The organism is Hominimerdicola aceti, from assembly GCF_025567495.1.
Taxonomy (GTDB): Bacteria; Bacillota; Clostridia; order Oscillospirales; family Ruminococcaceae; genus Hominimerdicola; species Hominimerdicola aceti.
The window spans coordinates 57,083-114,753 of the sequence record NZ_JAOQJZ010000005.1; the positions used below are offsets into that span (position 1 = coordinate 57,083).

Annotated in this window: 57 protein-coding genes (2 of these 57 running past the window's edge); 24 read left to right on the forward strand and 33 right to left on the reverse strand. The window is 44.3% G+C overall.

The features are described from left to right. The 5 genes in view from OCV57_RS06345 to OCV57_RS06365 are tightly spaced (each overlapping or abutting the next) and all read left to right on the forward strand, a layout consistent with a single transcriptional unit that may run on beyond the window. Positions 1-1,269 carry the 3' portion of a transglutaminase-like domain-containing protein gene (locus OCV57_RS06345; RefSeq protein WP_267300858.1) on the forward strand. 753 nt of this gene lie to the left of the window's left edge, so the window shows 1,269 of its 2,022 coding nt (coding positions 754-2,022); its start codon lies off the left edge, out of view; it ends in the stop codon at positions 1,267-1,269. Then, positions 1,266-1,796 (forward strand): DUF4430 domain-containing protein, encoded by a 531-nt coding sequence (locus tag OCV57_RS06350; RefSeq protein WP_022288170.1) that lies wholly within the window; start codon positions 1,266-1,268, stop codon positions 1,794-1,796. Before OCV57_RS06345 ends, OCV57_RS06350 begins: the two co-directional genes overlap by 4 nt. Next, complete coding sequence (locus OCV57_RS06355; RefSeq protein WP_022288169.1) at positions 1,793-2,659, forward strand: energy-coupling factor transporter transmembrane component T; 867 nt, start codon at positions 1,793-1,795, stop codon at positions 2,657-2,659. The genes OCV57_RS06350 and OCV57_RS06355 overlap by 4 nt, the downstream gene beginning before the upstream one ends. Next, entirely contained in the window at positions 2,632-4,272 is a 1,641-nt protein-coding gene (locus OCV57_RS06360) for an ABC transporter ATP-binding protein (protein WP_267300860.1), read from the forward strand. Before OCV57_RS06355 ends, OCV57_RS06360 begins: the two co-directional genes overlap by 28 nt. Continuing rightward, the gene (locus OCV57_RS06365; protein WP_267300861.1) at positions 4,262-4,948 is read left to right on the forward strand and encodes an ECF transporter S component; all 687 of its coding nucleotides are present in this window, start codon (positions 4,262-4,264) and stop codon (positions 4,946-4,948) included. Before OCV57_RS06360 ends, OCV57_RS06365 begins: the two co-directional genes overlap by 11 nt. 32 nt (positions 4,949-4,980) lie before the next feature. Here the strand turns inward: OCV57_RS06365 and OCV57_RS06370 are convergent, their stop codons facing one another. Together OCV57_RS06370 and OCV57_RS06375 are read right to left on the reverse strand one after the other, a co-directional pair. Further along, complete coding sequence (locus OCV57_RS06370) at positions 4,981-5,562, reverse strand: helix-turn-helix domain-containing protein (RefSeq protein WP_117938994.1); 582 nt, start codon at positions 5,560-5,562, stop codon at positions 4,981-4,983. A 65-nt stretch (positions 5,563-5,627) separates the two neighbouring features. Continuing rightward, positions 5,628-8,309 (reverse strand): cation-translocating P-type ATPase, encoded by a 2,682-nt coding sequence (locus OCV57_RS06375; protein WP_267300862.1) that lies wholly within the window; start codon positions 8,307-8,309, stop codon positions 5,628-5,630. Positions 8,310-8,545: 236 nt separating this feature from the next. Between OCV57_RS06375 and OCV57_RS06380 the strand changes: the two genes are divergently transcribed. Further along, the gene (locus OCV57_RS06380) at positions 8,546-9,337 is read left to right on the forward strand and encodes a Bax inhibitor-1/YccA family protein (protein ID WP_038672465.1); all 792 of its coding nucleotides are present in this window, start codon (positions 8,546-8,548) and stop codon (positions 9,335-9,337) included. 130 nt (positions 9,338-9,467) lie between these two features. Here OCV57_RS06380 and OCV57_RS06385 read toward each other — a convergent pair whose 3' ends face one another. From OCV57_RS06385 to OCV57_RS06405, 5 genes are all read right to left on the reverse strand, one after another. After that, positions 9,468-11,828 carry a phosphoketolase family protein gene (locus OCV57_RS06385; RefSeq protein WP_046439888.1) on the reverse strand — a complete coding sequence of 787 codons (2,361 nt, stop codon included), beginning with the start codon at positions 11,826-11,828 and terminating at the stop codon, positions 9,468-9,470. A gap of 274 nt (positions 11,829-12,102) precedes the next feature. After that, positions 12,103-12,423, reverse strand: coding sequence for an AzlD domain-containing protein (locus OCV57_RS06390; RefSeq protein ID WP_195388537.1), 321 nt, complete (start codon positions 12,421-12,423; stop codon positions 12,103-12,105). Next, positions 12,417-13,127, reverse strand: coding sequence for an AzlC family ABC transporter permease (locus OCV57_RS06395; protein ID WP_195388538.1), 711 nt, complete (start codon positions 13,125-13,127; stop codon positions 12,417-12,419). Before OCV57_RS06395 ends, OCV57_RS06390 begins: the two co-directional genes overlap by 7 nt. Before the next feature lie 34 nt (positions 13,128-13,161). Beyond that, positions 13,162-13,692, reverse strand: a complete 531-nt coding sequence (locus tag OCV57_RS06400; RefSeq protein WP_267300866.1) for a cysteine hydrolase family protein — start codon at positions 13,690-13,692, stop codon at positions 13,162-13,164. Between the two features lie 591 nt (positions 13,693-14,283). Further along, positions 14,284-14,490, reverse strand: coding sequence for a DUF378 domain-containing protein (locus OCV57_RS06405; protein WP_022288161.1), 207 nt, complete (start codon positions 14,488-14,490; stop codon positions 14,284-14,286). Positions 14,491-14,764: 274 nt separating this feature from the next. Between OCV57_RS06405 and OCV57_RS06410 the strand changes: the two genes are divergently transcribed. From OCV57_RS06410 to OCV57_RS06425, 4 genes are all read left to right on the forward strand, one after another. Further along, a complete protein-coding gene (locus OCV57_RS06410; RefSeq protein ID WP_195221561.1) occupies positions 14,765-15,769 on the forward strand; it encodes an aldose 1-epimerase in 1,005 nt (334 codons plus the stop codon). 172 nt (positions 15,770-15,941) lie between these two features. Then, positions 15,942-18,401 (forward strand): glycoside hydrolase family 94 protein, encoded by a 2,460-nt coding sequence (locus OCV57_RS06415; protein ID WP_267300868.1) that lies wholly within the window; start codon positions 15,942-15,944, stop codon positions 18,399-18,401. A gap of 26 nt (positions 18,402-18,427) precedes the next feature. After that, positions 18,428-18,940: a hypothetical protein gene (locus OCV57_RS06420; RefSeq protein WP_022288158.1), complete on the forward strand. Its 513-nt coding sequence runs from the start codon at positions 18,428-18,430 to the stop codon at positions 18,938-18,940. A 99-nt stretch (positions 18,941-19,039) separates the two neighbouring features. Further along, a complete protein-coding gene (locus tag OCV57_RS06425; RefSeq protein WP_242843639.1) occupies positions 19,040-19,261 on the forward strand; it encodes a helix-turn-helix domain-containing protein in 222 nt (73 codons plus the stop codon). A gap of 120 nt (positions 19,262-19,381) precedes the next feature. On the opposite strand, the gene argF is transcribed toward OCV57_RS06425, so the two are convergent. From argF to OCV57_RS06470, 9 genes are all read right to left on the reverse strand, one after another. Then, entirely contained in the window at positions 19,382-20,296 is a 915-nt protein-coding gene (argF, locus tag OCV57_RS06430; protein WP_046439882.1) for an ornithine carbamoyltransferase, read from the reverse strand. A 78-nt stretch (positions 20,297-20,374) separates the two neighbouring features. After that, positions 20,375-21,559 (reverse strand): aspartate aminotransferase family protein, encoded by a 1,185-nt coding sequence (locus OCV57_RS06435; RefSeq protein WP_267300869.1) that lies wholly within the window; start codon positions 21,557-21,559, stop codon positions 20,375-20,377. 32 nt (positions 21,560-21,591) lie between these two features. Then, complete coding sequence (gene argB, locus OCV57_RS06440) at positions 21,592-22,449, reverse strand: acetylglutamate kinase (RefSeq protein WP_022288154.1); 858 nt, start codon at positions 22,447-22,449, stop codon at positions 21,592-21,594. Between the two features lie 34 nt (positions 22,450-22,483). Continuing rightward, positions 22,484-23,740: a bifunctional glutamate N-acetyltransferase/amino-acid acetyltransferase ArgJ gene (argJ, locus tag OCV57_RS06445; RefSeq protein ID WP_267300871.1), complete on the reverse strand. Its 1,257-nt coding sequence runs from the start codon at positions 23,738-23,740 to the stop codon at positions 22,484-22,486. A 462-nt stretch (positions 23,741-24,202) separates the two neighbouring features. Further along, on the reverse strand, positions 24,203-25,150 hold the full coding sequence (gene argC, locus OCV57_RS06450) for an N-acetyl-gamma-glutamyl-phosphate reductase (RefSeq protein ID WP_267300872.1): 948 nt from the start codon (positions 25,148-25,150) through the stop codon (positions 24,203-24,205). 136 nt (positions 25,151-25,286) lie between these two features. Next, on the reverse strand, positions 25,287-25,730 hold the full coding sequence (locus OCV57_RS06455; RefSeq protein ID WP_046439874.1) for a hypothetical protein: 444 nt from the start codon (positions 25,728-25,730) through the stop codon (positions 25,287-25,289). Further along, positions 25,711-27,084: an argininosuccinate lyase gene (gene argH, locus OCV57_RS06460; RefSeq protein WP_046439871.1), complete on the reverse strand. Its 1,374-nt coding sequence runs from the start codon at positions 27,082-27,084 to the stop codon at positions 25,711-25,713. The genes OCV57_RS06455 and argH overlap by 20 nt, the downstream gene beginning before the upstream one ends. 107 nt (positions 27,085-27,191) lie before the next feature. After that, a complete protein-coding gene (locus tag OCV57_RS06465) occupies positions 27,192-27,626 on the reverse strand; it encodes a pentapeptide repeat-containing protein (protein WP_022288149.1) in 435 nt (144 codons plus the stop codon). A 79-nt stretch (positions 27,627-27,705) separates the two neighbouring features. After that, positions 27,706-28,941 (reverse strand): argininosuccinate synthase, encoded by a 1,236-nt coding sequence (locus OCV57_RS06470; RefSeq protein ID WP_118059399.1) that lies wholly within the window; start codon positions 28,939-28,941, stop codon positions 27,706-27,708. 474 nt (positions 28,942-29,415) lie between these two features. Here OCV57_RS06470 and OCV57_RS06475 point away from each other — a divergent pair, with 474 nt between their 5' ends. The 3 genes from OCV57_RS06475 to trxA are packed head-to-tail and all read left to right on the forward strand — an operon-like array spanning position 29,416 to position 30,524. Further along, positions 29,416-29,955, forward strand: coding sequence for a flavin reductase (locus tag OCV57_RS06475; RefSeq protein WP_195221568.1), 540 nt, complete (start codon positions 29,416-29,418; stop codon positions 29,953-29,955). A 30-nt stretch (positions 29,956-29,985) separates the two neighbouring features. Then, positions 29,986-30,183 (forward strand): ferredoxin-thioredoxin reductase catalytic domain-containing protein, encoded by a 198-nt coding sequence (locus OCV57_RS06480; RefSeq protein ID WP_022288146.1) that lies wholly within the window; start codon positions 29,986-29,988, stop codon positions 30,181-30,183. A 17-nt stretch (positions 30,184-30,200) separates the two neighbouring features. After that, the gene (gene trxA / locus OCV57_RS06485) at positions 30,201-30,524 is read left to right on the forward strand and encodes a thioredoxin (RefSeq protein WP_117858087.1); all 324 of its coding nucleotides are present in this window, start codon (positions 30,201-30,203) and stop codon (positions 30,522-30,524) included. A gap of 260 nt (positions 30,525-30,784) precedes the next feature. On the opposite strand, the gene OCV57_RS06490 is transcribed toward trxA, so the two are convergent. The 13 genes from OCV57_RS06490 to fabD form a co-directional block, all read right to left on the reverse strand. Continuing rightward, positions 30,785-31,744, reverse strand: coding sequence for an ABC transporter permease (locus OCV57_RS06490; protein WP_022288142.1), 960 nt, complete (start codon positions 31,742-31,744; stop codon positions 30,785-30,787). Beyond that, positions 31,737-32,843, reverse strand: a complete 1,107-nt coding sequence (locus OCV57_RS06495) for an ABC transporter permease (RefSeq protein ID WP_267300876.1) — start codon at positions 32,841-32,843, stop codon at positions 31,737-31,739. The genes OCV57_RS06490 and OCV57_RS06495 overlap by 8 nt, the downstream gene beginning before the upstream one ends. Continuing rightward, entirely contained in the window at positions 32,836-34,371 is a 1,536-nt protein-coding gene (locus OCV57_RS06500; RefSeq protein WP_267300877.1) for an ABC transporter ATP-binding protein, read from the reverse strand. Before OCV57_RS06500 ends, OCV57_RS06495 begins: the two co-directional genes overlap by 8 nt. 153 nt (positions 34,372-34,524) lie before the next feature. After that, positions 34,525-35,676 (reverse strand): BMP family ABC transporter substrate-binding protein, encoded by a 1,152-nt coding sequence (locus OCV57_RS06505; RefSeq protein ID WP_117858079.1) that lies wholly within the window; start codon positions 35,674-35,676, stop codon positions 34,525-34,527. 45 nt (positions 35,677-35,721) lie between these two features. After that, positions 35,722-36,297: a xanthine phosphoribosyltransferase gene (locus tag OCV57_RS06510; RefSeq protein ID WP_022288138.1), complete on the reverse strand. Its 576-nt coding sequence runs from the start codon at positions 36,295-36,297 to the stop codon at positions 35,722-35,724. Between the two features lie 202 nt (positions 36,298-36,499). After that, entirely contained in the window at positions 36,500-37,282 is a 783-nt protein-coding gene (locus OCV57_RS06515; RefSeq protein ID WP_022288137.1) for a hypothetical protein, read from the reverse strand. Positions 37,283-37,404: 122 nt separating this feature from the next. Then, complete coding sequence (locus OCV57_RS06520) at positions 37,405-39,945, reverse strand: EAL domain-containing protein (RefSeq protein WP_267300878.1); 2,541 nt, start codon at positions 39,943-39,945, stop codon at positions 37,405-37,407. Between the two features lie 184 nt (positions 39,946-40,129). After that, positions 40,130-40,258 carry a hypothetical protein gene (locus tag OCV57_RS06525; protein WP_256321617.1) on the reverse strand — a complete coding sequence of 43 codons (129 nt, stop codon included), beginning with the start codon at positions 40,256-40,258 and terminating at the stop codon, positions 40,130-40,132. Positions 40,259-40,287: 29 nt separating this feature from the next. Next, positions 40,288-40,803 (reverse strand): shikimate kinase, encoded by a 516-nt coding sequence (locus OCV57_RS06530; protein WP_022288135.1) that lies wholly within the window; start codon positions 40,801-40,803, stop codon positions 40,288-40,290. A 26-nt stretch (positions 40,804-40,829) separates the two neighbouring features. After that, a complete protein-coding gene (locus tag OCV57_RS06535; RefSeq protein WP_267300881.1) occupies positions 40,830-41,678 on the reverse strand; it encodes a shikimate dehydrogenase family protein in 849 nt (282 codons plus the stop codon). 166 nt (positions 41,679-41,844) lie between these two features. After that, positions 41,845-42,324, reverse strand: coding sequence for a deoxycytidylate deaminase (locus OCV57_RS06540; protein ID WP_046439855.1), 480 nt, complete (start codon positions 42,322-42,324; stop codon positions 41,845-41,847). An 18-nt stretch (positions 42,325-42,342) separates the two neighbouring features. Continuing rightward, positions 42,343-42,870 (reverse strand): outer membrane protein assembly factor BamE, encoded by a 528-nt coding sequence (locus OCV57_RS06545; protein ID WP_267300883.1) that lies wholly within the window; start codon positions 42,868-42,870, stop codon positions 42,343-42,345. A gap of 18 nt (positions 42,871-42,888) precedes the next feature. Then, positions 42,889-43,812 (reverse strand): ACP S-malonyltransferase, encoded by a 924-nt coding sequence (fabD, locus tag OCV57_RS06550; protein WP_267300885.1) that lies wholly within the window; start codon positions 43,810-43,812, stop codon positions 42,889-42,891. Between the two features lie 413 nt (positions 43,813-44,225). Here fabD and OCV57_RS06555 point away from each other — a divergent pair, with 413 nt between their 5' ends. The 11 genes from OCV57_RS06555 to OCV57_RS06605 all read left to right on the forward strand — a co-directional run bounded on the left by OCV57_RS06555 (position 44,226) and on the right by OCV57_RS06605 (position 53,301). Further along, positions 44,226-45,233 carry a beta-ketoacyl-ACP synthase III gene (locus OCV57_RS06555; protein WP_265290572.1) on the forward strand — a complete coding sequence of 336 codons (1,008 nt, stop codon included), beginning with the start codon at positions 44,226-44,228 and terminating at the stop codon, positions 45,231-45,233. Positions 45,234-45,323: 90 nt separating this feature from the next. After that, positions 45,324-46,262, forward strand: a complete 939-nt coding sequence (gene fabK / locus OCV57_RS06560) for an enoyl-[acyl-carrier-protein] reductase FabK (RefSeq protein ID WP_022288129.1) — start codon at positions 45,324-45,326, stop codon at positions 46,260-46,262. A gap of 18 nt (positions 46,263-46,280) precedes the next feature. Beyond that, complete coding sequence (gene fabG / locus OCV57_RS06565; RefSeq protein ID WP_038672431.1) at positions 46,281-47,015, forward strand: 3-oxoacyl-[acyl-carrier-protein] reductase; 735 nt, start codon at positions 46,281-46,283, stop codon at positions 47,013-47,015. Between the two features lie 91 nt (positions 47,016-47,106). Further along, the gene (fabF, locus tag OCV57_RS06570) at positions 47,107-48,339 is read left to right on the forward strand and encodes a beta-ketoacyl-ACP synthase II (RefSeq protein WP_267300889.1); all 1,233 of its coding nucleotides are present in this window, start codon (positions 47,107-47,109) and stop codon (positions 48,337-48,339) included. Between the two features lie 15 nt (positions 48,340-48,354). Then, positions 48,355-48,831, forward strand: a complete 477-nt coding sequence (gene accB / locus OCV57_RS06575; protein WP_038672426.1) for an acetyl-CoA carboxylase biotin carboxyl carrier protein — start codon at positions 48,355-48,357, stop codon at positions 48,829-48,831. Between the two features lie 20 nt (positions 48,832-48,851). Further along, positions 48,852-49,283, forward strand: coding sequence for a 3-hydroxyacyl-ACP dehydratase FabZ (gene fabZ / locus OCV57_RS06580; protein ID WP_022288125.1), 432 nt, complete (start codon positions 48,852-48,854; stop codon positions 49,281-49,283). A gap of 38 nt (positions 49,284-49,321) precedes the next feature. Then, entirely contained in the window at positions 49,322-50,692 is a 1,371-nt protein-coding gene (locus OCV57_RS06585; protein ID WP_038672424.1) for an acetyl-CoA carboxylase biotin carboxylase subunit, read from the forward strand. Then, the gene (accD, locus tag OCV57_RS06590) at positions 50,692-51,570 is read left to right on the forward strand and encodes an acetyl-CoA carboxylase, carboxyltransferase subunit beta (protein ID WP_046439842.1); all 879 of its coding nucleotides are present in this window, start codon (positions 50,692-50,694) and stop codon (positions 51,568-51,570) included. Before OCV57_RS06585 ends, accD begins: the two co-directional genes overlap by 1 nt. After that, entirely contained in the window at positions 51,563-52,378 is an 816-nt protein-coding gene (locus OCV57_RS06595; protein WP_022288122.1) for an acetyl-CoA carboxylase carboxyltransferase subunit alpha, read from the forward strand. Before accD ends, OCV57_RS06595 begins: the two co-directional genes overlap by 8 nt. A gap of 109 nt (positions 52,379-52,487) precedes the next feature. Then, positions 52,488-52,721 carry an acyl carrier protein gene (gene acpP, locus OCV57_RS06600; RefSeq protein ID WP_038672418.1) on the forward strand — a complete coding sequence of 78 codons (234 nt, stop codon included), beginning with the start codon at positions 52,488-52,490 and terminating at the stop codon, positions 52,719-52,721. 175 nt (positions 52,722-52,896) lie between these two features. After that, positions 52,897-53,301, forward strand: coding sequence for a bis(5'-nucleosyl)-tetraphosphatase (locus OCV57_RS06605; RefSeq protein ID WP_046439839.1), 405 nt, complete (start codon positions 52,897-52,899; stop codon positions 53,299-53,301). A 609-nt stretch (positions 53,302-53,910) separates the two neighbouring features. On the opposite strand, the gene OCV57_RS06610 is transcribed toward OCV57_RS06605, so the two are convergent. The 4 genes from OCV57_RS06610 to OCV57_RS06625 form a co-directional block, all read right to left on the reverse strand. Further along, the gene (locus OCV57_RS06610; protein WP_138336940.1) at positions 53,911-55,404 is read right to left on the reverse strand and encodes a sodium:solute symporter family protein; all 1,494 of its coding nucleotides are present in this window, start codon (positions 55,402-55,404) and stop codon (positions 53,911-53,913) included. Positions 55,405-55,645: 241 nt separating this feature from the next. After that, positions 55,646-55,750: a DUF3789 domain-containing protein gene (locus OCV57_RS06615; RefSeq protein WP_022288118.1), complete on the reverse strand. Its 105-nt coding sequence runs from the start codon at positions 55,748-55,750 to the stop codon at positions 55,646-55,648. An 80-nt stretch (positions 55,751-55,830) separates the two neighbouring features. Then, a complete protein-coding gene (locus OCV57_RS06620) occupies positions 55,831-56,979 on the reverse strand; it encodes an SLC13 family permease (protein WP_267300891.1) in 1,149 nt (382 codons plus the stop codon). A 370-nt stretch (positions 56,980-57,349) separates the two neighbouring features. Beyond that, positions 57,350-57,671: the 3' portion of an anti-phage protein ProA gene (locus OCV57_RS06625; RefSeq protein ID WP_267300893.1), read on the reverse strand. The gene runs 5,447 nt beyond the window's last position; only the last 322 of its 5,769 coding nucleotides appear in the window; the start codon falls outside the window, past its right edge — the gene reads right to left on this strand; the stop codon is at positions 57,350-57,352.

Sequence of the window (57,671 nt, forward strand, 5' to 3'; positions counted from 1 at the left end):
GAGAAATATGCCTACTCAGACGAGTTTTATTGGCTTGATAAGCTTGATTTCTCACCGGCTTTTCAGACCGCTTTGCTTGACAATGCCATTGATATATCCGACAGCGGCAATGTTACAGTAAACATCAAAAATGGCGGAAAACCCCTTTATACCTATGGTATGACCGCCGCAGAGAACGCTTTTTCCGACCCAAAGATAATAGGCGGAAGCTTTGAGAACACCAAAAGCTATTACAGGCTTGCGGTATCGGAAGGCTATCTCACAAAGCCTTTTGGCACATTTGATACCCTGCGCACTTCTGAGCCTGCGGATTATCTTGCTACAGAAAAGGGTTATCGTGACTATGTTTATTCCACCTGCCTTGACATATCAGCCGAGGACAAACAGCTTGCCGCAAACCATTTTGATCTGCAAGGTTCTCAGGGTAAACTGCGGTCTGATATGCTAAGCTTTTTTGTGTCAGACGCAGTGCTTGACAGGTCAAAGACCTATGGGGGCGAAAGCTCTTTTGCAGATATGCTTGAGGTAACTTGCCGTGGGGGCGAGGAGGATTTTGCTGCCGCTGCTGTGAAGATATTCCGTGCAAAGGGCGTTCCTGCCAGACTTTGCAGAGGATATTTTATCACATCAGATATGACCAAAGGCCTTACAGATAACTCAGCCCTGACCGTCACTTCAAAACAGCTCCACTATTGGGCGGAGTATTACAAAGACGGCATAGGCTGGCAGCCTTTCGAGGTCTGCCCCGATTATGTTGGCATGATAAAAACGGACGACAGCTCTGTAAAAGCAAAGCCCACCAACCAAGGCGGCGAAGCCCTTGCTCCCGAGGACGAGGACAAACCAAGGGAAGAGATCTTTGAGGAGAACAAGACTAAACCTGCGGAGAAAAGCTATGCGGCATATATCGTTATCGGTGCGGTAATACTTATACTCTGCCTTATTGTGGCAATAATAGCTTTGGTAAGAAAAAGAAAGTTTGCCGCTCTGCCTGACAGCAAAAAGGTGGAGAAGCTGTTCTTTGCAGGCAGAAAAAAGCTTTGCGGCAGGAATTTCTCAGACCATACGCCAAGAGAGCTTTCCGAGAGCATAAAAAAGACCTTTGGCGCTGATATGGCGGAAAGCTTTGCAGAGTGCGAGAAAATATACGAAAGGGCGAGATTTTCAAGGCTCGAAATAACCAAAGAGGAAATAGCAGTGGTTAAAAATTTCGCAGATCAGGCAAAGAAAGCCAAAAAGCTCAAAGTTCAGGAGGGAGCAGAAAAGTGAAAAAGGATATCGCTCTGCTCATAGTCATAATTTTGGCAGTGGCAGCGGTCATAAAGGGCGTTGATATTCAGTCCGTTGACGAGTATTACAGCCTGCACAGCGACGATACCGCAAATGCCGCTCACACTGTCACTCTGACAGTGGATTGCTCTGATATTTTGGATAATTACGATATGCTTGACAAAAATCTTCGTGACGAGTGCTATGTTCCCTCAGACGGCATTGTTATGCCTGCGGAAAAATATGTCCTCCGTGAGGGCGACACCGCCTTTGATCTGTTGGAAAAAGCTACAAGGTGTGAGAAGATACCCCTTGATTATCAAGGCTCAGAGGATAATATTTACAACACTGTGTATGTCCGTGGCATAAACAATATCTACGAGTTTTCCTGCGGTCCGTCCTCAGGGTGGACCTATACGGTAAATGGCGAAAGCCCCGATAAGGGCTGTTCACAGTATGTCCTCCATGACGGTGACAGCGTGGAGTTTTACTACGTTTGCGACTACACAAAGGAGGCGGTGAAATGAGGTTGTCAGCTTTTCACCCTTTGACCGCCCTTGTGTATTTTGCGACTGTGCTTGCGGTGACAATGTTCTGCTTTTCACCAGCCGTTGGTATATGCTCGGCAGTGGGAGCATTCCTGTTCTGTGCCATAACTCAAAGCTGTAGACAGACCGCATCAGACCTTGCTTTCTACATCTTTCTTACCGCCGTTTTGACTGTCACAAATCCACTTTTTTCACATAAGGGCGTAACGCCGCTGCTTTTCGTAAACGGCAAGGCTTACACAAAGGAAGCCCTTTTTTATGGCTTGACCGCCGGCTTATCCCTCACCGCTGTGATAATGTGGTGCAAAGCTCTTGGAAAGGTGCTTACAAGGGAAAAGCTCCTATACATTTTCGGCCGAAAAACGCCAAAAGCTGCCCTTGTGATAACAATGACAATGGGCCTTATCCCAAAGCTCAAAAGGCTTCACAGACAGCTTTTGGACGCTTTGAATTGCTCTGGTGCGAACATCTCCGACAGCCGTTTTGACCGCCTGAAAAAAGACTGCACAGTGTTCACAGCCCTTTGTGCAGGCACGCTTGAAAGGGGAGCGGACACAGCCGCTTCAATGAAAGCCCGTGGTTATGGTATCCAGAAACGAAGCTTTGCACACTCGTTCAAGTTCAGAGCATGGGACAGCATTTTTGTGGCGGTTTTTGCAGTTATCTTTGCATTGGTGCTGATATTTTCCGCAAGGGGCGAGCTGTCCGCCGCTTTTTACCCTGTGATAAAGCTTGAAAACAGCGTTTTTCCTGTGGGAATGTTCGCATTACTATGCGTTTTCCCGTTTATTCTTGAAGTAAAGGAGAGCATAAAATGGAAATATTGTCTTGCGAAAATGTAGCTTTCAAATATAACGAAAGCACGGACTATGCCATTTCTGACTGCACTTTTTCAGTGAAAAAAGGCGAAAAAATAATGCTCTGCGGTGCTTCGGGAAGCGGAAAATCTACTTTGCTCAGGCTTCTGAAAAGAGAGCTTTCCCCAAGGGGCGAGCTTTCCGGAAACATCACCCTTATGGGCAAGGACAGAAGCGAGCTTTCTGATAGAGAAAGTGCCGAAAAGATAGGCTTTGTAATGCAAAGCCCTGACAGCCAGACGGTGTGCGACAAAGTATCGGCTGAGCTTGCTTTCGGGCTTGAAAGCTTTGGTGTGAAAAGTGGTGAGATACAAAGCCGTGTTGGTGAAATGGCGGCTTTTTTCGGTATCGAGTCGCTCTATGACAGGGATATCTCCACACTTTCGGGCGGTCAGAAACAGCTTGTCGCTCTGTGTTCCGTCATGGCCACAGACCCTGATATCCTGCTTCTTGATGAGCCTACCGCACAGCTCGACCCCGTTGCCGCAAGGGAGCTTCTTGGCATTTTAGACCGCCTTAACAAAGAAATGGGCGTGACTATCATCATTGCCGAGCATGACCCCGAGGAGCTTTTTGACTCCTGCGACAAAATTTTGTATCTTGCAAAGGGCAAAACCGAGTTTTTCGGTACGCCTGCCTTGACTGCAAAATATTTTGTGAAGAACGCTCTGGAGGGCTTTCTTCCCGAAACCGCCAAGGCGTTCGCAAGGCTTTGCGACGACCTGCCCCTCAATGTAAGACAAGGCAGGGCGAAGTTTGAAAAGCTTGGCGTGACGGATATTCCAAAGCAGGCTGTCACTGATACAGAACGTGCTGAGCCGTATGCCCTGCAGTTCAAAGATCTGTGGCAGAGATATGAAAAAGATTCCCCCGATATCCTCAAAGGCTGTGATCTTGGTATCAGAAAAGGGGAGTGCTATGGGCTTTTAGGCTCAAACGGCGGCGGAAAATCAACGCTCCTGCGTGTGATATGCGGACTTTGCAAGCCTTATATGGGCACTGTTTCACTTTTCGGGAAAAAACAGAAAGCCTATAAAAACGGCTCGCTTTTCCGTGAAATGCTTGCATTTTTGCCCCAAGAGCCTGTGACAATGTTTGTAAAAGAAAGCGTCCGTGAGGATCTTTTGCAAAGCGGTGACAAAGCCGCAGTGGAAAATGTTTCACAGCGCATGGGCATAGAACATCTTCTTGACCGCCACCCTTGGGATCTCAGTGGCGGCGAGATACAGAAATGTGCCTTTGCTAAAATTCTTCTTGCTGACCCGAAAATAATAGTCCTCGACGAGTGTACAAAGGGCATGGACAGTTTCGCCAAAAAGGCTCTTGGTGATATTCTTTTGGACCTAAAAGACGAGGGCAGGACGATACTTCTTGTGACCCATGACCTTGAATTTGCCGCACAATACTGCGACAGGTGCGGACTTCTTTTTGACGGGAAGATAGTCGCAGAGGATAATGCCGTGGAGTTTTTCTCCCACAATCGCTTTTACACCACCGCCGCCGCAAGGCTCACAAGGGGCTTTTTCAGTGGTGCAGTGACGTCAACAGCCGTAAGAGAACGGCTCGCAATGGTGAAAAGAGGTCAAAATGAGCAGTAAAAAACTTGTGTCAGGGCTTATCTATCTTCTTGTCATACCCCTTGTGTGCTTTGGCGGCATAATGTTTTTCAGAGAACGCTTCTATTCTTTCGTCACCGCAGCACTTGCCATTCTTACCGTGGCAGGCTATTTTCTCCACTTTGAGAAAAAGCACTCCGACAGTACACAGCTTGTGATAATAGCCGCCATGACCGCATTGTCTATTTTCGGCAGGATAGTTTTCAGCTTTCTGCCGGGCTTTAAGCCCTGCACCGCAATCGTTATCATAACAGCTCTTTATATGGGAAGAGAATCGGGCTTTATGACAGGCGCAATGACTGCCCTTATCTCAAACTTCTATTTCGGACAAGGTGCGTGGACGCCTTTTCAAATGCTCGTGTGGGGTCTGACCGGATATTTTGCAGGAATGTTGGCTGATAAGCTTATAAAAAGCAAGCCACTCCTTGTGACCTTCGGCATAATCTCAGGAACGGCGTTTTCTCTTATCATGGACTTGTGGAGCTGTCTGTGGGCTGATAACGCATTTATTCTCAGCAGATACCTTGCCCTTGTTGGCTCGTCAGCTTTTTTTACCCTTATATACGCAGTTTCAAACGTGTTCTTCCTGCTGGTTTTATCAAAACCCTTTGGCAGGATATTTAAAAGGCTGGATAAAAAATATGGATTAAAAAATTAGACCGACAAAGCTTTCGCCCTGTCGGTCTTTTGCTACGGCTTGAATTTGTAGAAACCGTCGTTTGTACAGTAATAGCAGAAATATCCTGCTCTGCTTTGTGGAAATCTCACTGCAAGATCCTGCTCAGGATAGGTTTTGACAAGCGTCACCCTGTCATAGGATACAAACGCTATGAACGAGATATAGTGACCCTTTGTCATCTCGTGAGGACAGGTGACGAACCATTCGTCCTCCACCTCTTCAAGCTTCAAGGCGTGACCCTCGTCTGCGTCTTTCATTGTAAGGGGTGTAAGCTTTTTGCCGCAGCATGAAAGCTCTCCGCCCCCAAGTGATGTGAAAACGCTGCCGCATTTTTCGCATACATAGAATTTTATTTTGTTCATTGTAACAGCCTCCGAATTTTCCCCAAGCTCCCCTTGAAGAAGCTTGTCGATATTGACTTCCAGCACCTCTGAAAGTGTGCCAAGCAGCGAAACGTCCGGGCAGCCCAGACCCCTTTCCCATTTTGATACCGCCTTGTCGCTGACGTGTATAAGCTGTGCAAGCTGAGCCTGCGTCAGACCTTTTTCAGTGCGCAGTTCACGGATAAGTCTGCCTGTTTTTTCATTGTCCATTGTATCGCCTCCATGGTAATATCATATAATACCTAAAGCGATTTGTCAATCTACTCTCCGTAGACTTAATTCTGCGGAATGTTCACTGTTACGTCAGGAGATTTTTTGCCCATAAAAAGCTTTGGCATTATGCCTGCCCCAACAGGCACGATAGCCGCCGCTGACGCCGCCACAAGAAACTCTCCAAGGCTCGGAACGGCTGTGAAAAATATCTTTTGCAGAACAGGGAGCCATATGCCTGCAAACAGCGCTGCCGCTGATATGAATACAGAGAAAAGCAGGAATGGGTTTGAAAGATAAGGCACAGTGAAAAGCGTCTTTTCTTCCGATTTACATTCAAACACATGGATAAGCTGACTAAGTACGAGGGTTATAAGCGCACCTGTTCTTGCAGTGCCGAGAGAATGGGTGTTAGTGAGCAGAACAGTGAAGCTTGCAAGGGTGCAGATACCGATAAGAAGCCCTCTTATGACGATATGCCACATAAGTCCGCCGCTGAAAAAGCTGTCGTCCTCTTTTCTAGGTGGCTTTTTCATTACCGAGCTTTCCGCAGGCTCAAGCCCCAGCGCAATTGCAGGCAGGCTGTCTGTAACAAGGTTTACAAGAAGTATCTGCGCTGGAAGCAGTACCATTGGAAGTCCCATTAAAATTCCACCGAGCATTGTTATGACCTCGCCTATGTTGCAGGAAATAAGGTAGCGCACGAATTTTCTTATGTTCTGATATATGGTCCTGCCCTCCTCAACGGAGTTCACAAGGGTGGCAAAATTATCGTCAAGAAGTATTACGTCAGCCGCCTGTTTTGTGACCTCTGTGCCTGATATTCCCATTGATACGCCTATGTCGGCTTCTTTTATAGCAGGTGCGTCGTTTACCCCGTCGCCTGTCATTGCACAAACGTGCCCACGGTTTTTGAATGCCTTTACTATCCTGAGCTTGTGTTCAGGTGTCACCCTTGCGAACACACGGCAGTTTTCTATTACCTCGTCAAGCTGTTTGTCGTCCATTCTGTCAAGCTCGTCGCCTGTCAAAGCGATAGAGCCTGCTTTCATAATGCCGGCTTCTTTTGCAATAGCCTGGGCAGTGAGCTTGTGGTCGCCTGTTATCATAACTGTCTTTATGCCTGCACGCTGACATTCCGCCACCGCTTTTGCGGCTTCAGCCCTGAGAGGGTCTTTCATTGCCATTAGTCCAAGAAAAGCCCATTCCCCGTCCACCTGCTGTGAAAATGCTATCACACGCAGACCTTTTGAAGCGTATTCATCGCACTTGTAAAAAGCCTGTTTTCTCATTGCTCCGCCAAATGTCAAAAGCTCGCCGCTGTCAGAAAAAACGTGGCTGCATTCTTTTATGATAACGTCAAAAGCGCCTTTCCTGAATGCCGTTGTGCCCCCCTTTTCGTCAGCGCATATTACCGTCATGGAGCGTGTTTCACTTTCAAATGGAAACTCGTCAGTTCGTCTGTAACCAAGGGAGCTGACGTTTATACCTGCGTTTGCGCAGGCTATGAGTATGGCTGTTTCTGTAGGGTCGCCCTCTGCACTAAGTTCGCTTTGTCTGCCGCCCCTGTCACGCTTTTTTATCTTCTCAGGTGGGCAGAGCCGTGCGTTGTTGCAGGCTGCGCCGCACAAAAGTATCCTGCCAAGGTCAGGGCTTTCCCATGCTTTGAGGGCTTTGTCATCAAAGCTTGCTCCCTCTTTTGTTACGCCGTAAGCACGGCTTTTTTCGGTGCAGGTGAAAATATCGGTAACTGTCATTTTATTCATTGTCACAGTGCCTGTCTTGTCAGTGCAGATAACAGTGGCACAGCCAAGAGTTTCCACTGAATGAAGCCTGTGTACAAGTGCTTGACGCTTTAGCATTTTTCTGACCGCAAGGGCAAGCGCTATAGTCACCGTGGCAGGCAAGCCTTCAGGTATTGCGGCAATGGCTATGGTTATTCCTGTCATTGCCATATTGAGAACAGGCTCGCCCCTTAGTACGCCTGCAATAAAGACTACCACGCACACTGCAAGGCAGATGATAGCAAGAGTTCTGCCAAGCTCTCCGAGTTTCTTTTGCAATGGAGTTTCAGGCTCTTTTATCTCATCAAGCATGGTTGAAACCCTGCCCATTTGGCTTCGCTCACCTGTTGCCACCGCCGTGACCTCGCCAACGCCCTTTGTGACAACTGTTCCCATGTATACCATGTAATCCTTATTCAAAGCGGTAAAATCTATCTCAGATGTACGGCATTTCTTTATCGCAGGCACAGCTTCGCCAGTGAGTGCAGATTCGTCGCATGATAACGCCCTTGATGAGTTTATGTAGCCATCGCAAGGCACTCTGTCACCTGCTTCGAGAGTAAAAACATCTCCTGCCACGACCTCCGACGCAGGAATTTTCACAAGCCTGCCGTCACGATATACCATGGCGGTGGGAGCGGTCATATTTTCAAGCTTTTCCAGAGTTTTTTCACAGCGGTATTCCTGAATAAATCCCAGCGCAGCGTTAATGATAACTATAAGCACGATAGGCACAGCGTCAGCATATTGCCCAAGTGCTACGGATATCACCACCGACACAAGAAGTATCATCACCATAACGTCGTGAAACTGTCCTGCAAAAATTTTCGCCGCAGAGGTCTTTTTCTTTTTGGCAAGGCGGTTCTCTCCGTCCGTACTGAGCCGCTTTTCAGCTTCCGCAGTTGTTAGCCCCTTTCTTGTGGTCTGATTTTCCGTAAGCTTCTTTTCAAGTATATCCAGCACAATGTATCTTCCTTTCCGATTTTTTGGCATAGCCTTGATAACATTGTGCGAAACGTTTTGACTGCACAAGATTTTTCAGTGCTTTTGCCTTTGCTTACATCATATGCGGACAAGTCCCAAAAAAGAACCTTGCGTTGTTGCCTGAAAAATCATATTGACTTTTTTAAGAAAATATGTATAATAGTATATAAGCCATGAAAATAAATATTGGCGAAAAAAATAAAGGAGGCAAATTCATGAACGATTATAATAATTTTTCTGAAAGCTATTCAAATCCACGAGTGAAAAAACTGCGCTCTTTTGCACAGTCCACTTACGGCATGGAGGCGGCAAGCTATAAGGGCATTGCAATGAAGACCTTGTATTTTGTTGCAGTTTTCGCCGCAGGCATGGGAGCATATTTTTACATTCACAACTTCTTCGGCGGTGGTGCGCAGGCTTTTTCCACTGAGTATGCTATCTTTGTCGGCGCTATTATCGCAACAGCAATAGCAGGACTTGTGGCTTCATTCGCTCCGAAAACAACGGCGGTAACAGGCTCTATCTATTCCGCAGGTATGGGATATGCTCTCACCTTTATGTCAATGATCTACGCAATGCAGTGGAAAGGCATAATAGTTGAAGCCGTTACACTGACGCTTCTCACAGTTGCAGTGCTTGCAGTTATCTATTCAAAGGGCGTTCGTGTGGGAAGCAGAATGAAAACTGCTCTTATCACCTGCCTTTGGGTCTCTATCATAGGCGGATTGCTTTTCATGCTTCTTGCATGGCTCGCACCTCATTCAGCTATCTACACTTCAATCGTTGCAATAAACAACGGCCCTATCGGCATACTTTTCGCTGTTATTGGCGTTCTTATCGCCGCAGCGCTTCTTATGTGCGATTTTGAAACTATCCAGATGACAGTTGAACAGGGGCTTCCTGCTCAGTATGAATGGTATGCAAGCTATGGTCTTATCGTAGGCGTTATTTATCTTTATCTTAAAATACTGAATCTCCTTGCAAAGATAGCAAACAACAGAAAGTAATTCATAGACTTAGCACTTTTTATCCCTCGTCACAAGGCGGGGGATATTTTTATGCACAAAAAAGGAACTCCCGAATAAATGGAAGTCCCTTTTTGTGTGGGTATATTTAATTAATAGAAAGGCTTTTTTATCAGATATCCCATTTCCAATCTCTGATCTCAGGCATATCAAGACCATATTCAGCAATATACTGCTTGTGTTCAACAAGCTTGTCCTGCATGAGCTGGTGGAGATAAGCGCCTGTGTTTCCGAGCTGTGGAAGTCTTTTGATAACCTCCATAACAAGGTGGAAACGGTCTATCTCGTTCTGAACTCTCATGTCGAATGGAGTTGTGATCGTACCCTCCTCGTTGTAGCCGCATACATAAAGGTTGCGGTTGTGACGATGATAGAGAAGCTCGTGGATAAGTGTAGGATAGCCGTGGAATGCAAATACGATAGGCTTGTCCTTTGTGAACAGTGCGTCAAAGTCAGCGTCGGAAAGTCCGTGTGGGTGCTTTGACTGTGGCTGAAGCTTGAACAGGTCAACGACGTTGATAAATCTTATCTTTACCTGTGGAAGATTCTTTCTCAGGATAGTTACTGCCGCAAGTGCTTCAAGTGTAGGTGTGTCGCCGCAGCAAGCCAGAACAACGTCAGGCTCCTGACCCTGATCGTTTGAAGCCCATTCCCAGATACCGATACCCTGTGTGCAGTGCTTAACAGCCTGCTCCATTGTGAGCCACTGCTGTCTTGGGTGCTTTGATGTTACCATTACGTTTACATAGTTCTTTGAACGTATGCAGTGGTCAAAGCATGACAGCAGACAGTTTGTGTCCGGTGGGAGATACATTCTTACAACGTCTGCTTTCTTGTTTGCAACATGATCGAGGAAGCCTGGATCCTGATGTGTAAATCCGTTGTGATCCTGCTGCCATACGTTGGAAGAAAGTATGTAGTTAAGTGAAGCAATCTTCTGTCTCCATGGGAGCTGTGAAGTAACTTTGAGCCACTTAGCGTGCTGTGAGAACATTGAGTCAACAATTCTGATGAAAGCCTCATAGCTTGCGAAGAAACCGTGACGTCCAGTGAGCAGATAGCCCTCCAGCCAACCCTCGCACATATGCTCAGAAAGCATAGAGTCCATAACACGACCGTCAGAGGCAAGGAACTCGTCGTTGTCCAGCTTGTCAGCGTTCCAATCTCTGTTTGTTGCCTCAAAGACCTTGCCAAGTCTGTTTGACATTGTCTCGTCAGGCCCGAAGATACGGAAGTTTCTGCTTTCTTCATTAAGCTTGAATATATCTCTTACAAATCCACCAAGCTCTATCATATCCTGTGCTTCAACTGCACCAGGAGCAGGCACATCAATGCCGTATTTCCTGAAATCAGGAAGTCTGAGATCTCTCAGAAGAAGTCCGCCGTTAGCGTGTGGGTTTGCGCCCATTCTTCTGTCGCCTGTAGGAGCAAGCTCCTCAAGCTCAGGGATAAGTCTGCCCTCTTCTGTGAAAAGCTTCTCAGGGTGATAGCTCTTGAGCCAATCCTCAAGCATTTTCAGATGCTCAGGAGCTTCCATTGTCATTGGTACCTGATGCGCTCTGAATGTACCCTCTATCTGCTTGCCGTCTACAACCTTCGGACCTGTCCAGCCCTTTGGTGAACGGAATATTATCATAGGCCACTTTGGTCTTTCAGTAACGCCGTTTTCTCTTGCGTTCTTCTGGATAGTCTTTATTTCCTCGATAACAGTGTCAAGAGTTTCAGCCATAAGCTTGTGCATTGTCATAGGATCGTCGCCCTCGACAAAGTATGGCTTCCAGCCGCAACCCTCAAAGAAGCTCTTTATCTCTTCATGAGAAATTCTTGAGAATACAGTTGGATTTGATATCTTGTAGCCGTTAAGGTGAAGTATAGGAAGTACAGCACCGTCAGTCTTAGGATTCAGGAACTTGTTTGAGTGCCATGCTGTTGCAAGAGGACCGGTTTCAGCCTCACCGTCGCCGACAACGCAAGTTGTGATAAGGTCAGGGTTGTCAAATACAGCGCCGAATGAGTGTGCAAGTGAATAACCAAGCTCACCGCCCTCGTTTATAGAACCTGGGGTTTCAGGCGCAACGTGTGATGAGATTCCTCCTGGGAAAGAGAACTGCTTGAACAGCTTCTGCATACCCTCAACATCTCTTGAAATGTTAGGATATACCTCAGAATAAGAGCCTTCAAGATAGGTGTTGGCTACCATGAAGTTTCCTCCGTGACCAGGGCCTGAAATATAGATCATGTCAAGGTCATATTTCTTGATGACTCTGTTAAGGTGAACATAGATAAAGTTCTGACCAGGTACAGTACCCCAGTGACCAACTATCTTTTTCTTGACGTGATCCATTGTGAGTGGCTCACGGAGAAGCGGATTGTCAAGCAGATAGAGCTGACCTGCCGAAAGATAATTAGCAGCTTCCCAATACCTGTTCATTTTCTCCAAGAGCTCAGGAGAAATGTTCATTGTGTCTGACATTGCAATACCTCCATATATTTTGTCATAGATCAAAAACAGTAAACGTTTTCACACAATAAGATTATATCACAGCCCAGAATTATTTGCAAGAAAAGAATATGAAACTAGCCGAAAATTTTATACTGCATTTACGATATTTCATATGCTATATAAAAATAGTAATAATAAAGACCTCTCCGCATATAGCAGAAAGGTCAAAGTATGACTAAATAACAGTAAAGAACATATGCAACGTCCTTAGCCGGTGGGCTGTCGAGGACGCCAGCCCCTACATTTAGATAAGCTGACAAATAAGTATCACGCAGAAGCTTGCAAGGCAGGCAAATGCCGCAACTATAATAAGGCTTTTTTCCTTGAATGAAAGCACGCAGGCTGTTATAAGTCCTGCTATGGAAGCCGCAAGGTTCCCCGTTGAGAAAAGTATGGACGGGAAAGTCATTGCTCCAAGCACAGCATATGGCACATAGTAAAGAAAGCTTTGCACAAATCTGTTTGTTATCTTGCCCTTGAATATCACCAACGGCAGGGCACGAATAAGATAGGTCACTCCTGCCATAATGAAAAGATAAATGAAGAAATCTCTTATACTCAGCATTGACCGTCCTCCTCATTTTTCACAGGCATGAGAGCCGCCATTATTCCTGCGGAAAGAACGGTGCAGATTATTATGGAAAATCCTCCGGATACCTTATTAAGAATAGGCAGCCACTTGAAACAACAGCTAAGAAGAGCCGCCAATATCGCCGCCATTGCAATGCCCTTGTTTTTCTTTGCAGGCGGTATTATTATTGCAAGGAACATTCCGTATATTGCAATGCTAAGTGCGCTTATGACTATCTCAGGAAGTATTTTTCCTGCCGCCGCACCTATAAGAGTCCCCAGCGACCAGCCTGCTACAGGTAAAGCGATAAGCCCATACATATACTGCCTTGAAACTTCCCCTATATTTCCCATTGCCATGACAAATATCTCGTCTGTCACTCCGAAGCCTACCAGCCAGCGGTGTATTCCCGACAGTGACTTGTCAGCTTTCTGTGAAAGAGATATTGACATAAGGGCATATCTCAGATTGATGATAAACTGTGCACAAGCCATTTCTATCCAGAAACCGCCCCCCGACAGCATAATGTCAAGTCCTGCAAACTGACCTGCCGAGGTCACATTGCAAATAGAGATAAGCACAGTTTCCCACCAGCTCAGACCACCTTTTACGCCTTGAAGTCCAAATGTAAAAGATACCGAAAGATACCCCAAAGCAATAGGTATGCCGTCTTTAAGACCTTTTTTGAAACCACTCATAAATCATTCCACCGAAGCGGTGTTCCCCCTCAAATCAAAAATTATCTATCCTGCACTGACATGACGCCATTGTAACAAGTGCCGCCTTGTGGCTTTCTTCCGTTACTCCTGCACAGGCGTTTGCGTCAACTATGACCTCGCATTCAGGACAAAAAGCTTTTATTAGCAAAGCGTTTGATACCACGCAAATGTCTGTGCAAAGTCCGCAAAGCTCTATCTCGTCCCCTGCCTTTGTTATTTCAGCAAGGTGCTGTGCAAGCTCAGCCGAGCCGAATGTGTTTTTTTCATAGACCTCTGCGCTTCCACCGATAGCCTCAGCTACCTGAGCCTCAGGCTGCCAGCCCTCGGTGCCTTTTATGCAATGCTCCACAGGGAGCTTTTTTCCCTCAGGCGTTTCAAGATAATCCTTGAAATGCGTGTCAAGGGTCATGAATACAGTGCTGCCCTGAGCCTTGTAACTGCGTATTTTTTCACAGACAGCAGGAACGATCATTTCTGCCATTTTTGAGCCAAGACTGCCCGTGACAAAATCATTCTGCATATCAACAACTATAAGATATCTCATATTCTATTTACTCCTTTCTTTCACGACGAAAACGTTTTGACAGATAAGAACTGACATATTGTTTTATTAGTCCATAAGGTAACATTATAACTCTAAAATATGAATTTTTCAACGTGTGCATAAAATGGGCAAAAAAAATGCTGAGCAACGGTGCTCAGCAGAAAATAAAATAAAAAAAACTATGTGTAGAACAAAAGAAAGGAGACAACAAAACGGATGTTAAATCAAACAAATTATGTTCAATATCCTTAACATCAATTAAATTATAACCTCTTTTGTAGCGATAGTCAAGAAAAAGTTGCAAAGAACTTATTAATTTTCTGAAAATTCGGGATTTTGCACAAATATTTCGTTGACATTATGCTAACAATGACATCTGCGTGAGGTCTGAACTTAAATCGACTTAAAAAAGTAAAATATCTTATCCATTTTTAGTGTCTGTGATGTTCAAATTTTAATGTTTAAAACAAAAAAATAAGGTCATGACAGCAGGAAAGAGAGCCGATTTTAGAATATGCAGCAGGCAAACCCGTGATAAAATGCTGCCCTCTGAAACAAGCTCCCTCTCCTGCCGTCATGACCTGCAGGGGACTACTGCTCGGTGACAAGTCTGTTGTCTTTGAAAAACAGTGAAATGCACCAGATAGCCGAAATAGCTACCAAAACGTAGATGATCCTGCTTAGTATCGCTGCAGCGCCTCCGAAAAGAAATGCCACAAGGTCGAACTGGAAAATGCCCACAAGCCCCCAGTTTATGCCGCCTATTATGAGAAGCAGCAGTGCGATCCTATCTATCATGAGAAACTCCTCCTTTGATTGTTTAAGATATAGAGCAGTCCGTCTGTCAGCGGGCTGTTGATTGTAGTATTGTCATATTTTTTTGGATTATTCATTGAACGTTTGGTAAAAAACTACTAAAAAACGCAGCGAAAATTCTATATAAAAATCTGCGTTTTGTACTAGACAAAAGCGACGGGCTATGTTATAATGATTGTATGTTAATCGTTTAAGTAAAAATGTATGGTAAAGCGGGAGGAAGATCATCGCTTTGCATTATGGGGGCGTTACTTTTTTGAATAATATAGACCTTAAATTCATGTTTAAAGATACGGAATGTGTCAGAATGCAGTCGGGAAAGTATTCCTGCGTTATCGCACCAAAACTTGGTGCTGCTGTGCTGAGGCTTCGTGACGAGGAAAACGGCATAGAGGTGTTCAGATATCGTGATGACTGCACTCTCAAGACTATAAATAAGGCGAGAGAGATATGGGGACTGCCTACTCTTTTCTTGCCTAATCGCTTTGATAAGGGCATTATAAAGACCTCTGACGCAGTGTATCAAATGCCTGTAAATGAGAAAAAGCTTGATAATTTTATCCATGGCTGGGTGCATAAGAGAGAACACGAAATAGAGTGTTATTCAACACAGGATAAAAAAGTTGTGCTTGTTACTTCTTATACCTTTGACAAGAATGACGAGATGTATTCTTATTTTCCGGTGGATTTTAAAATATCCTATACGTTTACGCTTTCTGAAAACGGTCTTTTGCAGGAGATATACCTGACAAACAACAGCGACAAGGCTCTGCCTGTTTCAATATGTACTCATACCTGCCTTAATGCGCCAATGTGCGACGGTGGCAGGGAGGAATCAATGAGAATGTGCGTGCCGATAATCGAAAAGTGCGAGCTTGACAAGAGATGTCTGCCAACAGAAAAGCTTTTGCCTCTTAAAAAGAAAGACCTTGAATATAAAGAGGGTACAAAAATGCCTACCCTGCATAATATCTCAAACGATATGTACACCGCAGGCATGAACAAGCTTGACGGTAAGGACTTCTATGGCTCTTATGTTGTGGATACTGACAATGGTCATAAGGTTTGCAACGAGGTGTCAAAAGAATTTAAGTTCTGGAATATGTGGAACGATAAGGGCAATAAAGGATATTTCTGCCCTGAACCAATGACAGCTATGATAAACTCTCCTAATCTCAGCCTGCCTAACGAAGTGAGCGGATATGAGGAGATAACAAAGGGTCACACATTCAAGTGCTGGCAGAGATTCTTTACTGAATAATAGAAAAAACTATCATTATGCAGAATGAGAGTTATGTAACAGCTCTGTAAATGTAGGGGCGAACAGCGTTCGCCCGTTGGCTTGATCACTTTGTGACGGCTATACACTTCACAATGGTTATAATTAAGAAATTAATTAACAATAGATAAATTACGAAAGGTGGAAATTATTGATGAAATTTGGTCATTTTGATGACGTGAAAAAGGAATATGTCATCAGCAATCCAAGAACGCCATATCCATGGATAAACTATCTTGGCACACAGGAATTCTTCTCACTTATCTCCAACACAGCAGGAGGCTATTCCTTCTATAAGGACGCAAGACTGAGAAGAATAACTCGTTACCGTTACAACAACGTGCCTATCGACATGGGCGGAAGATATTTCTATATCAAAGACGGCGAAACTATCTGGAATCCGGGCTGGTCACCGGTAAAGACAGAGCTTGATTTTTATGAGTGCCGTCACGGTATGGGCTATACTATCATCACAGGTAAGAAGAATGGACTTAAGGCTGAGGCTACATTCTTTGTTCCTCAGAACTATAACGGCGAAGTTCAGCAGGTAGTTCTCACAAACGAGAGCAATGAAGAAAAAACATTCTCATTCTTCTCATTTGCAGAATGGTGTCTTTGGGACGCTCAGGACGACTGCACAAACTTCCAGAGAAACTTCAGCACAGGCCGTGTTGAGGTAGTAGGTTCAACTATCTATCACAAAACAGAATACAGAGACAGAAGAGATCACTTTGCATTCTATACAGTAAATGACGAGATAGACGGCTATGATACAGACAGAGATTCATTTATCGGTCTTTATAACGGCTTCCATAACCCACAGGCTGTTGAAGCAGGCAAGGCTAACAACTCATTTGCAGACGGCTGGTCACCTATCGCTTCACACTACAAGAAGATAACACTTGCTCCGGGCGAGTCAAAGACTCTTGTATTTATCCTCGGCTATGTTGAAATGCCTGTTGATAAGAAGTTCGAGGCTGACGGCGTTACTATCAATAAGGAAAAGGCTCTCGCAATGATCGAGCAGTATAACACTCCTGAAAAGGTAGCCGCAGGTCTTGAAGAACTCAAGGCAACTTGGGACAGACTTCTCAGCGTTATCAATGTTGACACACCTGATGACAAGGTAAACAGAATGGTAAATATCTGGAACCAGTATCAGTGCATGGTAACATTCAACCTTTCACGTTCCGCATCATATTTCGAGAGCGGTATCGGCAGAGGAATGGGCTTCAGAGATTCAAACCAGGATATCCTCGGCTTCGTTCATCAGATACCGGACCGTGCAAGACAGCGTATCATCGACATCGCTTCTACACAGCTTCCTGACGGCGGCTGCTATCATCAGTATCAGCCTCTTACAAAGAAGGGCAACTCCGATATCGGCGGTGACTTCTCAGACGACCCACTGTGGATGATCCTCTCAGTTTCCGCATACATCAAGGAAACAGGCGACTGGTCTATCCTTGACGAAATGGTGCCATACGATAATGACGAGTCAAAGGCTAAGCCAATGCTCGATCACCTTAAGGTATCATTCTATCACGTTGTAAATAACCTCGGCCCTCACGGTCTGCCACTTGCAATGAGAGCTGACTGGAACGATTGTATCAACCTTTCATGCTACTCTGACACTCCGGGCGAGAGCTTCCAGACTTATACAAACCCTAAGTTTGCAGCCGAGGGCGGCTACTCGAAGGTAGCTGAGTCTGTAATGGTGGCAACACTCTTTACATACACAGGCCCTAACTATGTGTCTATCCTCAAGCACCTTGGTAAGGACGATGAGGCTGCCGCAGCACAGGCTGAGATAGACAAGATGAAGAAGAACGTTATGGAATCTGCATTTGACGGCGATTGGTTCCTGAGAGCTTACGATTCCACAGGCGCAAAAATGGGCTCAAAGGAGTGCGAAGAGGGCAAGATATTCATCGAGCCACAGGGCTTCGCAGTTATGTCTGAAATAGGCAAGGACGAGGGCGCTGACATCAAGACACTTGATTCTATCGACAAGTACCTCAATACAAAGTATGGTCTTGTTCTTAACAACCCTGCATACTCAAAGTATTATATCCAGTATGGTGAGATATCCACATATCCGGGCGGATATAAGGAGAACGCCGGTATCTTCACACACAACAACGCTTGGATAATCTGCGCAGAAGCATATGCAGGCAGAGGCGACAAGGCATTTGAGTATTACAGCAAGATAGCTCCTGCATTCAACGAGGAGATATCTGATCTTCATAAGACAGAGCCTTATGTATACGGTCAGATGATCGCTGGTAAGGACGCAAGCAGATTCGGCGAGGGCAAGAACAGCTGGCTCACAGGTACAGCCGCTTGGAACATGGTAGCTATCTCACAGTACATTCTCGGAGTACAGGCTGACTTTGACGGCTTGAAGATAGATCCATCTATCCCTCACGAGTGGGACGGCATGACAGCAACACGTCAGTACAGAGGTGCAACATACAACATCACTGTTAAGAACCCTGACCACGTTTGCAAGGGCATAAAGAGCGTAACTGTTGACGGCAAGGCAGTAGAGGGCAATGTTCTCCCTGTAGCTGAAAATGGTGCAACAGTAAATGTTGAGGTAGTAATGGGCTAAGCCATACAAATTTTAAAGGCGAGATTATGTTTTTTGGAAAGACAAAGAAAAAAAATAAACCAACTACAATTGAGCATCCTGTATTAGGAACTTTGATTAAAAAAACAGATTGGTACACAAAGAAGAGCTTTATCATTACATTATGGGATAAAACTTTTGACCTGTATCTATGTATATACTCAAATCAAAAAGATGCTGTAATTTCATTTGAACAAGAAGAAGCAATCAGATATTATCTTGATAATCAGATTCAAATCGAACGAGATATTCAAAAAATGTTGTTGAATTTTTTTCACACTTCAGATTGTTCTTTGATTGAAAAGAGTATACAAATTGAAGGATTGAATTTTACAAGGAATGGAGCTATCAGCATTGGTTTAATATCTGATTTTTCTGATGAGTTTCTTGAAAAACATATTGGAGAAGATGTTATTTTTACAGATTCTTTTGGGATGTCAGTTTATCCGATTAAGGCAGTGCTTCCAAATGAGAAAGTATATTACAACTTCAATAATAAATACGAAGGAGACCAGCTTTAATATGAATGTGTTTGACAGCATAATTACTGGACTTAACGAGGCAGTTGACTACGAAAAAGGTAAAATTTCTGCTAAAAAACAACTCTTAGAATAGAGCCTTTGCCTGATATATCTGCTGAAGATATAAAAGCGATCCGAAAAAAGCTGGGATTTACGCAGGCGGTATTTGCCGCAGTGATCGGAGTTTCGACAAAAACTGTTGAGGCGTGGGAAACAGGTACGAACCAGCCTATCGGTCCTGCACGCAGAATGATCTCACTCATTCAGTTTGACCCAGAAATTCTGCAAAGCTACCATATCGTAAATGAAAATGTTATTTAACTATGACCGCAGTTCTTTGAGGACTGCGGATCTTTTTATCCCGTCACATCAAAGACCTTTTTGATGTGTTCAACACAAAAAAGCCGCCCACCAGCGTGGACGGCTTTTGTCATATGCGAATTATTCCTGCGGACCCATTACCTTGACCATAACGGCTTTCTGTGCATGAAGTCTGTTTTCAGCTTCCTCGAATATCTCATTTGCGTGAGCCTCGAATACCTTTTCTGTTATCTCCTCTTCACGGTGAGCAGGCAGACAGTGCTGTACCATTGCGTCAGCCTTTGCAACAGCCATGATATCGTCATTTATCTGATAGCCCTTGAATGCGATCTTTCTCTTCTCTGTCTCAGCTTCCTCGCCCATTGAAGTCCAAACGTCTGTGAACAGAACGTCAGCGTCCTTTGCAGCCTCAAGAGGAACGTCTGTCATTGAGAACTTGTCGCCGTAGCCCTTGGCAAATTCAAGAACCTCAGCAGCAGGCTGATAATCCTTAGGGCAAGCGATAGAAACTTCCATGCCTACCTTAAGTCCACCAACGATAAGCGAGTTTGCCATGTTGTTGCCGTCGCCTATGTAGCACATTTTCAGACCCTCGAAACGTCCTTTGAACTCTCTGATGGTCATAAGGTCAGCAAGCACCTGACAAGGGTGGCAGAAGTCTGTCAGACCGTTTATTACAGGGATAGAGCCGTATTTAGCAAGATCCTCAACCTCTTTCTGCTCAAAAGTACGGATCATGATGCCGTCAAGGTAACGTGAAAGAACACGGGCTGTGTCCTGAACAGGCTCGCCTCTGCCTATCTGGAGGTCACGGTTTGAAAGGAAAAGTGCCTGACCGCCAAGCTGGTACATACCTGTTTCAAAAGAAACTCTTGTACGGGTAGAGGACTTCTGGAATATCATTCCGAGAGTTTTGCCCTTGAGAATGTGATGCTCGATACCGTTTTTGTTTTCGTATTTGAGCTGGTCTGCAAGATTGAGAATGTCGAGAATTTCCTCCTTGGAAAGGTCGAGCATTTTAAGTAAATGTTTCATAATATTTCCTCCGTAATTTGATTTTTATTTGGTATTGCGTATCAAACGGGCGAACACTGTTCGCACCTACACACTTTGTTATTTCTCGTCAAGAACTTTTTTCAGTATAGCAAGTCCCTTGTCTATCTGCTCATATGAGATATTCAGCGGTGGCAAAAATCTCAGCTTGTCCTTTGCTGTGAGAATAAGAAGTCCGTTTTCAAAGCATTTGTTAAGCACATCAGCGGCTTTCTTGGTTTTGAGCCTTACGCCTATCATAAGACCAAGTCCGTCAACGCCCTCAACTTCGTCTATCTGGACAAGCTTTTCTCTGAAATATTCGCTCTTTTTGCGAACTTCTTCAAGAAATTCAGGCTTTGTCACCTTGTCAAGAACTGCGTTTCCGCCTGCGCAGGAAATAGGATTTCCACCAAACGTCGAGCCGTGTGTACCCTTGCCAAGTACCTCACTGCACTTCTTGTTCGCAAGGCACACGCCTATTGGAACACCGCCTGCAAGACCCTTTGCAAGTGTGGTTATGTCAGGCTTTACGTTGTAAAGCTCAGATGTGAGGAGCTTGCCAGTTCTGCCAACGCCTGTCTGTACCTCGTCTGCGATAGTGAGGATATCCCTCTTTGCACACTCAAGCATGATAGTGTTTACAAAGCTCTGCTGAAGAGGTATAACACCGCCCTCGCCCTGAACGAACTCGAACATTACTGCACAGACCTTGTTGTCAAGCTTGTTGAGCTTGTCCATAAGATCGTCAATATCATTAGCGATAACATTCTCAAATCCACCAACGAACGGGAAGAAGTAGTTGTGGAAAACCTCCTGTCCTGTTGCAGAAAGAGTGCAAAGCGTTCTGCCGTGGAAACTGTTTACAAGGGTAATGATGATATTTCTCTCAGCGTCCTTGCCGTATTTGTCAAAGCTGTATTTTCTTGCAAGCTTGATAGCGCACTCGTTAGCCTCTGCTCCCGAGTTGCCGAAGAACATTTTCTCATAGCCTGTTGCCTCGCAAAGTCTTTTTGCAAAGTCAGCCTGTACCTTTGTGTAATAGTAGTTTGAGGTGTGCTGTATCTTGTGTGCCTGATCGCAGATAGCGTTCACCCAATCCTCGTCGCAGTAGCCAAGGCTGTTTGTGCCGATACCGGAGCCGAAGTCGATATACTCTTTTCCGTCCTCGCCAACAGCCGTCTGACCATGACCGCTTTCCATAACAAGACCTATTCTGCCATAGGTCTGCATAACGTGTTCGTTGAACTGTTCTATGGTGTTCATTTTCATCACTCTTTTCAATATGTATTGATATTTTATATAAACTGTGTACCGATACCCTCGTTAGAGAGCAGCTCGATAAGTATCGAGTGCGGTACTCTGCCGTCAATGATAGTGGTCTTTTTAACGCCACGTCTTACGGCTTCAACACAGCAGTCTATCTTTGGTATCATTCCGCCGCTTATGATGCCTTTCTTTTTGAGATAAGGCACATCGCTGACGTTTACCTGTGGGATAAGTGTGGAATCATCGTCCTTGTCCTCCAGCAGACCAACTATATCCGTCATAAGGATAAGCTTTTCCGCTCTCAGACAAGAAGCAATTCTCGCCGCCGCAGTGTCAGCATTGATATTGTAAGACTGTCCGTCCTCGCCAACGCCAACTGTGGAGATTATAGGAACATAACCGTTGTTAAGTGCGTCAACTATAGGCTTTGTTGTTACCTTTTTGATGTCTCCCACAAAACCAAGGTCTACCTCGCTGTCAAGCTTCTGCGCAAGTATCATCTGACCGTCACAGCCGCAAAGACCGAGAGCCTTTCCGCCGTGAAGCTGCAAAGCGCAAACAAGCTCCTTGTTTACCTTGCCGCACAGCACCATTTTAACGATATCTATAGTTTCAGCGTCAGTGTATCTCAGACCGTTTATGAACTTGCTTTCAATGCCGACTCTTTTGAGCATTGCATTTATCTCAGGACCACCGCCATGAACAAGAACTACCTTTATGCCTACCTCGCTTAAAAGCACGATATCGCTCATAACAGCTTCTTTAAGCTCAGCATTTGTCATAGCGTTGCCGCCGTATTTTACAACGACTATCTTGTCGTGGTATTTCTGAATGTGCGGCAGAGCGTCAATAAGTATCTGACTTCTGATTTTATTGCTTATGTCCATTTCTCATTCTTCTTTCCTATACTGATTTTATGTCTTAGCTTCTGTAATCGCCGTTTATCTTAACATAATCATATGTAAGGTCACAGCCCCATGCAGTGGCAGTGCCGTTGCCGTCGCCGATAGAAACGCTTATTGTTATCTCGTCCTCAAGAAGAACGGTCTTAGCCACTTCCTCAGAGAACTCTATGCCTGCGCCGTTGTGGCAAACGTGTATCTCTCCTGCCTTTGATGACAGTGAAACGTCCACCTTGTTTATGTCAAAATCAGCTTCAGCGTATCCAACAGCACAGAGTATCCTGCCCCAGTTAGCGTCAGCACCGAACATTGCGCACTTGAAAAGCGGCGAGCATATAACGCTCTTTGCAACGATTATAGCGGTGTCAAGGTCTTTTGCACCGGTAACAGTACATTCAAGAAGCTTAGTTGCGCCCTCGCCGTCCTTTGCGAGCATTTTAGTAATGTTCATCATAACTATATAAAGAGCTTTTTTGAACACCTCGTAGCTCTCACCCTCGGCTGTTATCTCATGGTTTCCTGCAAGTCCGTTAGCCATAACAGCACAGGTATCATTCGTTGACTGGTCGCCGTCAACAGACAGGCAGTTATATGTTATCTTGACGATATCAGTAAGAGCCTTTTTGAGCATTTCGGAAGATACAGCACAGTCTGTAGTGATAACATTGAGCGTAGTCGCCATGTTAGGGTGTATCATACCGCTGCCCTTGCCCATGCCGCCAACGTGGCAGATCTTGCCGTCAAGCTCAAACTCAACAGCAACTTCCTTTTTCACTGTATCAGTAGTCATGATAGCAATAGCGGCTTTTTCGTTGCCCTCATAGGAAAGTCCCTCATAAAGCTCGTCTATCTTAGTTTCGATAGGCTCGAGAGGGAGTATCTGACCTATGACGCCTGTCTGAGCGATAAGAATTTCCTCAGGCTTAACGCCCATTTTCTCGGCAGTCATCTCGCACATTTTGTAAGCCTTTTCCTCACCGTCAGCGTTGCAGGTGTTAGCGTTTTTGGAGTTGAGGATAAAGCCCTTAGCCTTGCCGCCTGTTTTAGCAAGATTTTTCTGAGAAACAGTAACAGGAGCACCCTTGACCTTATTCTGAGTAAAAACGCCGGCGGCTGAACACATAACGTCAGACTCCACAAGGCAGAGGTCAGGTTTTTTTGTAGGGTTTTCCTTTATGCCGCAATAAAGACCGTTAGCCTTAAAGCCCTTTGCAGCACACACGCCGCCGTCTACATACTTATAGCCGTCGAAATTTTTCTTTGATATCTCTTTCATATTCAAAACTCCTTACAAAATTTTCACACTAATTAGATCAGGACAGATTTTTTCTATTAATTATTTCTGTAGGGGCGAACAGCGTTTGCCCGCTTATTTTTTCCGCACTTTTATATTCGCACTCATTGGTCGGGGATTGCTCTCCTTTGTGGGGGAGCTTATTGTCGCCGTTGGCGAGTCATTTGAAGACGCTTCGCTGTTCAAATGACAAAAGCGGCGGAGTTTTGTTGGTTTTTAGGCTTGATTGAGAAATTTTACTTCGGTTTGTTTTATTTTTTTGTCCGCCGCTTTTTTTAGACCGTACTTTTGTGGAGGGGGCTCTGCCCCCTGTTGGGTTTGATTTTGCTTTTGGCTTTATTTTGCCCCCGCTGGGGCTGCTCGCCCCCGTCCCTCGGCAGGGCTAACGCCGCCCTGCACCGGCGATTTTTTGTGCGGTGCTTTTGGTTTGTTTTTTGCTTTTTGTTATTCCAACCCCATTGCTTCGTTTATCCCCAACATTATATTCATATTCTGTATTGCTGCGCCGCTTGCACCTTTTCCAAGGTTATCAAATCTCGACATAAGCAATATCTGATCCTCATTTCCGCACACGAATATCTGCATATTATTTGTTCCGGCCAATGTATTCGCTGCGATAAATCCGTCAGGAAGCGTTTCTGTTCCGCCAAGCTCCATTACCTTAACGAAATGCTGACCAAGATAATGCTCCGCCATTATTTCATGGATATTCTCAGGTGTATACTTTTTTGTCAGACATCTTGTCACCAGCGGCACAGAAACAACCATACCATTATAATAGTCGTCAACTATCGGATTAAACATAGGCTTATATTTAAGTCCGCACACCGCCTGCATTTCAGGGATATGCTTGTGCTTCTGCCCAAGTGCATACTGACGTGGAGAATACATTTCCTTTGTTTTATTTTCGCTCTCCATAGCGGCTATCATTTTCTTTCCGCCGCCGCTGTAGCCTGAAACTGCATGGCAGGTAACAGGATAATCCTCAGGAAGCACTCCTGCCTTTACGAGAGGATAAACAAGGCTTATAAAGCCGCTTGCATAACAGCCTGGGTTTGCAACTCTTTTTGAATTGCGGATATTCTCTCTATGCTTTTCGGAAAGCTCAGGGAAGCCGTAATCCCATGCAGGGTTTGTTCTATGAGCGGTAGAAGCGTCGATTATCCTGACATCAGGGTTTGTGCAAAGTGAAGCCGCCTCTATTGCCGCTGCGTCAGGCAGGCAGAGAAAAGTGATATCCGATGAGTTTATCATCTTTGCTCTCTCGTTCACGTCCTTGCGCTTTTCCTCGTCAATGAGCATTATCTCAACGTCATTTCTGTTCTGAAAACGCTCATATATCTGAAGTCCCGTTGTTCCTTCTTTTCCGTCAATAAAAACTCTTGTTTTCATTTTTTCTTCATATCCTTTTATAAAACTTTATGATTTTGTCTGTCAATAATCTGTATGCTCATGCAAATGCAAACTTTTGTAGGGGCGAACAGTGTTCGCCCGTTTGGCTGACAGCTCTTTAGCCGTCCGCATACTTTTAATTATCGTCCAAAATGTTCTTGTATTCAGGTTCTTTTTTCAGCTTTTTACGCTTTTTATCTTCCTTTGCGGCGTTTATTGCGTCCTTATCCGCAAAGCAGTTTCCAAGACCTGCAGCGAAGCCAGCGGTCAACACAGTGAGTACGATAAAGTTCGGCACTACCGACCTTGCTTCCTCCACGAAGATATATTCTATCACCGAAACCGCTATCATCACAGGCGCAACATACCATTTCAAGCCGTAGTTCTTAGCGTGTCTGTAGCAAGCCCACCATGTACACACAGGGTACACCACCGTAAATCCCACTGCAAACAGCGGATATATCACAAAAAGCTTAGCCGTAAAAAGCCACATTATAACTGTCGCAAGCTCCCACAGCACAAGATATAGCAGTGCCGTCTTAACAGGGGAGCGGTGTTTATCAAAGCTTATTTCTGACATATTCTATCTGAGCTTTTACAGACTCAGGCGCAGGACCGCCTGCCGCTTTTCTCTGCATTACGCAGGTGTCAAGGCTGATAGCGTCATAAACGTCCTCGTCAAAGTTGTCAGTGAGCTTCTTGTACTCCTCCAATGGGAGAGTTTCAAGTGTACAGCCCTTTTCAATGCAGGTGTGAACGAGAGTACCCGTTATCTTGTAAGCGTCCCTGAAAGGCATACCCTTCTTAACAAGATAGTCAGCGCAGTCTGTAGCATTTATAAATCCCTTGGCTGCGGCGTTTCTCATGTTCTCAGGGATAACTCTCATTGTAGCAAGCATCGGGTCGAACGTTTTAAGACAAAGCTTAACAGTGTCAATAGCGTCAAAGATAGCTTCCTTGTCCTCCTGCATATCCTTGTTGTATGCAAGTGGCAGACCCTTCATCATAACGAGCAGTGTGTTAAGGTCGCCGTAAACTCTGCCTGTCTTGCCTCTGATAAGCTCAGTAACATCAGGGTTTTTCTTTTGTGGCATGATAGACGAGCCTGTTGCATAAGCGTCGTCAAGCTCGATAAATTTGAACTCCCATGAGCACCAAAGGATTATCTCCTCAGAAAATCTTGAAAGGTGCATCATAAGCAGTGAGATAGCTGAGCAAAGCTCAATGCAGAAATCTCTGTCCGAAACGCCGTCAAGTGAGTTCTGTGTTATCTCGTCAAATTCAAGCAGATCGCAAACTCTCTGTCTGTTTATAGGGTAAGTTGTAGATGCAAGAGCACCGCTTCCCAAAGGCATGATGTTTGTTCTCTTGTAGCTGTCCTCAAGTCTTGAAATATCTCTCAGAAGCATATTTGCATACGCCATAAGGTGGTGAGCAAATGTGATAGGCTGTGCCCTTTGAAGATGAGTATATCCCGGCATAACAGTTGTGAGATTTTTCTCTGCAATGTCAAGGATAGTGTGTTCAAGCTTTTTCACAAGCTCGATTATCTCTTTTGTTTCGGCTCTGAGTATCATTCTCACGTCAAGTGCCACCTGATCGTTTCTTGATCTTGCCGTGTGAAGTCTTTTGCCTGTGTCGCCAAGCCTTTTGGTAAGCTCAGCCTCAACAAACATATGAACGTCCTCTGCAGTAGGGTCGAACTGTAATTTGCCCTCGTCGATATCCGCAAGAATACCCTTAAGTCCCTGGACTATTTTTTCGCTTTCGTGCTTTTCGATTATACCGCACTCGCCAAGCATAGTGGCGTGTGCCATAGAACCCTCTATATCATAGCGGTACATTCTTGCGTCAAAGGAAATAGATGAATTGAAATCATTGACTCTTTCGTCAACTTCCTTTGTAAATCTTCCTGCCCACATTTTTCCTGCCATTTTAAAACCGTCCTTTATGTTTATTTCAAGTTATCAAATATAAAAAATGTATGGGCAAAATGACCCCAAAGGATCATCCTGCCCCGATACATTTCAATAAGTGCGGATCAAATTTCCTTTTCGTGCTGTTCAAGCAGCTTCTGGATATCCACGCCGTTGATCTTCAGACCGTCTATCTTGCAATCGTTTATCTCAACGTTTGTAAGGTCACAGTGAATGAACTGTGAGTTCTTAAGATCAGGATTTTTAAACTCAACATTGTTCATGATAGAGCAGCCAAATCTCGAGTTGCTGAGATTTACGCCCAAGAACTTTGTGTTTACCATATACATATCTGCAAAGTCGCTTTCTTTCATGCTGACGTTGTTGAAATGTGTCTCGTCCATATTAACGTCATCGAAAACGGCTTCCTTAAGATTTACGTTCGAGAACTTTGCTCCGCCGAGGTTTACGTCTTCAAAAGAGGAGTTCGGCAGGCTGTCATAAGAGATCTCGACCTTCTTGTCTATTGCAGGCTCAAAAATGCTGTTGTTATCTGACATATCAAAACCTCCGTGAAAAATATTATACAAACTTTTTAAGGTTATACACCTTTATGCTCTGTTGACCAGAGCAACGCTATTAGTCCTTCTTAGCGTTTCTCTTCTGCTCGAGCTTAGCTCTTACCTTGATAGGCAGACCGAAGAGGTTGATGAATCCTGTTGCATCAGCCTGATTGTAAACATTGTCCTCATCAAATGTAGCAACTTCTTCATCATAGAGAGTATATGGAGATGTTACACCTGCGTTTATCATGTTGCCCTTGTAAAGCTTGAGCTTAACATCGCCTGTAACAGTCTTCTGTGTTTCTGTAACAAATGCGCTCATAGCCTCACGGAGAGGAGTGAACCACTGACCATTGTAAACAATGTCAGCAAACTTGATTGAAAGATACTGCTTAACTCTTGCAGTTTCCTTGTCAAGTGTGATAGTTTCAAGAACTTCATGAGCCTTGTAAAGGATAGCTCCGCCTGGAGTTTCATAAACGCCTCTTGACTTCATGCCTACGAGTCTGTTCTCAACAAGGTCAGCAAGACCGATACCGTTTGCACCGCCAAGCTCGTTAAGCTTTGTAACAAGCTCCTTGCCGTTCATCTCAACGCCGTCAACTGCTGTTGGGATACCCTTTTCAAAGTGGATAGTTACATAAGTTGGCTTGTCAGGAGCCATGATAGGTGAAACGCCCATTTCAAGGAAGCCCGGCTTCTCATACTGTGGCTCGTTTGCAGGATCTTCAAGATCCAGACCTTCGTGTGAAAGGTGCCAAAGGTTCTTGTCCTTTGAGTAGTTTGTTTCTCTGTTTATCTTCAGAGGAATGTTGTGAGCCTCAGCATACTCGATCTCCTGCTCTCTTGACTTAAGATCCCAGATTCTCCAAGGAGCGATTATCTGCATATCAGGAGCGAAAGCCTTGATAGCAAGCTCAAATCTAACCTGGTCGTTGCCCTTACCTGTGCAGCCGTGGCATATAGCGTCAGCACCCTCTTTGATAGCAATCTCAGCTATTCTCTTTGCAATGATTGGACGAGCAAATGAAGTGCCGAGGAGGTACTGGTTTTCATAAACAGCGCCAGCCTGTACTGTTGGATATACATAATCCTCGATGAACTCTTCTGTAAGGTCCTCGATATAGAGCTTAGAAGCGCCTGTCTTGATAGCCTTTTCCTCAAGACCGTCAAGCTCTGTGCCCTGACCAACGTTTCCTGAAACAGCGATTACTTCGCAGTTGTTGTAGTTTTCCTTGAGCCACGGAATGATGATAGATGTATCAAGTCCGCCGGAATAAGCAAGGACAACTTTTTTGATCTCTTTTGCCATAACAAAATTCCTCCATTGTTTGTAGTAAGTATGTTTGTATAATATTTTCACGGCTCTCATGCCGATAAAATTATTATACACCTTTATACAGCATTGTCAAGTGCTTTTGCATAAAAATTTTATATTTATACACATTTCAAGGCTTTTTAATGTATATTTTTAGATAATATACAATTTATTCTGTATAATCTTCAAAAGATATACATATCGAGTATTGTAACGGCATAAAATAAAACAGCTAAACCAAAAACACAAAAACAGCTTTACAAATACTTAATTCAATTATATCACTATTCTTCAAAAAAAGCAACACAAAAAAGCCCTGTTTAACGATTTTTGTACAATATTTCAGGGCTTTCAAGGGGTTGCAATTTCATAAGAAATGATATATAATATACTCAGACGTTTTCTATACGATATTGGTGTACAATAAGTATGATAAGTCTGACATAATACTGAAAGGCGGTAATGAAAATGAGCAGTTTCAACGGTTTCAAAGAGGTAGCGGCAGATAAGCTTGATACCCTTGACTTCAATCCATACAAAAAGATAGGCAAGGAGTGGTTTCTTGTAACAGCAGGCGACGAGAGTGGCTGGAACACAATGACAGCTTCATGGGGCTTTGCAGGCGTTATGTGGGGAAAGAACACCTTCACCACAGTTATAAGACCACAGAGATATACAAAGGAATTTATCGACAAGGCAGAATATTTCACCATAAGCTTTTTCAAAGAGGACTATAAAAAGGCACTTTCATTCTGTGGCTCACATAGTGGACGTGACTGCGACAAGGCAAAGGAAACAGGTCTGACCCCTGTGTTCGTGTCTGAAAACGGCGTGGAGGTAACAGCTTTTGCGGAAGCTGATATGGTGCTTGTATGCAAAAAGGCTTATGTTCAGGAGATGAAGCCTGAGTGCTTTGTTGATACCGAAAACGATGAGAAATGGTATTCTGACAAGGATTATCACTATCAGTATATCGGCGAGATAGTAAAGGCATTTGTCAAGGAATAATCTAAGCATATCTGCAAAGGATAGGTAGTAATGGTACGTCTTAATGATGATAAAGAAATGGTAAAGAGCATAAAAGAGGGGCTTAAACGCACAGGTGGCTATTGTCCGTGCAGGATACAGCGCACAGAGGAAAACAAGTGTATGTGCAAAGAGTTCCGTGAGCAGATAGCCGACCCGAATTTTGAAGGCTTCTGCCATTGTATGCTATATTACAAAAGCAAGGACTAGAAAAGGAGCTGTGAAAAATGTCTGTAAAGGTCATAACAAAGGATAATTTTGAAAACGAAGTAATGCACTCAGAAAAGCCTGTCCTGCTTGACTTCTGGGCAGCATGGTGCGGTCCGTGCAAAATGCTTTCACCACTGGTGGATAAGTATTCTGAGGAGGACAGTTCTGTAAAGGTGGGTAAGGTCAACGTTGACGAGGAAAACGAGCTTGCATCCGCTTTCGGTATCTCGAGCATACCTGCCCTTTTTGTTGTGAAACATGGCAAGGTAGTTGCTTCAACTGTCGGCTATATGCCTGAGGAGGAGCTCAAATCTTTTGTGGCTTCGGCAAAGGCGAAGTAAAACAGTTTATCATAACCTAACAAAGTGTATGGGCGACCTTTGGTCGCCCATTTCTTTTGTTGTATCGTAATTAGGCTATGAACACCTTCTGCATTTTGTCACTAGGACAAAATAAAAGCCCTGCAAAATGCAGAGCTTTTAAATATGTTGCTTTAGGTATTATCTGTAATATATTGTAGGGGCTGGCGCCCTCGACAGCCCGCTTTCTCAGGGCTTGAGAATTATTTTACACTTTGAAAACAATGCCAAGCTTCGATATCCTATCTCTCCTCACGGAAATAATTTATACCGCAGGATTGTGGCTGTGAACGCTCTCTTGATTTTTTCACTGAAGTGATGATAAGAACAAGAGCCGTTACAAGATATGGGAGCATATCAAAGAATGACTCAGGAACAGTGAAGCCGAGGTTTTTCGGGAAGTAGTATTTCAGCACCATGAATGCACCGAAAATATACGCTCCGTAAATAGCCCTTGCAGGATTCCATACAGCGAAGATAACAAGCGCTACAGCTATCCAGCCAAGACCGTTCACGCTGTTTGCCATCCAAACACCGCCGTTTATTACCATTGAGCAGAACGCTCCGCCTATTCCGCATATTCCTCCGCCGATAAGAACGTTTATGTATTTGTATTTCACAACGCTTATTCCCACAGCGTCCGCAACAGCAGGATTTTCACCGATAGTTCTAAGGTTAAGACCCACCTTAGTCTTTTTCAGATAGATAAACATTATCACAGCGATAACAATGCTCAGGTAAGTGAAAATGTTCTGTGAGAAAAGCACCTCTCCAAGAACAGGTATCTTGCTGAGAAGCGGTATGTCAATGTTTTTCAGACTGCTCATCACTCCGTCAGGCAGTTTGAGGTTGCCTGTAGGTGAAGCGGATATCATCTGCTCGCCTATGAAGTTTGAAAGTCCCGTGCCGAATATAGTCAGTGTAAGACCTGTTACGTTTTGGTTCGCCATCATTGTTATGGTAAGAAAAGCATAGATAAGCGAAACAAGCGCACCCATAAGAAATGCCGCAAGTATGGAAAGCCAAAGGCTTCCTGTCTTGTATGCTACCATAAAGCCTGCACAAGCGCCCATTGCCATTGTTCCCTCAACGCCAAGGTTAAGGTGTCCCGCCTTTTCGTTTTGTATCTCTCCTACTGTGCCGAAAAGCAGAGGAGTACCCATATATACCGCATGGGCAAGGAATGAAATAAGTCTAGTCATTTTTCCTGCCTCCTCTTGTTACAAATCTGTATCTGATGAAGAACTCACAGCCAAGCACGAAGAACAGGATTATTCCCTGCAAAACGTCCGAGCAGTAAGGTGAAAGAACAAATTCAGACGATACCACAGTGCTGCCCTTTTCAAGGACTGCGAATAAGAATGACACCACAAGTATGCCGAATGGATTGAGGTTTGCAAGCCATGCAACTATGATAGCCGTGAAGCCTACTCCGCCTGCAACAGATGTTGAAAGTGTGTGTTCTGTTCCGCAAGCCTGTACCATTCCTGCGATACCGCAGATAGCACCGCTCAAAAACATCGTTCTTATCATTATCTTGCTAGGGCTTATGCCTGCATATCTTGCAGTTGCATGGCTGTCTGATACAACAGTTATCTCGTAGCCCTGCTTTGTGTATTTAAGATAGATAAATACCAATACCACAAGCATCAGACCTATCACCCAGCCTATCTGCACACCGCCTAGCGAGTCAAGCCATGCGTTAAGGTCAAATCTTGCTATCTTAGGATATCCCTTTGACTCAGGATCCTGCCATGCGCCCTTTGTGAGCCAGTCTATAACATAAAGTGCGATATAGTTGAGCATAAGGGTGAGCAAAGTTTCGTTTGTGTCGAATTTTGCCTTGAAAAATGCAGGGATAATGCCGTACAGTCCTCCGCCTATCATCGCCGCAACGAACATCACAATGAAAAGCAGATAGTGAGGCATATCGTAATGATAAAGAGCGAAGTATGAAGCGAAAACTCCGCCCATTATTATCTGACCCTCTGCACCGATATTCCAAAACTTCATCTTAAACGCAAGCGTAATGCCAAGAGAAGATATAAGAAGCGGTATCATTATCTTTATTGTCTCTTTGAACGGCATAAAAGGGCTTGCGGCGTTCTTGCCGATAAAAGCACCCTTTACCATTTTCGCATAGTATGAAAACGGATCTTTGCCAAGAATAAGAATGAATATTCCGCCTGCACAAATAGCCAGAAGCACCGACAGAAGCCTTATGATAAGCTTTTGCTTGTTTGAGCGTTCAGCACGCTTGGCTATTCTTATAAGAGGCTCTTTTTTTATAATATCAGCCAATGCCCAGCACCTCCTCCATTGTCGAGCCTGTCATCATCATGCCTACCTGTTCCTTTGTGACCTTTTTGGCGTCACAAATACCTGTTATCTTGCCGTGACAAAGCACCATTATCCTGTCGCAAAGCTCCAGAAGAACGTCAAGGTCCTCGCCTATGAAAAGCACAGCCGTGTTCTTTTTCTTCTGCTCGTTAAGAAGCGAGTATATAAGATATGATGAGTTGATGTCAAGTCCACGAACAGGATATGCGGTTATGAGCAGGTCAGGCTCACTGTGTATCTCTCGTCCAAGCAGGACCTTCTGAACGTTTCCGCCCGAAAGCATTCTTACAGGAAGCTCCGTTGACGGAGTTTTTATTTCAAGCTTTTCTATAAGCTCCTTTGAAAGCTCCTTAGCAGGCTTTCTGTCCACAAAGCAAAGTTTGCCCTGCTTGTATGTTTTAAGAAGCATATTGTCCGTCATACCCACCGAAGCGATAAGACCCATTCCAAGTCTGTCCTCAGGGATAAAGCTCATGCTTATGCCGAGATTTATTATTTCCTTAGGTGTCTTGCCTATGATGTTCTCCTTGTTGTAAAGCACTGCGCCCTTTTCTATCTTCTGAAGCCCTGCGATAGTCTCGCAAAGCTCTTTCTGACCGCTTCCTGCAATGCCTGCCACACCAAGTATCTCGCCCCTGTTTATAACAAAGCTTACGTCATCGAGAGCAATGCTTCCCTCAGAGTTCTTTACCGTCAGATCGACTACGTTAAGTATCGGCTTTACGTTCACAGGTTCAGGTCTTTCTATTGAAAGCTCCACCGCCTTGCCCACCATAAGCTCAGTGAGCTGCTTTTCACTGCTCTCTGCTGTGTTTACAGTTTCAACGCTCTTGCCCTTTCGCAGTATGGTCACTCTGTCAGATATATCCATTACCTCGCCTAACTTGTGGGTGATGATAATGATAGCACAGCCCTGAGCTTTCATTTTTCTCAGGATATTAAAAAGCTTTTCAGTTTCCTGCGGAGTAAGAACCGCCGTAGGCTCGTCAAGAATAAGTATTTTAGCACCCCTGTAAAGCACTTTCAGTATCTCAACTGTCTGCTTTTCGCTGACGGACATATTGTATACCTTTTTGTCAGGGTCAACTTCAAGACCAAGCTGTTCAGATATCTTTTTTATCTCATCTCTTACAGCACCCTTGCTTTTAAGCTTGCCCTTTGTGCCTGCCACAATGTTGTCTGCGGCGGAGAACACCTCCACAAGCTTGAAGTGCTGATGTATCATGCCTATGCCAAGTTCGATAGAATCCATAGGTGAATTTATCGCCTCAGGCTTGCCGGCAATGTAGATATTGCCCTTGTCAGGGTGATAGATACCCGAAAGCATATTCATCAACGTGGTCTTTCCTGATCCGTTTTCGCCCAGCAGTGCAAGTATCTCACCGTATTTTACTTCAAGATCAATGCCGTCGTTTGCAACCACGCTGCCGAAAACTTTTGTTATACCGCTGCATTTTACAGCGATCTCAGCAGATATTTCTTCACTCATACTTTCAGCTCCTTTTTATGAACTTCCTTAGATTTGCTAATGTCATCAGAAACCGACAGCAGAATTACCTGCTGCCGTATGCTCATATCATTAACAAAACAGGCGGCAACCTGCACCGCCCGTATAAATGTTTTGTTAAGCTGTTAAGCCTTATTACTTGACCTCAACGTTCTTGAAGTACCAGTTGATTCCGCCTGTGATAGTAGCGTCGTCAAGAGTTTTGCCCTCTTCGCCAACTGTTTTGCCGTCGTTTGTTTCGATAACGCCGTCAAATACGTTGAATGAGCCGTCCTCAAGCTTAGCCTTAGCCTCGTCAACAGCCTTCTGCATATCCTCTGTGCAGAGATCCTTGTTCAGAGGAGCGATGTCTACAAGACCGTCAGCCATGCCGCCGTAGTAGTTCTCACACTTCCAGTTGCCATCTACGATCTGCTTTACCTGATATGTGTAGTATGCAGACCAGTTCCAAAGAGTTGAAGTAAGTGTAGCCTTAGGAGCGTCCTTAGACATATCTGTGTTGTAGCCTACGCCCCACTTGCCTGCGCTTTCAGCCTCGAGCTGTGGGTTAGGTGTGTCGCAGTGCTGAGCGATAACGTCGCAGCCCTCAGAAAGAAGAGCCTTTGCAGCGTTTGTTTCCTCTGTTGGTGAATACCAGCTGTTTGTTACCTTTACATAAACCTTAGCGTCAGGATTTACAGAATAAACGCCCATTGCGAAAGCGTCGATACCGCCTGTGCACTCAGAGTTCTCGCTGCCCATAGCGGAAACGTAACCGATAAGATTTGACTCTGTCTTCATACCTGCAACGATACCGGTGAGATATCTTGCCTGATAAATTCTTCCGAAGTAGTTGTTAAGGTTCTTGCCGTTGTTCTTGTAGCCTGTGCCGTGGCAGAAATAAACGTCAGGATATTCCTCAGCGAGGGATTCCATTTTGTCCATATAGCCCCAGCTTGTGCCGAAGATGATGTTGCAGCCTTCCTCGATGCACTCACGGATAGCTGTTTCTGTAGCAGCAGGGTCGCTGTCTGATACGTTGTTCTTTCTTACGATCTGATCGTCTTTAAGTCCAAGCTCCTTCTGCATACCAACGATACCCTGATCGTGAGCATATGTGTAGCCTGAACCGTCGGCAGGGTTGCCGATGTGTATAACACCGATCTTTACAGTGTCATAGCTGAGAGTTGTCGTCTGCTTGTCAGCCGACTTCTGTGATGCTTCGTCCTTAGCAGATGTACAAGCTGTAAGAGCTGTTACAGCAAGAGCCGCAGAAAGAACGAGCGCAAGAATACGTCTTACCTTCATGTTTGATCTTCCTCCATAAAATATTTATTGGTAACGCCTTGTGCGTTAGTCCCTGAAAGTGATAGTGCCGTTGTCCATAGAGTCAACGATAGCAAGAGATTCGAGCTTTACACCCATGTCACGGATAGTCTTTCCGCCAACCTGGAAGCCCTTTTCGATAACGATACCTGCTCCCGCAAGCTCAGCCCCTGACTGCTTTACAATATCTATAAGTCCCATAAGCGCACAGCCGTTAGCAAGAAAATCGTCTATAATAAGCACCTTGTCACCCTTGCCGAGATATTTTTCAGATACCATTACGTCATATGTAACGCCCTTTGTGTAGGACTTTACTTGAGTAACGAACATTTCGCCGTCAAGATTTTTGCTGAGAGTTTTCTTTGCAAAAATAACAGGGCAGTTGTTAAAATGCTGTGCCGCAATGCAGGCAATGCCGATACCGGATGACTCGATAGTGAGTATCTTGTTTACGCCTGTTCCTGCAAATCTCTTTGCAAACTCCTCACCGATATCGTTGAAAAGCTTGACGTCCATTTGGTGGTTAAGGAATTTATCGACTTTGAGAACGTTTCCTTCCTTTACTACTCCGTCCTTAAGAATACGCTGTTTTAAAATTTCCATGATCTTTTCCTCACGATACAAAAAATAGTTAAATATATTATTTTACATCAAAAAACAACTATATAAGAAAATTATACTACACTTTCGACGATTATTCAATTGCTATGACACGTTAAAAGTTTAACATTCTATTAATTTTCAACGTTCTTTTCTATATTGTGCAATAAAAAAATCCGCCTGAGATCTCAGACGGATAAAAGTTTTATTTTTCTTTTACTTTTCTTGAAGCTATCTTAGCCGTGTTCGGCATACAGAGCATCGCAGCGGAGCTTTCGTAAATTGTGACATATATAGGAGAGTTCGTCAAATTGCAGAAAATAAGGTTTTTCGTGTCACAGTCATAAAACTCCATAAGCTCGCTGTCGATATAATATCTCCCCAGCGTATCCCATAAATCCAGCTTTTCCTCGCTTTCCGCAAGCCCCACAGAATCAATGACCAGCCCAACGGTCACATATGCAAAAACAGGCACTACCATATCTTCATTTTTGTAGAACATCTTGTTTCCATGTGGGTCAGTGCCGTAATAGCATATAACAAGAGTATCTTCAGGTAACTCATTTGCAACGTCAGCCTGTTCATTATCACAAAGCCTCTGGCAGATCGTGAAAAATTTATCAAGCTGTGCCCTGAGCTTTTCTCTCTGCATTTTAGCTGTTTCAGCAAGCTCACTGCTTCCTGTTTTTTGTGCGGCATTTTCAGCAATATCGCAGTCAAAATAATCGCTTGGCGTTTTAAGCTCATAAACGTTGTTTATTGTTTTGGCAAAAAGCTTTCCGTCCTCAGAGTATACCGAGGTCACAGGAGAACTGCGTATGAATTTTCCGTCAGGGAACTTTTGACTGCCATATACAAGACCTTGAACGCAGTAAAACACTGTGTCGTCCGTGATAGGGTCAGGGAAACAGCTTTGAGCCGTGTTTGGATATGAAAAAAGCGAATTTTTCAAATTTCTTATTGCCACACGCCACTTGTCAAGATACATTTTTTCTCCCTCGCTTTCAGCATTCATACCTATATAATATCAGATAGTGTATATTTTGTCAATAAAGCTGACTGCTTAACAAGAGAAAAAAGTCCTCCGTTTATCTCAGAGGACTTTTCAAATCATTTAGTTCGGCTGAAATATTTTTCGTTTGCACTGCCTGAAATATTGATCTTTATAAGATTGGTCGTTCTCAGGCGTACCAGCTCATCTATATACGGCTTCATAACAAAGTCGGAAACTCTGTTCTTCAATTTTGTCATGCCTTTAAGTACGCCGTGAGCCTGGGTTATAGCAATAACGGGGAGTCTTCTCTCATCAATGTCAAGAGGAAATTCGTCGTCCTTGGAAATAAGCTGTATGTCAAAATAAATAAGGTCGATATCCTCGTTAAGAAGAAGCTTTTTTCCTGCCTGAATGGTTTCTGCAGTGAAAACAGTATTTTCCTGAGAAAGTATCTCTTCTAGCTGACAGCGTGCGTCGCTGTTGTTGCTGACGATAAGGATCTTGTGCTTTCGGTCTATTTCATCTTGGATATAGTTCTTATAGTCGTTTATGCGTTTATCCGTCAACACCATGTCGGTCACGTCCGTGAAATACGCTATAAGTACAGAGCTTACACCCATTTCGCTGACAAATCGTAAATGCGTCTTGAACCAGTGCTTCTTGCCGTTTATCTCGTGCATACTGAGAACACATTCTGCTCTGTCCTTGCTCTCTATTGCCTTGTTTACAGAGCTTGTGAATTTCTCTTTGCATTCGCTGTCAATGCAGTTCTTAACATTGAGTTTGCCGTAAATACTGCTGCCATAGCCGTATTTTTGTGAAAACGCCTTGTTTGAACATACCATTACCACTGTGCCATTCGGAAAACATTCATATATCGTAGCAGGCTGGTCGATGCTGTCGATATATGTCAGCAATCCTCCGCCCTTGCCCCACAGCAAGTCGTTTACTGACGTCCTGTTCTCAGGCACAGGCTGTTCCTCCTGATCTGAAATAAGCTTTTCATAGTCTGCCGCAGGCAAAGGCTTTGAATAATAGAAACCCTGAATGTAGTCACAGCCTACGCTTTTCAGAAATTCTACCTGCTCCGCTCTGTCAACGCCTTCCGCTATAACAGGGATATTGAGCCATTTGGCCATTCTGATAACAGAAGAAATTATAGTTTCTGCACGGCCGTCATACTTTGCCTTGAACATGAACATCATGTCCATTTTTAGCATATCCACCTGAACATCTTTGAGTACGTTCAGGGAAGAATAGCCGCTGCCAAAATCGTCCATGAGGATAGTAAAGCCATTATTTCTGAGCTGACTAGTTATATCATCTATCATTACATTGTCGTCAGTATAAACGCTCTCCGTTATCTCGATGTTGAAATACTTAGGGTCAACGTCATACTTTTTCGTAAGTTCGATTATTATTTTTGAAAGATTAGGGTTGTAAAGGTTTACCCTTGAAACGTTTACAGACACAGGAAAAAGCGGTACTCCCTTGTCTTTCCATTCCTTGAGCTGTTTGCATACGCATTCCCATATGTAGAAATCAAGCTTTGAGATAAAGCCGTTTTTCTCAAATATAGGGATAAACACACCAGGTGAGATAAATCCCTTGGTAGGGTGTATCCACCTTGCAAGAGCCTCCGCACCCACAGGCTTGTTTGTCTTTACATCATACTTAGGCTGATAGTAAGGCACAAACTCGTGGTTTTCAAGAGCGTCGCTCATTTCATTTATTATATTCTGCTCATTTTCGAGAGAAAGCCGCATTTTGTCATCATAAAAAGCATAGCTTTTCATATAATGCCCTTTTACAGTTTTAGCGGCAAGAGCGGCACGGTCGCACATGAAGGATATTGGCAGGCTTCTGTCAGTCACCACATAAACGCCGTAAACGATCATGATGTTATAGCTTGCGGACAGTTTTTTCATGTCTTCAACAGCCTGCTCTATCTGCTTTACTGTTTCTTCCTTGCCCTGATAAGGGGTGAAGATACCGAAAACGTCAGCGTCTATCCTACCGAAGGTACAGCATTCCGTTGTTTTTGCAAAATCTCTTATACGTTTTGCAACACGCTTTAGCAGTCTGTCTCCATACGCAGTGCCGAAAAATGAATTTATAAGCTTGAAACGGTCGATATCTAGTCTTAGAAAAGCGAACTGCTTGTCAGGATTAGCCTTAAGAAGTGCCTTTGATGCACTGAAAAATTTATTCTTTGAATATATCTCCGTAAGAAGGTCGTAGTTCATAACGTTATTAAGCTCTTTGAGCAGCGATACCTGACTTCTTGCGATAACGTTTTTGAGCCTTAGCTTTATAATCTCAGCGTCATAAGGCTTTGGAACAAAGTCCCACGCACCGCTTTCAAGCACCTTCTTTTCAGTGTCTCTGTCTGATTTTTCTGTTAGAATAATAACAGGTATCTGAGATAAGGTTTTATTCTGCTTTATTTTATTCATGAACTCATATCCGTCCATTTCGGGCATTATGATATCCAGTATTATAGCGTCAACTTTTTTATCCTGTCTTTTTAGCTTTGTAAGAGCCTGTATGCCATTTTCTGCTTGGATCACAGTATAGTCAGAATGTAGTATGTCGCAAAGTATAGATCGGTTCGTTGTGCTGTCGTCAACGACAAGCACGGTTTTCTGTATGTCCATTTGCAGCTCCCTTCTGTCATATGGCAGTTTAATATAACGTCTTCATATCATAAGTATACAACATGTCGGTAGGATTTTCAACATTTTTTATCAGTGCTTGCAGACTTTTTGGATTATTCGTTATAAATAGCTATTTTTGATTATCCAAAATACAAATAATTTGGTACTGTTTGCACAAGCCGTACTATTTATTATGACAAAGCTTTTCCGTTTTTGATATCATCACAAGCAGAAGTATGAAGAAAAATGCAAGATAAACGGGCATGAGCTTAAGGCTCGCATGGTTTGCGATAAGTCCGAAAACAGTGGGCATGAAGGTCGCCCCTGCAGGGAAGAGCTAAATCAGCCCTGCCCGAAATCAAATCTCTTGTAAAGCTTTTGTATCTTAGAAGCGATGACGATAGGCGGATAACCACCGCTTATGACATAGTGTGAGTGGGCAAGATATAAAGGTCTTCGATAATCAAACCGCTCTAAAAGCTGTTCTCTGGTGGAGTTGTAAGCGATAGGTCTGTTAGGGTCGTTTTTTATGCGTCCGTAGCAGGTGTTGAAATATGTGTCAATAAAGACCACCATGCCCGATCTTTTAGCCACCTTGCCGTTCTCCTCCGAAAGCAATGCTCCGCCGCCTGTTGCAACAACGCCGCCAATGTCAGCAAATGCTGCAAGAGCCTCGGTTTCAAGCTTCCTGAAATGCTCCTCACCGTATTTGTCGAATATTTCAGGTATGCTCATTCCTGCCGTATTTTCGATATACTTGTCAAGGTCAACGCACTGACAGCCCATTTTTTTCGCCAAGATCTTTCCCACAGTAGATTTTCCGCAGCCCATAAAGCCGCACAAAAAAATTGGTCTCATATTTACTATCCTTATTATAATGTATTTTACTTAAAATCCTTCTCCACAGCGATCTCCATTTCGTCTATGATAGACTGAACTTCCTCGTCTGTGTATTCGTCGCCGTCCCATATCTCGTGAGCGGAAACCGCCTGCCAAACAAGCATTGCCATGCCTCCGACAGCGTTCTTGCCCATAGCCTTGGCTTTCTGCATGAGCAAAGTCTCACGAGGGTTGTATATAACGTCAAATACCGCACCGCTCGCCTCGATTACTTCATCAGGAACAGGGCAGGCGTTTGTCTTAGGATACATTCCCACAGGGCAAGCGTTCATAAGCAGCTCGTAGTGAACGTCGGTCGGTATCTCAGTGTTTAGAACAATAGTTATCCTAGCGTCAGACTTCATAGCCTTTATCTCTTTCTCTACCTGCTTAGCCAAAGGCATATCGCTCTCCAGTACCGCAATGTAAAGGTCAGCCCCGGCAAGAGCCGCCTCAATTGCCATCATTCTGCCTACTCCGCCGCAGCCTATAAGCAGTATCTTTCCTGTGAAGTCGATATTCATTGCACGAACAGTTCTGAGAAAGCCGTCACAGTCAGTGTTGTAGCCAACGTGCCTGCCGTTTTTGTTGTCAACGCAGTTCACTGAGTGATAACGCTTTGCCGACTGGTCAAGCTCATCAGTGTAGTCGATAATGCCTATCTTGTGTGGAATAGTGATGTTGTAGCCGTTAAGAGAATTAAGATACTCCGCCTTGTCTTTAAGTTCCTCAGGCTTTACTTCAAGTATCTCGTACTCGTATTCACGGTTTTTCAGTTCAAAAAGTCTAGCGTGTATAGGAGGCGACATAGTGTGTTTAAGCGTTTCTCCAAGTATAGCGTATTTTCTTGACATTTTACATTCCTTCTTTATAAAAAATTTCCGCATATTAATAATGTATATCTGTAGGGGCAACTTGCAATTTATTGCACAAACCTTAATAACCGCACAATGTACAGTAGGGGCGAACAGTGTTCGCCCGCATTGTCGCCTGAAACTGTTTCGGCAGGATAATTGCCTTTTACAGCCTTATAGTTATCTCCCTATTAGTAGGCACATACCTGCGTATCTTTACCCCCGTCAGCTCAAACATTTTCTTAGAAGCCTTAACTCCGTCAGTGTCGGCGTATTTGTCCTCCCAGTAAACGACTTCCTTTATGCCGCTTTGAATGATAGCCTTTGCACATTCGTTGCATGGAAAAAGTGAAACATATATCTTGGCATTCTGTAGGCTTCCTGCCGCATGGTTGAGAATGGCGTTAAGCTCGGCATGACACACAAATGGATATTTTGTGTCAAGAAACTCTCCGTTCCTGTCCCACGGCATCTCATCATCAGAACACCCGGTAGGCATACCGTTGTAGCCTACTGACAATATCTTGTTGTCCTGAGAAACTATGCACGCCCCTACCTGCGTGTGAGAATCCTTGCTCCTCTGTGCAGATAGCAGTGAAATGCCCATAAAATATTCGTCCCATGATATGTAGTCATTGCGTTTCATTTTATACACCGCCTTTTATCAGGTATCTTCATCATCAATGTCTGATATGCTCAGCATTGTCACCTTGCCGTCATCATCAAAAAAGAAAGTCGCCAAAAAGCCCCTCTTCTTGTATTTCCATGCGTCTGCGTCAGGACTGTCAGGCTCGCCGAAAACTTTTTTGACTTCCGTCTTGTCATCACCGCATTTTACCCCTGCAATGCTCATTCCCTTTTTATCGGAACTGCTTTGCGCCGCACTTATCTGACGTATCTTCGACTTCCTGTCAATATTGTCAACACTGTCCGCTTCTACCTTAACAGTGCCTATTATACTGCCGTCCTGCATAAGCGCCACCGAGAATATCCCCTTGCCGTTTGAGTTTCCCGAAAAAGGATAATCCAGCGTGTATTCATATTCCTCGCCAATATCGTCCAGAGTGCATGGTATCTGTATATCCTTGCCGTTTATCTTTATCTCCCACGCACATTTTCCACAGGCACTCAGACAAACAAGCATTGCCACCGTCAATGCCAACAGCAAAGCCCTTTTCATAGCCTTTTTCATTTTTCTCCCCTCGATATTTTAGCTCAGAGAAGCAAGAGCCTTTTCCATTGTGGCATTGTTCTCAATGTTCACAGCGTTCTTGCCCTTGAGAGTTTTCTTTACAAGACCCGTAAGCACCTTGTTAGGACCAAGCTCGATAAAGTTCTCATAGCCTGCCTTTTCCATTTCTGCAAGCTCAGAAGTGAACTTAACGGGTGAAACGATGTGCTTGGCAAGCATATCGGGCATATCTGAGAAATCCTCAAGCTTTGTTCCAAGAACGTTTGAGTAGAAATCAACGTTTGCAGTCTTGAACTCAACTGTCTTTGCAGTTTCGATAAATTCATCAGCCGCACTCTGCATGAGCTTTGAGTGGAAAGCGGAAGCAACATTGAGCTTTATAGCCTTTTTCTTCATCTCCGCAAACTTTGCCGCAGCCGCCTCGCAAGCCGCAGTATCACCAGCGATAACTGTCTGAACGGCTGAGTTGTAGTTTACAGGAACAACATATCCCTCTGTTTCCTCGCATATCTTCTCGACCTCTTCAGCAGGCAGACCGATTATAGCATACATTGAACCGCTGTTAGCCTCTGCAGCTTTCTGCATAGCTGCCGCTCTCGCCTTGATGAGCTTGAAGCCGTCCTCAATAGTTACAACACCTGCGGCTACCATAGCAGCATATTCGCCCAGTGAGTGACCTGCTACCCCGTCAAATGTGATGCCCTCAGCCTTTGCGGCTTCAAAAGCGGCAAGCGAGCAAGCCATTATAGCAGGCTGTGAGTTCACTGTCTTGTTAAGCTCAGTGTCAGGGCCGTCAAATGTTACCGCTCTCAGGTCATATCCCAGCACCTTTTCCGCTGTGTCGAAAACCGCATTTGCAGCATCATACTTTTCGCAAAGCTCCTTAGCCATTCCTACATACTGTGAGCCTTGACCTGAAAACAAAAAAATATTTTTTGACATAAAATTTTACTCCTTTGTGGTTAAATTTATACATAGCCGCCTGATAATATCAAAGCCGCCTTATCTCATATCTGTAAATTTCTGAAAGTTATCTCCACTGAATTATTGTTTTATGATTTAATTTTTGCAAGATATTTTCAAGAATAGACACATAATATTAACTAACGCCCTAAAACTTGTGAAAAATTCTCTAAATGTTTAAATTCATCAAGAGTTGTTCATAATTTGTTATTGACGTATCTAAAAAAACAGTTTATAATTATAATGTTATGATATGTGTTATATAGTTAAAAAATTAACTAATTATATTTTGATATAATATATTTTGATTTGCTCCATAGGAACAAGAACATTATAGCACAAATTGCGGAAATATACAATATATAATATAGAATTTTCAGGAGGAAAAATCAGTGGGAAGTAAAGTAACAGGCGTAAAGATCAAGGGCATAGGCAAATATGTGCCTGAAATGGTCGCAACAAACGAGGATTTCACAAAGATCGTTGAAACAAGCGACGAGTGGATAACTCAGAGAACAGGCATCAAGCAAAGACACATCACAAATGGCGAGCCTACATACTATCTTGGAGCAATGGCGGCAAAGGCTGCAATGGCTGACGCAGGAGTAAAGGCAGAGGATATCGACCTTATTATTGCCACAACAGTAACAGGGGATTATTTCACTCCGTCACTTTCCTGCCTTATCCAGAGAGAGATAGGCGCGATAGGCTGTATCGCATTTGACCTTAACGCTGCTTGTGCAGGCTTTGTTTACGGCTTTGATACCGCAAAGAGATATCTCCAGACAGGAGATGGAATAAAGACCGTTCTCTTGGTGGCTTCTGAGGAGCTTTCAAAATTCGTTGACTATACCGACCGTTCTTCCTGCGTGCTTTTCGGTGACGGCGCAGCCGCTTTCGTCCTTGAAACAGCAGAGGATACTACATATTCAAGCTTCCTTGGCGCAGACGGAAACGGTGCAAAGTATCTTGCTTCCCGTGCTTTGAAGTCTGAGAACGCTTTCAGAACTAATAGCGAGGAATTTGATATGGATATGCCTGAAACAAAGGATTATTTCTTCAAGCAGGACGGCAAAGAGGTCTATAAGTTTGCCACAAAGGCACTTCCAAATGCAGTTGAGCAGGCTTGTGCAAAGATCGAAATTTCCCCTGATGACCTTGATTGGATAGTGCCGCATCAGGCAAATATAAGAATAATCGAAACTGCCGCAAAGCACCTTGGCGTTTCAATGGACAAGTTCCCGGTATATATCGACCGCTACGGCAACACATCTTCCGCATCTATCCCTATCGCATTTTGCGACGCAGTTGCAGAAGGCAGGATAAAAAGAGGCGACAAGATTTGTCTTGTAGGCTTCGGCGGTGGACTTACTTATGGTGCGGCTGTTTTCGAGTATTGATAATCAATATACAGTTTATATTCGGTACATAATAAATTGTTATTATGTATTATGGCATAAAATTTGCTTTTGACAATAAGGAGAACTACTATGACTACTACAAAGACAAGAATAACTGAACTTTTGGGTATAAAATACCCTATCTTTCAGGGCGGTATGGCTTGGATAGCTGAGCATACTCTCGCTTCCGCAGTTTCAAACGCAGGCGGACTTGGCATAATCGCAGGCGGCTCTGCACCTATCGACTACCTGAGAGATCAGATAAGACAGACAAAGGCGGCTGTAAACGGCAAGCCTTTTGGTGTTAATATCATGCTCATGAGCCCTAATGCCGACGACCTCGCTCAGCTCGTTATAGACGAGGGCGTACCTGTCGTAACAACAGGTGCAGGCAACCCAGGCAAGTATATGGCTGCATGGAAAGAAGCAGGCATAAAGGTGATACCTGTCGTTCCGTCAGTTGCTCTTGCAAAGAGAATGGAAAGAGCAGGCGCTGACGCTGTTATCGCAGAGGGAACAGAGTCAGGTGGACATATCGGTGAGAACACAACCATGTGTCTTGTACCACAGGTAGTTGACGCAGTTGAGATACCTGTTATCGCCGCAGGCGGAATAGCAGACGGAAGAGGAATAGCCGCTTCATTCATGCTTGGCGCAGAGGGCGTACAGCTCGGCACACGTTTCCTTGCCGCAGAGGAGTGTCAGATAAACCCTGTTTATAAGGAGCTTGTTGTAAAGGCTAAGGATACAGACAGTATCGTAACAGGCAGATATACAGGTCACCCATGCAGAAACGTTAAAACAAAGTTCTCAAAGAAGCTTGCAAGCGGCGAAGCAAACGGCACAATCACACCTGAGGAGTTCGAGGAGATAACCCTCGGTTCGCTGAGAAAAGCCGTTCAGGACGGCAACCTTGAGGAGGGTTCTTTCCTTTGTGGAGCTATCGCAGGCATGGTAAAGAAGGTCGAGCCTGCAAAGGATATGATAGAGGAAATGTTCACAGAAGCAGAAAAGCTTCTCGGCAAGTAAAAGACGGAGGAAGATAAAATGGCAACAGCATTGATAACAGGTTCTGCAAGAGGAATAGGTGCAGCAATAGCACTCAGACTTGCAAAGGACGGCTATAATATTGCTCTCAATGACATCTCTGAGGCAATGTTTGAAGATAACGATATAATGGATAAGATAAAGGCAGAGGGCGTAGAGTGTGAAAAGTTCATCTGCGACGTTTCAAGCTATGCACAGGTAGAGGAAACAGTCAAGGCAGTAAAGGCTCGTTTCGGCACTATTGACGTTCTCGTAAACAACGCAGGAATCACTCGTGACGGTCTTATGGCTCGTATGAGCGAGGAGCAGTACGATATGGTAGTTGCTGTAAACCAGAAGAGCGTGTTCAATATGTCAAAATTTGTGGGCAGCGTTATGATGCGACAGAAGTCAGGCAAGATAATAAATCTTGCTTCCGTTGCAGGACTTTACGGCAACCCTGGACAGATAAATTATTCCGCAACAAAGGCGGCTATCGTCGGCATGACAAAGACAGTTGCAAAGGAGCTTGGTTCAAGAGGTATCACCTGCAACGCTGTAGCCCCTGGATTTATCAAGACCCCTATGACAGACAAGCTTACAGACGCTCAGAAGCAGGCTATGATAAATCAGATAGCAATGAAGCGTTACGGCGAAGTTGACGAGATAGCAGGCGTTGTATCCTTCCTTGCTTCCAAGGACGCAAGCTACGTTACAGGACAGGTAATAGAAATAAGCGGCGGACTTATGATGTAGTCACTCACCGTGACGGACATCTTACGCCATGTAAATTTGTTTTACGGAATGTAGATTTGATATGTTTTAAATGATACTAAGGAGTGTTTAAATGAGAAGAGTTGTTATCACAGGTATGGGTACAGTAAACCCTCTTGGAAAGAACGTAGAAGAGTTTTGGGAGAACATCAAGGCTAACAAGAACGGTCTTTCATATGTTGACCAGTTCGATACCGAGAATTTCCCTGTAAAGATAGTCGGAGCTGTCAAGGATTTTGACTGCACAGAGTATATAGACAAAAAAGAGGCAAAGAGAATGGATAGATTTACTCAGTTCGCTGTGTGCTCTGCAAAGCAGGCTCTTGCCATGGCCGGCACTGATTTCAAGGACGTTGATCCTTTTAAAGCAGGCGTTATAATCGGCGTTGGTATCGGCGGTCTTAACATGACCGAAAAGGAAGTCACAAAGTTCAACGAAAAGCCTGATAAGGTGTCCGTATTCTTTATCCCTATGATGATAGGCAATATGGCGGCTGGTACTGTTGCAATGCATACAGGCTTTAAGGGCGATAATTTCTGTACCACCACAGCTTGCGCTTCAGGTACTCACGCTATCGGCGAAGCTTTCAGAAAAATAAAGGACGGCTATCTTGACGTTTGCCTTTGCGGTGGCTCAGAGGCTTGTATCTCTCATTTTGCACTCAGCGGCTTCAACAATATGAAGGCTCTCTCAAAGGCAACAGAGCTTGACAAGGCTTCAACTCCATTCGACCTGAACAGACAGGGCTTTGTCCTTGGCGAGGGTGCAGGCATACTTTGCCTTGAGGAGTATGAGCACGCTAAAGCAAGAGGTGCAAATATCATAGCTGAAATAGCAGGCTATGGCGCAACAGGCGACGCTTATCACATGACAAGCCCATCACCAACAGGTGAGGCTGCCGCTCATGCAATGAAGTATGCCTATGAAGAAGCAGGTCTGAAGCCTGAGCAGGTGAACTACATCAACGCTCATGGCACATCAACAGGTCTTAACGATAAGTATGAAACAACAGCTATCAAGCTTGCTCTTGGCGAAGAAGCCGCAAGAAAGACGGTCATAAACTCCACAAAGTCTATGACAGGTCACCTTCTTGGTGCGGCAGGCGGCATGGAAGCTATCGTTACTGCACTTTCTGTACAGAACGACTTTGTTCATAAAACAATAAACTACACCACTCCTGACCCTGAGTGCGACCTTGACTACTGCGTTGAGGGCAACAGAGAAATGCCTGTCTATGCAGCACTTTCAAACTCTCTGGGCTTTGGCGGACATAACGCTACTATCTGTATCAAGAAGTGCGACTGATAAGGAGAAACTGATATGAGCGAAAAAATTTATGGTCAGTTTGACCTTGAAACAATAGAGAAGCTTGCCGATATCGTGAAGAATAAAGACCTCGGTGAGATAACAATAGCTGACGGCGACAAGGTGATAACAGTAAAGGGCAAGAAATGCCCTCCTCCTGCACCAATGGGAATGCCTATGCCAATGGCTGTAGGCACAGCTTTACCTGCTGCCCAGACAGCACCAGAAGCGTCGGCAACATCAGCGCCGGTAACAGGCGGCAAGGCAGTTAAAGCCCCTATCGTGGGAACATTCTATGCCGCTCCGTCACCTGATTCAAAGCCGTTCGTAAGCGTTGGCGACAAGATAAAGAAGGGCGACACTATCTTCATTATCGAGTCCATGAAGGTAATGAGCGAAGTACAGAGCGAATTTGACGGCGTGGTAAGAGAGATATGCGTAAACAGCGGTGACGCTGTTGAGTTCGATCAGACCATAATGATACTTGACTAAACTGATTTGGAGGAAAGACAATGGCAGTTGTTTTGAATAAAGAGCAGATCATGGAAATAATCCCTCACCGTGACCCTTTTCTGCTTATCGACGAGGTAAACGAGCTTGAAGTGGGCAAGCGTGTAAAGGCTACAAAGTATATAAAGGCTGAGGATTTTTGGTTCAAGGGACATTTCCCGAACTATCCTGTTACCCCAGGTGTACTTATGGTAGAGATGTGTGCGCAGGCAGGTGCAGTTGCACTGCTTTCACTTCCTGAGAACAAGGGCAAGATAGGTCTGTTCGGCGGCATAAACAACTGTAAGTTCCGTCAGCAGGTAGTGCCTGGTGATAAGCTGGATATCGAGGTGGAGATAATCAAAGTCAAGGGTCCTATCGGCGTTGGAAAGGCACTTGCTTCTGTAAACGGCAAGAAGGCTGTTTCCGCTGAGATAACTTTTGCGATAAAGTAAGGTATCTCTTATTCTAGTCATAATTAGTGAGGCATAATATGTTCAAAAAAGTATTGATAGCGAACAGAGGCGAGATCGCTGTCCGCATTATAAGAGCCTGCCGAGAGCTTGGCATACATACTGTTGCGGTATATTCAACCGCCGACAGAAACGCTCTCCACGCTCAGATAGCAGACGAGGCAGTCTGCATAGGTCCTGCACCAAGCAAGGACAGTTATCTTAATGTCAGGGCGATAATCTCCGCCTGCGAGATAACAGGTGCAGATGCTATCCACCCGGGCTTTGGCTTTCTGTCTGAAAATCCGTCCTTTGCAAGAATGTGCGAAAAGTGCGGCATAACTTTCATAGGACCAAGAGCCGAGTCTATTGAAATGCTTGGTGATAAAGCGCAGGCAAAGGAAACAATGAAAGAAGCAGGTGTGCCTGTTATAATGGGTTCAGACGGCGCTATCTCAAATATCCATGCGGCGCATACCCTTGCAAGAGATCTTGGCTACCCTGTTATGGTAAAGGCTTCAGCAGGCGGCGGAGGACGCGGCATAAGGATCGTTCACTCCGACGATGAGCTTGAAGCGCAGATGACCGCCGCAAAGCAGGAGGCTCTTGCCTGCTTCGGTAATGACGAGATCTATATCGAGAAATTCATAGAAGACCCTAAGCATATCGAGATACAGATACTTGCAGATAATTACGGTGACGTTATCTATCTGGGCGAGCGTGACTGCTCCATGCAGAGAAGAAATCAGAAAGTCCTCGAGGAAGCCCCTTCCCCTGCAAGCTTTATGAATGAGGAACTTCGTGCGAAAATGGGCAAAGCCGCTTGTACAGCCGCTAAGGTCTGCGGCTATAGGAATGCAGGCACTATTGAGTTCCTTGTGGATAAAAACGGCGAGTTCTATTTCATGGAAATGAACACCCGTATACAGGTGGAACACCCTATCACAGAGGCCGTCACAGGCGTTGACCTTGTAAAGCAACAGCTCCTTATCGCATCAGGACAGAGATTGTCTATAAAGCAGGAGGATATAAAGCTGACAGGTCATGCAATAGAGTGCCGTATAAATGCGGAAAATCCGCTTCTTGATTTCAGACCGTCACCTGGCAGGATAAAGTCGCTCTTTATCCCCGGAGGCCCTGGAATAAGAGTAGATACCGCAGTTTATCAGGGCTATGAGATACCGCCTTATTACGATTCCATGATAGGCAAGCTCATCGTTCACGGTAAGAATAGAGAAGAAGCTATTGCAAAAATGACATGGGCGCTGTCTGAGTTTATCGTGGACGGAGTTGCAACCAATGTTGATTTCCAGCTCAAGCTTATAAGACGCCCGGAGTTTTTAGAGGGCAATTACGATAACGGTTTTCTTAACCGTACCGACATTTTGGCAGATGAGAGGAGTAAGGAATAATGCTTGAAGATCTGTTTTCTGTCGTTAAAGTAAGATTTAACGGCGATAAGGCGGACGATGACAAGAAAAAGACCGATATCCCAAAGGGTCTGCTTTTCAAGTGTCCAAGATGCAGAAACGTTACTTTTATGGAGGAGTTTCAGGCAAACGGCAAGGTTTGTCCTCACTGTAACTATCATTCAAGACTTACCGCAAAAGAACGTCTTGATATCACCATAGATAAGGGTAGCTTTGAGGAATTTGATAAGGATATGGTATCAAAAAATCCTATAGATTTTCCTGACTATGAAGCAAAACAGCAGGCTTTGAGAGAAAAGACCGGTCTTAAAGACGCCGTTATCACAGGAAAGGCTGCCATAAGAGGCGAGAAGATAGTTATAATCGTTATGGATTCCAACTATATGATGGCTTCCATGGGCAGCGTTGTGGGCGAAAAGATAACACGAGCTATCGAATACGCCACCGCAAATAAGCTCCCTGTTATCGCATTCACAGCCTCAGGCGGAGCAAGAATGCAGGAGGGTATAGTTTCCCTTATGCAAATGGCGAAGACCAGCGGAGCAGTGGCAAGACATAACCAAGCAGGTCTGCTTTATATCGCAGTTATGACCGACCCTACCACAGGCGGTGTAACAGCTTCATTTGCGTCACTGGGCGATATTATAATCGCAGAGCCAAAGGTGCTAATCGGATTTGCAGGCAGACGTGTCATAGAGGGTACTATCAAGCAGAAGCTTCCTGACGATTTTCAGTCTGCCGAGTTCATGCTTGAAAACGGCTTTGTTGATATGATAGTTGAGCGAAAGAAAATGAGAAGAGTTCTCGCTCATATACTAAGACTTCATAAGCCAGCAAAGGAGGTGTCCTCAAATGAGTGAGCTGACAGCTTGTCAAAGACTTGATATAATCAGACACAAGGGCAGACCGACTGCTAAGGACTATATCCCTCTTATATTCGACGATTTCTTTGAGATGCACGGAGACAGACTTTTTGGTGATGACGGTGCTGTTATGGGCGGCATAGCCTATTTTAAGGGCATACCTGTTACAGTTATCGCAGAGGTAAAGGGCAGAGATCTTGCAGAAAATCAGAAGTGCAATTTCGGTATGCCACACCCGGAGGGCTATAGAAAGGCTCTCAGGCTTGCAAGGCAGGCTGAGAAGTTCCATAGACCTGTTATATGCCTTGTTGATACAGCAGGCGCATTCTGCGGCGTAGAAGCTGAGAAGCGTGGTCAGGGCGAAGCGATAGCCAAAAACATCATGGAGTTCATGACCCTCAAGACTCCTGTTATCTCCATAATACTCGGAGAAGGCGGCTCGGGAGGAGCGCTGGCTCTTGCAGTGTGCGATGAGCTTGCAATGCTTGAAAACGCTATCTATTCAGTAATATCACCGAGAGGCTTTGCAAGTATCCTGTGGAAGGATTCCACAAGAGAGCGTGAAGCCTGTGATATAATGAAGATAACCGCCGAGGATCTTACAAGACTTGGGGTGTGCGACCATATAATTTCCGAAGCCGACGGCGGCGCACATAACGACCCACAGCTCACTGCGGAGAATATCTCTGATTATATCGAGGGCGCTTTGAAAAGAAAATTGCAAAAAGGTCTTGACGAATTGCTTGAGGGGCGGTATAATAAGTTTAGAACTGTGGGCGAGTTTGAGGAAAGTTCGCAGGAATGAGTTTTTTGATGATCATGCCGAATGATTTGCCGACTTATGAGCGGCGGCGGCTGACATAAATGCTGCGCTGAGCGGCAGACCCAGTAAAGTACAGAATGGAGGTAAAGTAATGGTATTTGATAAGATCAAGGACATTATCGTAGAGCAGCTCGACGTTGAAGAGGACGCAGTAACTATGGAGGCTTCTATCACAGAGGATCTCGGCGCTGACTCACTGGACGTAGTTGACCTTGTAATGAGCATCGAGGAGAGCTTTGATGTAGAGATCCCTGATGAAGAGGTCGAGAACATCAAGACTGTTGGCGATATTGTTAAGTATATCGAGAACAAGGTTGAGGAATAATCTTTGACTGTTTCAAAAAGCTGTGCTTTTGCACGGCTTTTTTTATTTTACCTGATTTGTGGAATATGCACAAAATGGGAGTATATTTATTAAAGGGTATAGACAAATGAGGGCTGTTGTGATATAATTAAATCAATGAGTAAATATTGGGGCTAAGCTCCGGAAAGGAAAAATGATGCTGCATGAAAAATCCTGCGGTGCTATCGTTTACAGAAAGTATCACGGCAACACCGAGATACTGCTGATAAAGCATATCAACAGCGGTCATTGGTCATTCCCAAAGGGTCACGTTGAGGGCGATGAAACAGAGGAAGAAACTGCCAAGCGTGAGATCATGGAGGAAACGGGGATAGACGTAAATCTTGATACCACGTTTCGGGAGATAGTGTCCTATTCACCAAGGAAGGACACGCAGAAGATCGTTGTCTACTTTATCGGCAAAGCAAAGAACACCGACTACACTCCTCAGGAAGAGGAGATCGCAGACATACGCTGGGTCGAGATCGGCAGGGCAGGACAGGTCCTGTCTTACGAAAACGACCGCAGTATTGTAAACAAGGCGAAGAAGTTTATAATCTGAAAAGAGTTCCATAAAATGCGTTCAGGTGTTGAACGGTGTTTTATGGAACTTTTTGGTGTCTGTATACACATTAATAATGTGGACCCCCAAAAGTTAGTTCAGGTAGGAAAACGGGCGAACACTGTTCGCCCCTACAGTGGATATTATACAAAATTCATGTGGTCAATTTGTGCAAACAAATGATTTATGATTTAATTTGGCAATAATCCATTAATTGTTGCATTTTTTATGCAACAAAAAGAGCATTTTTCAGGGATAAGTAGAAGGCGTCTTAGATACTTGCGGGCACGTACAAGCCCTGTGACTTAGTGAATACGATGAGAGATTCTGGAACAGGCTGTAGAGTACTTGTATCAGGACGTGGGCGTGCATTGTGATATTTTGTGTATACAAAACCTAGGGCATAATACCCAGTGTCATACTCCGAATGCAATTTGAAAATTGAATAAAAAAGGCTAAAACCCACGGCAACAAAATCGTAGGGGCGAACACCGTTCGCCCGCTTGTTTTGTCGTTTCGCTCACTATATCATTTGCATTATCCGCATAAAAAACAGGAACGAACAAAGTCCGTCCCTGTCTGCGTTTCAATTATGTAAGCCATGTGAAATCATATTTCGCTGTCATTATAACACTCGAACACCTTTTCAGCATGAGCCTTGTCAGCGTCGCTCTGCCTTGTGATAAGGCTAACGATAGGTACAAGAACAAGTCCGAAAAGCATTGCAAATGCGCCTGCGTTGATAGGCGAGGCAAGGTTTATGCCCCAAAGTGTTCCTGTGTGACCTGCAAGGGTGTAGTATGCCATGTGTATTACTGTTATGCCTACTCCTGCGATAAAGCTTGCCATGCAGGCCGCCTTTGTTACGCCCTTCCAGAAAAGTCCGTACATAAACGGCGCAAGAAATGCTCCTGCAAGTGCGCCCCATGAGATAGACATGAGAGTTGAAATTACTGTCTGTGGATTTTCAAGCGTGATTATTGCAAGCACAACTGAGATGATAAGAAATACGGCAATAAAAATTCTCATTGTGATAAGCTGTTTTTTCTCGTCCATTTTTTCTTTCATTATAGGCTTGATAAGGTCGATGGTCAAAGTGGAGCTTGATGTAAGCACAAGCGATGAAAGTGTTGACATTGAAGCAGAAAGCACAAGAACGATAACAAGTCCGAAAAGCAGTGAAGGAAGCTTTTCCATCATAGTCGGAACTATTCCGTCAAAACCGCCCTCAGGAAGTCCGTCAGCGCTCTTGACAAAAAGTCTGCCGAAGCCACCAAGGAAGTAACAGCCGCCTGCTACCACTACTGCAAAGAATGTGGATACGATGGTGCCTGTTTTGATAGCCTTGTCGTCTTTTATTGCATAGAATTTCTGCACCATTTGCGGAAGTCCCCATGTGCCGAGAGAGGTAAGAATAACAACGCCTGCAAGGTTTATAGGGTCAGGGCCGAATAGTGACGAATATGCACCCTTTTCACCGCTTGCGTCAGGAATATCACCAAGCAGGTCAAGAGAATTTCCAAGGCCACCGTTTTCACCAAGCACTGCAAGCACTACCGCCGCAATGCCTACAAGCATTACTATTCCCTGAATAAAATCGTTCAGTGCTGTAGCCTTGTAGCCACCCATGATAACATACACCGCAGTGAAAACTGCCATGCCGATTATACAATATTTGTAAGGAATGCCAAAGCCCTTCTCAAAAAGTCTTGACAAGCCGTTGTAGACCGAAGCCGTATAAGGGATAAGGAATACGAACACGATAAGTGCCGAAACTATCTTCAAAGGCTTGCTGTTGTATCTCTTTTCAAAATACTCAGGCATGGTCTTTGCCTCAAGGTGCTTTGACATTATCCTTGTACGTCTGCCCAAAACTTTCCATGCAAGCCATGAGCCTATGACGGCGTTTCCAATTCCTACCCATGTGGAAGCCACACCGTAATTCCAGCCGAATTTTCCTGCGTAGCCTACAAAAATTACTGCCGAGAAGTATGAAGTTCCATATGCGAAAGCTGTGAACCATGCTCCAAGACCTCGTCCTCCCAGTACAAAATCATTGACGCTTGCCGATTTTCTGCGGTAATAAACACCTATGCCTATCATAAGTGCAAGGTATAATACCAATACTATCCACCTTGCTGTCAATCCAATACACTCCTTTTACTTCATGTGTCGCTTTAAAGCTTTTATGCTTTTGCGTTTTTACTTGCTAAAGTACAATGATACTATTATAGTACAAAGCGGAGTATTTGTCAATACGGACAGGCATAAAAAAAGCCACCGCAAAGGGAAATTTTGCGGTGGCTTTTTTGGTGAAAATCACGAAGTTTACCTGTGTAAAACATCATCGTTCATCGTGACGGTCGCTTTCGCCTGCGGTGATACAAAGGCACATTGTCACAACGCCCACAAAACCGCCTACCAGCGTTCCTGCAAAAAATTCAAGCATAAAAACACCTCCTGCGGATAGTGTGGGCATTTAGCGAAAATGTTATGCAGATAAAGTGGGCAGGGTATAGAAAACTTATTTCAGTATGCGATCTTTACAGTCAGAGCCATTACAGCGAGAAAAGCGATATTTGCGGCTGTGAAATATGCGAAATATCTGCCTTTGATATTTGGGTGGCTGCGGCATATCTGCTTGTAGGATATAAGGCTTGCCATGGAGGCGATAAGAGTGCCAAGGCCGCCTATGTTCGTTCCTATTATAAGTGCGTTCAGCTTGTTGGTGAAGCCTGAAAGGAGTATAGCGCATGGAACGTTGCTTATTATCTGACTTGCGGCAACAGCAATAAAAAGCTCGTGACCGTTTATTATGCTGCTGAGTACATTGCGGAAAATCTCTACTCTGCCCATATTTCCGATAAAGATGAAAAATCCGCAGAAAGTAAGAAGCAGTGAGTAATCAACTGTTTTAAGCACATTTCTGTCAGCAATGGCAGAGAAAGCAAGTGCGCAGAGGGTTGTTATCTGCCATGGGATAAGCCTTGCAACTGTAAGCAGGCAAAGGACAAAAAGCAGGACGTATCCTGAAAGCTTTGTCTTGTCTTTAGTCGAATATGTATTGAAGTTTTCAGCAGTTATATCTGTCTTGACAGACAGCTTTCCTGACTTTTTACACACTGCAAGCGTCCACAGAAAAAGCATCGCTCCTGCCACAATAGTAAAGGGAAGCATAAGTACAAGAAAATCTTTCAGCTTCATATCTGATACACCAAAAAGGTATAGATTCTGAGGATTGCCTATAGGCGTGAGCATACTGCCAAGATTTGCGGCAATGGTCTGCAGAACGACAATGGATATGAGAAGCTTGTTGCCTGCTTCACCGAGAGTTGAGAGGGCGGTGAGAGTGAGGGGAACAAAGGTCAGAAGTGAAACGTCGTTTGTTATGAACATACTTGAAAAGAAGCAAAGCCCCACAAGCACTATGGAAAGCTGAAATGCGGTATTGACTTTGCTTATGATAAATTTTGCACTGCGTTCAAAAATGCCAAGACCTTTGCAGCCCTCGGTCACTGTCATAAGAGAGAACAGAAGTCCAAGTGTCCGGAAGTCGATATAACTTGCATATGCTTTGTCAGGTGTGACGAAAAATGCAGATATAACGGCTAAGAGCATTGCCACTATCAGGACGGTTTCTTTTTTAGCAAAGGCGATCGCTTTGTTTATGTTTTTCATTTTATCATTTTCTGTCGTTTATTCATATGATAAAATTATATCATGAAAATGATATTATTACAAGATTTTGAGCTGCTTTAAGAGAAAAAACTTGACAAGTTTAAATAACCATGTTATGAAAGAGAAAAAGAAAAGTTCTTTTGCAGTTCTTGAAATGGTGTTTTATATCACTGCGCTAATGTGTTCTCACAAGGCAGCGTTCAGGGTGCAGGCTAACATGAGAGTGAGCCTGAGGCGCTTAAAAAGGCTAACGGTATCTACAAGCACATGGTTGAGATGCAGCTTTGCTCGGAGAAATGGAAATACTGATATGAATAGAAACCACCGCTTGGAGGAAAGCTCTCGGCGGTGGTTTGGGTTTGTTTGCGTATTATTTTGCGGAGATGTTTCCGCTTTCTGATTTTTTGATAAGACCTGTGGTGAGAGCTTTTTTCAGGGTGTAGCTTATTACGCTCTCCGTTATGCCTACGGCTCTTGTGTAGCCGAATTTCTTGGCTGTTTCTCTTACGAGGTCGGTTTCTGAAAGGCTTATCTGCTGGCAAAGCACTTCTTTCACGGCGTTTATTATCTCCTCGGAGGGGATATCCTCCATGCTTCGCTTGTTGGTATCGTCGCTTGTGCGATAGATAGAATAGCTTTCAGGGGATTGTCCCTCTTTCCAAAGGAAAACTCTGTTTTCATCGGCTGTGGCG

Excerpts from the sequence above, each read along its gene's own strand:
- argF (WP_046439882.1), bottom strand. The coding sequence starts at position 20,296 with ATGAAACATTTACTTAAAATGCTCGACCTTTCCAAGGAGGAAATTCTC.
- accD (WP_046439842.1), top strand. The coding sequence starts at position 50,692 with ATGCTTGAAGATCTGTTTTCTGTCGTTAAAGTAAGATTTAACGGCGAT.
- OCV57_RS06420 (WP_022288158.1), top strand. The coding sequence starts at position 18,428 with ATGTTTTTTGGAAAGACAAAGAAAAAAAATAAACCAACTACAATTGAG.
- OCV57_RS06615 (WP_022288118.1), bottom strand. The coding sequence starts at position 55,750 with ATGCTTGAATTTTTTGCAGGAACGCTGGTAGGCGGTTTTGTGGGCGTT.
- OCV57_RS06365 (WP_267300861.1), top strand. The coding sequence starts at position 4,262 with ATGAGCAGTAAAAAACTTGTGTCAGGGCTTATCTATCTTCTTGTCATA.
- OCV57_RS06395 (WP_195388538.1), bottom strand. The coding sequence starts at position 13,127 with ATGAGTGGTTTCAAAAAAGGTCTTAAAGACGGCATACCTATTGCTTTG.
- OCV57_RS06585 (WP_038672424.1), top strand. The coding sequence starts at position 49,322 with ATGTTCAAAAAAGTATTGATAGCGAACAGAGGCGAGATCGCTGTCCGC.
- OCV57_RS06535 (WP_267300881.1), bottom strand. The coding sequence starts at position 41,678 with ATGTCAAGAAAATACGCTATACTTGGAGAAACGCTTAAACACACTATG.
- OCV57_RS06405 (WP_022288161.1), bottom strand. The coding sequence starts at position 14,490 with ATGATAGATAGGATCGCACTGCTGCTTCTCATAATAGGCGGCATAAAC.
- OCV57_RS06455 (WP_046439874.1), bottom strand. The coding sequence starts at position 25,730 with ATGTCAGAAATAAGCTTTGATAAACACCGCTCCCCTGTTAAGACGGCA.
- OCV57_RS06540 (WP_046439855.1), bottom strand. The coding sequence starts at position 42,324 with ATGAAACGCAATGACTACATATCATGGGACGAATATTTTATGGGCATT.
- argH (WP_046439871.1), bottom strand. The coding sequence starts at position 27,084 with ATGGCAGGAAAAATGTGGGCAGGAAGATTTACAAAGGAAGTTGACGAA.
- OCV57_RS06475 (WP_195221568.1), top strand. The coding sequence starts at position 29,416 with ATGAGCAGTTTCAACGGTTTCAAAGAGGTAGCGGCAGATAAGCTTGAT.
- OCV57_RS06500 (WP_267300877.1), bottom strand. The coding sequence starts at position 34,371 with ATGAGTGAAGAAATATCTGCTGAGATCGCTGTAAAATGCAGCGGTATA.
- OCV57_RS06390 (WP_195388537.1), bottom strand. The coding sequence starts at position 12,423 with ATGCTGAGTATAAGAGATTTCTTCATTTATCTTTTCATTATGGCAGGA.
- OCV57_RS06360 (WP_267300860.1), top strand. The coding sequence starts at position 2,632 with ATGGAAATATTGTCTTGCGAAAATGTAGCTTTCAAATATAACGAAAGC.
- OCV57_RS06435 (WP_267300869.1), bottom strand. The coding sequence starts at position 21,559 with ATGAACACCATAGAACAGTTCAACGAACACGTTATGCAGACCTATGGC.
- argC (WP_267300872.1), bottom strand. The coding sequence starts at position 25,150 with ATGAAAACAAGAGTTTTTATTGACGGAAAAGAAGGAACAACGGGACTT.
- OCV57_RS06505 (WP_117858079.1), bottom strand. The coding sequence starts at position 35,676 with ATGAAGGTAAGACGTATTCTTGCGCTCGTTCTTTCTGCGGCTCTTGCT.
- fabG (WP_038672431.1), top strand. The coding sequence starts at position 46,281 with ATGGCAACAGCATTGATAACAGGTTCTGCAAGAGGAATAGGTGCAGCA.
- OCV57_RS06520 (WP_267300878.1), bottom strand. The coding sequence starts at position 39,945 with ATGGACATACAGAAAACCGTGCTTGTCGTTGACGACAGCACAACGAAC.
- OCV57_RS06595 (WP_022288122.1), top strand. The coding sequence starts at position 51,563 with ATGAGTGAGCTGACAGCTTGTCAAAGACTTGATATAATCAGACACAAG.
- OCV57_RS06605 (WP_046439839.1), top strand. The coding sequence starts at position 52,897 with ATGCTGCATGAAAAATCCTGCGGTGCTATCGTTTACAGAAAGTATCAC.
- OCV57_RS06385 (WP_046439888.1), bottom strand. The coding sequence starts at position 11,828 with ATGTCAGACACAATGAACATTTCTCCTGAGCTCTTGGAGAAAATGAAC.
- trxA (WP_117858087.1), top strand. The coding sequence starts at position 30,201 with ATGTCTGTAAAGGTCATAACAAAGGATAATTTTGAAAACGAAGTAATG.
- OCV57_RS06470 (WP_118059399.1), bottom strand. The coding sequence starts at position 28,941 with ATGGCAAAAGAGATCAAAAAAGTTGTCCTTGCTTATTCCGGCGGACTT.
- OCV57_RS06545 (WP_267300883.1), bottom strand. The coding sequence starts at position 42,870 with ATGAAAAAGGCTATGAAAAGGGCTTTGCTGTTGGCATTGACGGTGGCA.
- fabD (WP_267300885.1), bottom strand. The coding sequence starts at position 43,812 with ATGTCAAAAAATATTTTTTTGTTTTCAGGTCAAGGCTCACAGTATGTA.
- OCV57_RS06620 (WP_267300891.1), bottom strand. The coding sequence starts at position 56,979 with ATGAAAAACATAAACAAAGCGATCGCCTTTGCTAAAAAAGAAACCGTC.
- fabF (WP_267300889.1), top strand. The coding sequence starts at position 47,107 with ATGAGAAGAGTTGTTATCACAGGTATGGGTACAGTAAACCCTCTTGGA.
- OCV57_RS06415 (WP_267300868.1), top strand. The coding sequence starts at position 15,942 with ATGAAATTTGGTCATTTTGATGACGTGAAAAAGGAATATGTCATCAGC.
- OCV57_RS06510 (WP_022288138.1), bottom strand. The coding sequence starts at position 36,297 with ATGGAAATTTTAAAACAGCGTATTCTTAAGGACGGAGTAGTAAAGGAA.
- argB (WP_022288154.1), bottom strand. The coding sequence starts at position 22,449 with ATGGACATAAGCAATAAAATCAGAAGTCAGATACTTATTGACGCTCTG.
- OCV57_RS06380 (WP_038672465.1), top strand. The coding sequence starts at position 8,546 with ATGAACGATTATAATAATTTTTCTGAAAGCTATTCAAATCCACGAGTG.
- OCV57_RS06370 (WP_117938994.1), bottom strand. The coding sequence starts at position 5,562 with ATGGACAATGAAAAAACAGGCAGACTTATCCGTGAACTGCGCACTGAA.
- OCV57_RS06490 (WP_022288142.1), bottom strand. The coding sequence starts at position 31,744 with ATGACTAGACTTATTTCATTCCTTGCCCATGCGGTATATATGGGTACT.
- fabZ (WP_022288125.1), top strand. The coding sequence starts at position 48,852 with ATGGCAGTTGTTTTGAATAAAGAGCAGATCATGGAAATAATCCCTCAC.
- OCV57_RS06525 (WP_256321617.1), bottom strand. The coding sequence starts at position 40,258 with ATGCCCACTGTTTTCGGACTTATCGCAAACCATGCGAGCCTTAAGCTC.
- argJ (WP_267300871.1), bottom strand. The coding sequence starts at position 23,740 with ATGAAAGAGATATCAAAGAAAAATTTCGACGGCTATAAGTATGTAGAC.
- accB (WP_038672426.1), top strand. The coding sequence starts at position 48,355 with ATGAGCGAAAAAATTTATGGTCAGTTTGACCTTGAAACAATAGAGAAG.
- fabK (WP_022288129.1), top strand. The coding sequence starts at position 45,324 with ATGACTACTACAAAGACAAGAATAACTGAACTTTTGGGTATAAAATAC.
- OCV57_RS06465 (WP_022288149.1), bottom strand. The coding sequence starts at position 27,626 with ATGTCAGATAACAACAGCATTTTTGAGCCTGCAATAGACAAGAAGGTC.
- OCV57_RS06355 (WP_022288169.1), top strand. The coding sequence starts at position 1,793 with ATGAGGTTGTCAGCTTTTCACCCTTTGACCGCCCTTGTGTATTTTGCG.
- OCV57_RS06530 (WP_022288135.1), bottom strand. The coding sequence starts at position 40,803 with ATGAGACCAATTTTTTTGTGCGGCTTTATGGGCTGCGGAAAATCTACT.
- OCV57_RS06480 (WP_022288146.1), top strand. The coding sequence starts at position 29,986 with ATGGTACGTCTTAATGATGATAAAGAAATGGTAAAGAGCATAAAAGAG.
- OCV57_RS06610 (WP_138336940.1), bottom strand. The coding sequence starts at position 55,404 with ATGATAGGCATAGGTGTTTATTACCGCAGAAAATCGGCAAGCGTCAAT.
- acpP (WP_038672418.1), top strand. The coding sequence starts at position 52,488 with ATGGTATTTGATAAGATCAAGGACATTATCGTAGAGCAGCTCGACGTT.
- OCV57_RS06515 (WP_022288137.1), bottom strand. The coding sequence starts at position 37,282 with ATGTATCTTGACAAGTGGCGTGTGGCAATAAGAAATTTGAAAAATTCG.
- OCV57_RS06400 (WP_267300866.1), bottom strand. The coding sequence starts at position 13,692 with ATGAGATATCTTATAGTTGTTGATATGCAGAATGATTTTGTCACGGGC.